The sequence below is a fragment of the Prosthecomicrobium sp. N25 genome, assembly GCF_037203705.1.
GTDB lineage: Bacteria > Pseudomonadota > Alphaproteobacteria > Rhizobiales > Ancalomicrobiaceae > Prosthecodimorpha.
The window spans coordinates 2,485,106-2,542,776 of record NZ_JBBCAT010000001.1; the positions used below are offsets into that span (position 1 = coordinate 2,485,106).

A 57,671-nucleotide genomic window follows, 5' to 3' on the forward strand; every position below is an offset into this window, starting at 1 on the left:
CGAGCAGCCGCACCGGCCAGTCCAGGCCGGAATCCGGGTTGGCCTTCAGGAATTGGCCGCCCAGCGGCGGGTTGCCGAAGATCAGGAGCGTCGAAGGCCCGATGCCGATCCCGGCCTCGTTGACGATCTGGCCCTGGTCGATGGCAGCGAAGAACCGGATCCCCTTCGCGGCCACGTCCTGCCTGATGCGCTCGACCGTCTCCGCCGGCGGGTAGGCGCTGCGGACACGGACGACGCCCGTAGGGCCGGGCTCGTCAGCCGAAGCCGCAGCCGAGGTGAACAAGGTGGCCGCGAGCAAGAGCGCTTCGGCCTGCTTCTTGAGAGAGGTGATCATGGATGGTCTCCAGGGAACGGTGGGTCCCGACCAGGCGCCGGGCCCCTGCTGTGCTTCGGGAGATTCGGAACCGGACCGGTGAAGGGGGGGCGCCTCCCGGTCAGTCTCTGCGCGTTCGGTACGGATCTCGCCCGCGCATCCGAGGGCCTAGGGATCGCGGCGCTGCGGGGCGCGGGGACCGGCCGACTCGTTCTCCTGAGCAGCCGGCGCGCCGGCGCGGAAGCCGCACGCCGCGGCGACGGCCGGAAGACCGACGGGTCGGTAGTGGGCTTCCAAACCACGACCGTACGAAGCCGGATAGTTGAGATCCCAGGTCGGAATGGAGGCCGATCGGCCAGACAGGACGGGTTGTGACACGGGAGTACCTCCTCTGTTGTCCGGCGGCTTGGCCGGCGTGCAGAGAGGGTCGGCGGTACGAGCCCCCAAGTGAAATGCAAGTTCGCTACGCATTGGATAGAGCGGCGCTATGCGGTCCGCTCTACCTCGTCCGTGGGTGGAGATCGCCGTGCCGTCTGAGATGTCCGCTCTGGGGTGGCTCGACGGTGCTTTGTGGCATCGCTCGGCAGTGCGCGGCTTGATGTCGGACGAGGACACAAACCGCCGGCCTATTTGGCTAGTGCAGCACCCTTGAGGGAGGTGGAGGCCCGGCAGATAGCGATCGAGGGCTACGTCTACGCTCAAGTCGAACGACCAGCCGATTGCACCGGCTCGGCGCCGGGGGCGACGTTCTTGAGCACGCGCCGGGTCACGTCCATGGAGATGAGCGGCTAGAGGTTGTGGGGTAGTCCGGGATGTGGGCGAAGGTGTTGGCCGGCGCGCCCAGGCCACTTGCTGCTGCGCAATGAGGAATAGAATGTCAATTCTAAGCGCATCTAATGGCTGTACAAGGAGTTACGGCTGCAACTCCGGAACAAGGTATCCAAGAGCCGGGTCAAGGCGAAGCTGCGCGAGGACCGCTGTCCGCCGGCAGCTGCGAACGAGACCTGGGCCATGGACTTCATCCACGACCAGTTGGTCGGCATGCGGCTTGATTGTCGGAGGCGGGCGAGGAACTCCGACCGCTCATTATCGGCCTCGGCGAATGGGTCCCGAAGTTCCGAAAGGACAAGAACCAGAACGAATTCTGGGTATGAGCGAGGGCCATAGGGGCAAGGTCACTGCCGAACTGTACCGTGGCCGACTTCCACCTGAAACGCGACCGATTAACAGTCCAACTCCGCGCCGTCGCGCGTGCCCTGGCGTCGGAGCGAACCGGTTGCGGCTCCGAATCCGGGCGGCCGGGACGCGCATGACCTTACAGGAACGAGACCCGGCGCTTCACTGGTAAGTCCTCCTCATCTGCGAGGTTGGCGATGAGGATCTCGGTCCCGGCAATGATGGCGCGCTCTATGGAGGCGCGGACCGCCGCAGCGTCGCGCAGGCGCAGTGCATCAAGCAAGTCGTCGTAGGAATGCCGGCCGAGATCGACCTCGTTAGGCCGCGGATAAAGGTGATTGAGGCTCGGGCCGATCCTGAGCCACAGGCGCTCGATCATGTCGAGCAGCGTCGGCATGTCGGCCGCCTCGTAGAGCATGAAGCGGAAGGTCCGGTTGAGCCTCAAGGCCTCGGCGACGTCGTGACCCAGCCGCGCGGCCCGGTAGGCGGCATTGATCGCGTGCAAGGTGTCGAGCACGTCCGGTCGCATGGCGATGGTGGCCCGTTCGGCCGCCAGTCCCTCGACCGTCCGGCGGATGTCCGCCAACTCGCGATACTCCCGGACCGTCACCACCGGCACCGTGAAGGCCTGCGCGGGTGCGGCCTCCAGAGCGCCGGCGGCAACCAGCTTCAGAAGGGCTTCGCGCACCGGGGTCGGGCTGGTGCCCAGCCTCGTGGCGAGGTCTCGCGTCACCAGCCGTTCGCCACGCTTCAGGCGGCCTTCCATCAAGGCCTGCTTGAGGGTCTGTTCGACGAAGCCAGCGAGTCCGCCCCGCGGCGCTTCCGGTAGATCCAATGCGACATCCTCCCTCGGCCGCTCCCGAGTACCAGAAATCGGGATCGCACCACGAGGCGCAATACCATGCTGCCGTTGCCGACTATGAAGGCACGGCTGGGCATTGAGCAAGATGCGATATAGGATATATTCTGTATCGGTCACGACGATCCCGGGGCCGCCGGCGCCCGGGGCTCCAACGGAGGGTTCGATGAGCCGCATCTCCCGCAATCTGCTCGCCGCGACGAGCATGGTCGTCTCCCTGTGCTTGGCACCGACGGCTTGGAGCGCCGAGCTCACCATCGGGCGCCCGACCTCTCCAGCGACCTTCGACCCAGGCTTCCTGAAGGAGCCAGCCACCCTGGTCGACAACGTGTTCGACACGCTGATCCTGCGCGACGCCGACATGAAGCTCGTGCCGGGCCTGGCACTCTCCTGGACGGCGGTCGACGACACGACCTGGGAGGTGAAGCTCCGCCCGAACGTCAAGTTCCACAACGGCGAGCCGTTCACGGCCGAGGCGGTCAAGTTCACCTTCGACCGCGTCATCGACCCGGCCGCCAAGTCACCGACCATTTCGTACGTGCGTACCGTCGCGGGCGTCGACGTGGTGGACGCGACGACCGTGCGCATCCGGACGACCGGCCCTGATCCGCTCCTGCCGACCCGGCTCAGCCGCTACCCGGCCTACATCGTCCCGCCCGGCTATGTGCAGCAGGTCGGCGCCGCCGAATTCGCCCGCAAGCCGGTCGGCACCGGCCCCTACCGGGTCACTGAATTCGTCCCCGACGACCACGTCACCTTCGTCGCCAACGCCGACTACTGGCGCGGCAAGCCGGCCATCGACAAGGTGGTCTGGCGTCCGATCCCGGAGGCGACCGCCCGGATCGCCGCGCTCCTGTCCGGCGAGGTGCAGTTCATCGAAGGCGTTCCCGCCGATCTTGTCGACGCCCTGAAGTCATCCGGCGCCGCCGACGTGGTCGACGTCAAGAACGGCGGCCTGACGATCTATCTCGGCCTGAAATCGACCGAGAAGCCGCTCGACGACGCCCGCGTCCGCCGCGCCCTCTCGCTCGCCATCGACCGCAAGTCGATCGTGGCCGAAATCCTGAAGGGCAAGGCCGCCGTCACCGGCACCCAGGTCAGCCCCTTCGACGCCGGCTACAAGGAGATCCCGCCGCCGGCTTTCGATCCCGCCGCCGCCAAGGCGCTGCTCGCCGAGGCGGGCTATCCGAACGGGTTTTCGATCCGCTTCCAGGCGCCACGGCGCTACATTTCGTCCGCCGAGGTGGCACAGGCCATCGTGCAGCAGTGGGCCGCGATCGGCGTCAAGGCGGAACTCGAAGTGCCCGAGTGGTCGGTCTACGCCCAGCAGGTGCCGGCCGGGAAGCAGGCGCCGGTCTACATGCTCGCCTGGGGCTCGACCCAGACCCTCGACGCCGATGCCGCGCTCTATGCCATCCTGAAGACAGGCGAGCCCTATTCGACCGTCGCCGACGCCAAGCTCGACGCGCTCCTCGACCAGAGCCGCAAGACCATCGCGACCGACGCCCGCGCCAAGATATTCGGCGAGATCCAGGACTATGTCGCCAGGGAGGTGCCGCTGATCACGCTCTACCGGGAGGATTCGCTCTACGCCAAGGCGAAGTCGGTCGTCTTCTCCGGTCGCGCCGACGCGCGCATCCCAGTCTACGATTTCAAACTGGCCAAGTGATGCTCGGCTGGCGATCGCGGCTCGCAGCCTCCGCCGACCTCTGGGTCGGCGGAGGGCTCCTCGTCCTGATGGGCGCGGCCGTGCTCGCCGGGCCGGTCCTGTGGCCGGTCGATCCGCTGAAGGGAACCCTCGCGGCCTCCATGAAGCCGCCGGGATCGGTGATCGCCGGGGCGTGGTATCCGCTCGGCACGGACCAACTCGGCCGCGATCTCCTCGCCCGCACGCTTGCCGGGCTCCGCCTCTCGCTCGGCATCGTGCTCGTCGCCGGGGCGATCTCGGTGACGCTCGGCACGCTCCTCGGCCTCGTCGCCGGTTATTTCCGGGGCCTCGTCGATGCGCTCGTGATGCGGGCGGTGGATATCCAGCTCTCCATCCCTTTCATTCTCCTGATCCTCCTCGTGGTTGCCGTCGTCGGCCCCAGCATCGGCAACCAGATCGCCGTCCTCGGCGTCACTGGCTGGGCCATCTTCGCCCGCGTCGCCCGCGCCCGAACGCTCGAAGTGCGCGAACTCGAATATGTCGAGGCCGCCCGCACCCTCGGCCTGCCGACGCGCAGCATCCTGCTCCGGCACATCCTGCCCAACATCCTGACGCCCCAGATCGTGCTCCTGACCCTCGATCTGCCGCGCCTCGTGGTGCTTGAGGCCTCGATCGGCTTCCTCGGACTCGGCGTGCAGCCGCCAACGCCGACGCTCGGCAATCTGATCGGCGAGGGCCGTTCGCTGATGCTCGTGGCCGATTGGCTGGTGCTCTGGCCGGGCGTCGCCATCGCCATCCTGGTGGTTGCCTTCAACTTCCTGGGCGACGGCCTGATCCGGCGGACGGAGGCGCGCGTCGCATGAAGCTCGCCTTCTTTCTCGCCGAACGCGTCGCGATGGCGGTCGTGGTCCTCCTCGGCGTTTCGCTGGTCGTCTTCCTGTGCCTGTTCCTGACCGGCGACCCCGCCGCCCTGATGCTGCCCCCGGACGCCAGCCGCGACGAGATCCAGCGCTTTCGCGAGGCCATGGGCTTCAACGACCCCTGGCTCCTGCAATACGGCCGCTGGGTCGGCCGCATCCTCCTCGACGGCGATTTCGGCACCTCGCTGCGCTTTCAGCGCCCGGTCGGCGAATTGATCGTCGAGCGGCTGCCGGCAACCGCCCTGCTCGCGATCACGGCGCTCGCCTGGAGCACCCTCGCCGGGTTCGTGTTCGGCGTCCTGGCGGCGGTCTGGCGCGGGGGGCCGATCGACTTCGCGGTCCGGGCGCTGGCGCTCTCCGGCCAGGCCATCCCGGTGTTCTGGCTGGGCCTGATCCTGATCCTGGTCGTCTCGCTCAAGTGGCGCCTGCTGCCGACCGGCGGCTACGGCGAGGCGCGGCACCTGGTTCTGCCCGCTGTCGCACTCGGCGCCTACTACATGAGCGCCGTCACGCGGCTGGTGAGAGCGAGCCTGATCGAGGCGCTCGACCAGGACTATGTGCGCACGGCCCGCGCCAAAGGGCTCTCGGAATGGCGCGTGGTTATGCGCCATGCGCTGCGCAACGCACTGATCCCGGTGGTCACCGTGCAGGCGATGTATTTCGCCTCGCTCCTCGGTGGTGCGCTCGTGACCGAGATCGTCTTCTCCTGGCCCGGGATCGGCCGGCTCGCCGTCCAGGCGATCCAGAATCGCGACTTCCCGCTGGCCCAGGCGATCGTGCTCCTCGCTGCGACGGTCTTCGTCCTCACCAACCTGCTGGTCGACGTCGCCTATGTGGTCCTCAATCCGAGGATCCGCCTGTGAGCGCGCGTTTCGACATCGCTGCGCTCCGGGCCGAGACGCTTGCGCTCCTCGCCGCCTGGACGGCCGTGCCCAGCGTCGTCGGCGATGCGGGAGCGCTCGCCCGTATGGCCGCGATCCTGGCCGACCATGTGCGGAACCGCCTCGGCGCCGAGATCATCGAGGCCGGCCTGGCCCTCGATCCTCCGATCGTCCACGCCCGCATCGCCCGCGGCCGGCCGACCCGTCTCCTCCTCTACAACATGTACGACGTGATGCCCGCCGATCCGGTCGGCTGGAGCGTCGATCCCTTCGCCGGCGGCATTCTCGACCGGCCGGGCCTCGGCCCCTGTTTCGTCGGCCGCGGCGCGGAGAACAACAAGGGCCCGCTGGCCGGCATGCTGGTCGCGCTGGAGGCGCTCCTCGCCGCAGACGCGCTCGATGCCGACGTCGAGATCCTTATCGAAGGCCAGGAGGAGAGCGGCAGCGCCGCGCTCCGCCAGTATCTGTCCGCGTCCGACAGCCCGGTTGCGCGCTGCGACGCCGCCCTGTTTCCGTCCTTCTGCGAGTATGGCGGCGGGCCGCCGCGCATCTATTGCGGCTTCAAGGGCATCCTGCACGGCACGATCAGGTCTGCCGGCGGCGCCTGGGGCGGACCGCACGCCGGCATTCACGGCTCCAATGCCCCCTGGATCGCCAATCCCGCCTGGCGCCTCGTCCAGGCGCTCGCTACCCTCGCCGACGAGCCGACAGGCTTCCTCTCTCGCGCGCCGCTGCCGCCCGTCTGGCGACCGGTCGTCGAGGCGCTGGCCCGGCAGTTCGATCCCGAGGCGGAACTGCGCTTCCGCCGTACCGAGGCCTATGCGGTCGAGGGCACGCCGGCCGAGCGGCTCGAACACGTCCTGACCACAGCCACCCTCGGCCTTTCCAGGCTGGCTACGGACCCGGCCGATGCCCGCGGCATCATCCCCGCTGCCGCCGAGGCGCGATTCGAATTGCGCGTGCCGCCCGGCCTCGACCCCTTCGCGCTCCTCGAAGACCTCCGCGGACGCCTCCTGGCCGCCGGCATGGCAGACGTGGCGATCACCCCGGCCGACGGCTTCCCCGGCACCGTCTTCCCGCCCGATGCCCCTGGCGTCGCCGCCCTGGCGGCGGCCTACCGCGGCCTCGGCGCCGAGCCGCAGATCTGGCCCTGGGCGATCGGCGCGGCACCCGGCTATGCGTTCGCGGAGCGCGCCGGGAGCTTCCTGATCGGCGGCCTCGGGCACGGCGGCAACGCCCACGGCATCGACGAGTTCGTCACGCTCGCCGGCCTCGACCTCTACCTCGCCTCCCTCCTCGCCTGGCTCCCCGGCATCGTGGCCGAACGGGCCGACGCCCGCCCTGAAAGGACCGCCCCATGAAGACCCCGGCCGATTTCCCGACCGTCCCCCTCGGCTTCCTGCCGACCCCCATCGAACCGCTCGGCCGCCTCTCCGCCGAACTCGGCATCGATCTCGCCATCAAGCGCGACGACTTCACCGGATTCGGCGGCGGCGGCAACAAGGTGCGCAAGCTCGAATTCCTGATGGCCGAGGCGCTCGCGATCGGCGCCGGGGTGCTGATCACGACCGGGGGTCACCAGTCGAACCATGCCCGCATGGTGGCGGCGGCGGCGCGCAAGTTCGGCATGGAGGCCGTGCTGGTGCTGCGCGGCAATCCGCCGACCGCCTACCAGGGCAATCTCCTGCTCGACCGGCTGTTCGGCGCCACCCTCGAATTCCTGGAGCCGACCGAGTATTTCACGCTCGTCGAGCCGCGCATGGCCGCCCATGCCGAGGCCGCCCGCGCGGCCGGCAAGGTGCCCTACGTGATCCCGCTCGGCGGCGCGACCCCGACCGGCGCACTCGGTTATGTCCGCGCCGTCGAGGAGATGGATGCGCAGCTGAAGGCCGCGGCCCTGCCGCCTCCGGACGTGGTCGTGGCCCCGACCGGCTCGGGCGGCACGCTCGCCGGCCTGAAGCTCGGCGCGCTCCGGCACTGGCCCGGCACGCGGGTGATCGGCGTCAGCGTCAGCCGGGACAAGGCCTGGTTCCAGGACCGCATCGCCCAGATGGTCAACGCCGCCGCCGAGCTGCTGGAATGGCCGGAGCGCACGGCCCCCGCCGACATCGAAGTCGATGACGGTCACGTCGGCACGGCCTACGGCGTCCCGAGCCCCGGCGGCAACGCGGCCGTCTCCCGGCTGGGCCTGACCGAGGGCCTGCTGCTCGATCCGGTCTATACCGGCAAGGCCATGCACGGCCTCTTCGACATGGTCGCCTCCGGGGTCATTCCGCAGAAGGCCAGCGTCATCTTCGTCCATTGCGGCGGCAGCCCGGCTCTCTACCCCTTTTCCGACAGCCTGCTCGGAGCCTGACCGATGTCGCCTGCCGCCACGATTCGGTACCTCGGCAGGGCCGACGTCCTCGCGGCCGGCGGCGGCGACATGGCGGCGGCGATCGCGGACGTGCGCGCCGGCTTCGCCCTGCTGGCGTCCGGGCGGGCCACCATGCCGGCCGAGGTCTCGGTGCCGCTCGGCCCGGCGGAACCGCCCGTCCCCGGCGCCCGCGTCTATGCGCTGCCGGCCCGGCTCGACGGCGCGCGACCGGTGGCGGGCGTGAAATGGACCGCCCACCGCCCGCCATCCGTCGACGGTCTGCCCTCGATCCTCGGCCTCACGGTCGTGAACGACGCGGTGACGGGCCGGCCGGTCGGCATCGTGGAGAGCGCGGGCCTGACCGCCATGCGCACCGCCGCGACGACCGCCATCGCCCTCGAAACGGCAGCCCCCCGGCCGGTCGGCTCCGTCACGGTCCTCGGCGCCGGCACCCAGGCGGAGACCCATCTGGCCATGCTGTCGAGCCTGCCCGGCACGGCGCCCGCCGTGACGCTTTGGAACCGAACCCGCGACCGGGCTCTGACGCTCGCGGCCCGCTGGCAACACCGTCTCGCCATCCGGGTCGCCGACGATCTCGACGCCGCCCTGGGGGAGGCCGACGCGATCCTCTGCTGCACGGCCGCGCTGGAACCGATCCTGCCGGTCGAGGCGGTGCGGCCGGGCCGGCTCGTCGTCCAGATCGGCCACCACGAGGTGCCGTTCGACGCGATCGACCGGTCGACCCGCGTCCACGTCGATCTCTGGGGTCCCTTCGCGGAGGCGAGCGGCAAGAGCCTGTTCCGGATGTACCGCGCCGGCCGCTTCGGCCCCGAGCGGGTCACGGCCGATCTCGGCGCCCTCCTCGCCGGCGCGCCACGCCCCGGCCCGGACGACGCCGTCTACGTCTCCACGTTCGGCCTCAACGTTTTCGACGTCGCACTCGCCGCCCGGGTCCTGGCCGCCGCCGATGAACGCGGCCTCGGAACCATTCTGCCGCTCGTCGACCGCCCCTGGGAGTATCGGCCATGACCGAACCGAAGAGCATCGTCATCTCGGCCGAGGCGCTGCGCGCGCGGCTCGGCGAACCCGGACTGCTCCTCGTCGACACGCGCGACCGCGCCGCCTGGAGAAAGGCGACCCTGCCCGGCGCCGTGCATCTCGACGTCTACGACTACTTCATCCCCCGGAGCGACGCCGCCGGCCTCGCCGACCTACAGCGCGCCGCCTGGGCGGGCCTGACTGCGGTAGGCGCCGACAAGGCCCGGACGGTGGTGTTCTTCGAAACCGCCACCGGCATGATCAGTCCGCGAGGCTTGTGGTTCCATGAGCATGCGGGTCTCGGCGGAGGCCTGATCCTGGACGGCGGATACGAGGCCTGGGTTGCGGCCGGCGGACCGGTCGCGCCCGGCACGGGCGCCGATGCGGCGATCACCGGCGGCGCGGCCGGCCCGGCGCCTCCGGCGCCGCGCGCCGATCTCTACGCCGGGGTCGACGACATCCTGGCCCGCGAGCCCGGGACGGTCGTCCTCGACGTGCGCCGGCCGACCGAACACACCGGCAGCTTCGTCCATCCCTGCTGCGCCCGCCCCGGCCGCATCCCGGATTCGGTCCTGCTCTTCTACGAGGATCTCCTGGCCGACGGCCGCTACCGCGCGCCGGACGAGATCGCCGCGCGGGCTCGCGCGGCGGGGCTCACCCCCGAGACCCCGGTCATCATCTATTGCCACCGCGGCGCCCGGGCGGCGACCGCGCTCTACGGCCTTAGGCTCGCCGGCTTTGCGGGCGACGGCCGCGTCTTCGTCGGCTCGTGGCACGAGTGGGCCGAGCGCGGCGAACTCTTCGCCGCCACAGGGGTCGAGGAGGATCCGCTCCCGTGACCGAGCCTCAGCCGCTCCTGTCGGTCCGGGATCTCTCGATCGGCTTTCCGGGCCGGGCGGAGCCGACCGTCCTGGACGTCGGCTTCGACGTGCCGGCCGGACGGGTGACGGCGCTCGTCGGGGAGAGCGGGTCGGGCAAGTCGCTGACCGCGGCCTCGCTGATCGGTCTCGCCCCCGGCGGCGCGACGGCGCGGAGCGGACGCATGCGCTTCGACGGCCGCGACTACGACCCGCGCGATACGAAGGCGCTGGCGACCCTCCGGGGGCGGTCGATCGGCATGATCTTCCAGGAGCCGATGACGGCGCTGAACCCGGTGCTGACCGTCGGCGAACAGATCGCCGAAGGCATCGTGCGCCATCAGGGCCTGGGCTGGCGGGCGGCCCACGAGGCCGCCGTCGAGCACCTCACCCGCGTCGGCATTCCGGACGCAAGGCGGCGCGCCGGGCAGTATCTGCATCAGCTGTCCGGCGGCATGCGTCAGCGGGTGATGATCGCCAGCGCCATGGCGTGCCGGCCGAAGCTGCTCGTGGCCGACGAGGCGACGACTGCCCTGGACGTGACGATCCAGGCCCAAATCCTGCGCTTGCTCGCCGAACTCCAGGCCGCCGAGGGCCTCGGCGTCCTGTTCATCACCCACGATCTGGGCGTCGTAGCCGAGATCGCCGACGACGTCGCCGTCATGCGTCACGGCCGGATCGTGGAGCAGGGATCTGTCGCCGAGGTCATCGGCCGGCCGGCCCACCCCTACACGCGTGCGCTTCTCGACGCCCTGCCGGGCGGCGCGGACTTCGGCTCCGTCAAGCCCGCGGCGGGCCCCGCCGAAGCGCCGCCGCTCCTGGAGGTCCGCGGCCTCGTCAAGCGCTTCCCCGTCGGCGGCGGCTGGTTCGGTCTCGGCGCGCGCACACTCACGGCGGTGGCGGGCGTCGACTTCACGGTCGGCCGGGGCGAGGTGGTCGCTCTCGTCGGCGAGAGCGGCTCCGGTAAATCGACGATCGGCCGCTGCATCCTCGGCCTGGAGCGCCCGAGCGCTGGATCAGTCGCGAACGCCGGGGCCGCCGCGCGTACCCGCGCGGAGGCGCGCCGGCGCACCCAGATCGTCTTCCAGGACCCCTATGCAAGCCTCAATCCGAAGCTCGACGTCAGGACCCTGATCGGCGAGCCCATCGCCCACCACGGCCTCGCCCGCGGCGAGGCCGTCGAAGAGCGGGTCGGCCAATTGCTCGACCTCGTCGGGCTCGACCGTACCATGGCGGCGCGCAAGCCGGCCGCCTTCTCGGGCGGGCAGCGCCAGCGCATCGCCATCGCCCGGGCGCTCGCCGTCGAGCCCGATCTCCTTGTCGCCGACGAGGCGGTCTCCGCGCTCGACGTATCAGTCCGCGCGCAGATCGTCCGCCTCTTCGCCGATCTGCGCGACCGGCTCGGGCTAGCCATCCTGTTCATCACCCACGACCTCGGCCTCGTCCGGCATTTCGCCGACAGGGTGGTCGTCCTGTATCTTGGCGAGGTCATGGAACAGGGCGCCGTGGACATCGTCTTCGGCCGTCCACGCCATCCCTATACGCGCACCCTGCTCGACGCCGAACCTGACGTCCACCAGGTCGGACGCGCGCGACGCGATCGGCCCGTCCTGCCGGCGGGAGACCTGCCGAGCCCGATCGACCGCCCCGTCGGCTGCGCCTTCTCGAGTCGCTGCCCGCGCGCGGTACCGCTCTGCCGCACCGACCGACCCCCGCTCGTCGCCGAAGCCGACGGGCGTAGGATCGCCTGCCACTTCCCGCTCGAATGACGCCATTATGGCTGCGCCGAGCCTCCAACTCTTCCCGCGCGTCGGCAAAGGTGAGGAACAAGCGCGCGTTCATGCGCTCGCTCCGGATGCGGTGTTGAAGGCTTCCCCCGCTCAGAAGGTAGTATCCGTCAAATACACCGCCCGAGGTGCAGCTGGTTTGAGCGGTTGGGGGTGAGAGTAGCGTGCGCGGACGACGGTCTCGCACGGCAGGAAATGCCCGTAACGGGCCGCCAACTCGAGGCACTCGCGGTAGCGGATCCGACCTTCGTCCTGTGCAAGCATGACTCGCCTCATTCGGTTGGAAGCAGAGCCGGACGCCGGGCGAGTTCGGCCTCGAGTTCAGCAATGCGCGTGGTCAGCGGCGCTGACATCGCGCGGATTTCATCGAGTGTGAACCGCTCGGTGATGTGCTGTGGGCAGTTCCAGTCGAAGCCCTCGACCGTGATGAGGAAGCCCCGCTCCACGCGCGCCCGGTAATCCGGCAGCTGAAGCCGGTCAAGCGTCGCCGGGTGATCGAGCCCGACGATTCGAGCCCGACCGAAGAGCTTCAGGCGCGTCTTGTTGGGATAGTCCATGAAGAAAAGCGAGACGCGGTCGTCAGTCGTCAGGTTGCCGACGCTCACATATTGCCGGTTGCCACGGAAATCCGCGAAGCCGATCGTGCGTTCGTCGATGACCCGCACGAAGCCTGCGGGCCCGCCGCGATGCTGAATATAGGGCCAGCCCGTCTCGCTGACGGTTGCCATGTAGAGCGAGTCCCGTGCCGCGAGGAAGCTCGCTTCGGCGCCGGTCAGTCGCTGATTCACGGGCTCCCGTACGCCCTCCATCCGGGCATAGGCCATGCGGCTGCCCTGTTGGTCCTGGATCTTCTTCACTGTTGGCGTGAAGGCGATTTCCGCAAACTTGTGCGACATGACATCCTCTCACGGGTCGCTTGACCCGCCTTGCTAGAGCCCGAGATCGAACAGGCCCGGGTAATCCTGCGGGCGAGCGCCTTGTGGCCACCGGAATGTCCGGTCGGTCTCTTGAATCGGTTGATCGTTGATGCTCGCGAAACGCAGGCCCATCAGGCCGCGCTCGTCGAAGTCCCGGTTCTCGTTGCCACCGAACCAATTCCCGCCGACGTCGCGCCATAGGCGTACCGAACGGCGATCCGGTTACCACGCGAGACCCTGAGCGGGTGTCCTTGGCCTACACTGAAAAATCGCTGTTGGCGGAACCGGGCCGAGTTTCCCGTGGCGCCCGATGCCCGGAAAGGGCATATGTTCGGGCCAGTTACGGAGATCAGGTGGCCTTGTTCAGATCGATCTTGGGAAAGTCGATATCGATCTGCGTCGCCTTGCCCAACAGATTCGTGAAGATATTCATCGCCACGTGGGTAATGATCTCGATGATCTCGCCATCCGAGTGGCCCGCGGCACGTACGTTATCGATTTCGAGCTTGCTTACCTGACCGGTATGCTGGACGAGCGCTCGGGCGAAGGCCAGCGCGGCTTCCGCTTTGACATCCGTCGAACGGCCCATGCGGTTCGCGAGCATTTCCTCGTTGTCGAGGCCGACCTTGCGGCCGATGGCCGTGTGCGCGGACACGCAATATTGGCAGGCATTCTGCTCGGCGACGGCCAGCGCGATGCGCTCGCGCGTCTTCTGGTCGAGCTGACCAGCCCCGGCGATGCCATGGATGCCCAGGAAGGCCTTGAGCGCGGCGGGCGAATTCGCGAGCACGCGGATGAAGTTCGGGACCATGCCCAAGCCGGATTGGACGGCATCGAGCAACTCTTTGGCTTCACCCGTAGCGGTTTGGGGATTGATGACGGCAACACGAGCCATGGGGCTCTCTCCTTCTGACATTGTGCGGCAGGCCATGGGGCCCCGCTGAGGCATAAAATGGCTCTACATCCCTGTTGAAAGAATACGCGACGTATGGAATTCATTGTTCCTCAGAGAGGAATAATTCCGTGGATCGCTTGCACGAGATCGAAGTCTTCGTCTCGGTGGCTGATGCGGGCAGCTTCGCCAAGGCCGGGGCGCGCATGCGCCTGTCGCCGCCCGCCGTCACCCGCGCCATTTCGGCGCTGGAAGACCGGCTCGGCGCCCGTGTGTTCAACCGGACCACCCGCAGCCTGACGATCACGGACGTCGGTCAGCGCTTCCTCGAGAATGCCCGGCGGATCCTCATCGATCTCGATACCGCAGAGAAGGAGGCGGTCGGCGAGACATCGGTGCCGCATGGGCATCTCACCGTCACGGCCTCCGTCACCTTCGGCCGTTCGGCTTTGACACCGGTAGTGACGGCTTTCCTCAACCAGTACTCGCGCATCTCAGTCTCGGTCCTGCTGCTCGATCGCATCACCAATCTGATCGAAGAGGGGATCGACGTCGCAGTGCGCATCGGGCCGCTGTCGGATTCGAACCTCGTGGCCAAGAAGGTCGGATCGGTGCGCCGGATCCTCGTGGCGAGCCCGGACTACCTCGCCCGGCGCGGCACGCCATTGTCCCCGGCCGATCTGCGTCGCCATTCGATGATCGCCTTCACCGGGCTGATGCCCAATCGCGAGTGGCGCTTCATGGATGGCCGGAGCGGCCACAGCGTGTCCTTCATGCCGCGCCTTGAGATCAACGACGCCGTTGCGGCCATTGCGTCGGCAGAAAACGGCGACGGCATCACGATCGCGCTGTCCTACATGGTGGCCGACAAAATCCGAGATGGTCGGCTGGTCCCCGTTCTGGACGCGCACGCGCCGGCTGCAGTGCCGGTAAGCCTCGTTTATCAGCAGAACCGGCTGATCTCGCCGAAGGTGCGCACCTTCGTGGATTTTGCGACGCCACGCCTGCGCAAGATCCTGGCCGATCTGGTCATTCCAGCTGTTGACCCGTCGACGGTCACGGTCTCTCAGGATCGCTCAGCGGACTGAGACATCCAGCCTCGCGAAGTGCGAACGACGAACGACCAAATGATCGGCGGCGTCGGAAGCGACCGATGGTGGCAGAGTCCGAATAGGTGTGCCCACACTTGGCCTCGCCGGCACGGCGGCCGTCGGTCCTGCCGAAACGGCGGTATCAGGCCCGCCGCTCGTGATTGTCCTTCGGTCTGTCCTTTCGTGGTGTCTCCTTATGGAGATAATCGGTTGCCTGCCGAGCTGGTTCATCGTGGGTGCAGTGGGCGCGTTCGGAGCCGTGCTCGCTACGGCGGTTGGTGTATTGATGGCGTGTGTCGAGAAAAGGTGGAGCGGACATTGAACGCCACCCCACGGGCTGCCGCCGTCGATCACGTCCTGATTTCGACAACGGCTCCGAACCGCAGTCAGGTTTGGCTTGCGGTCGGCGTCGTCGTCTCGCTGTTCGCCGCGATGGCGGGCGTTGCACCCTACGCATCCCAATCTCTGCCGAACACGGAAGTCTTGCTCCCGGCCTATGCGGCGGGTGTGCTCGTGATCGAATTGATCACGTCAGCACTCCTGGTTTCGCTGTTCCATGTTCAGCGCTGCCGGGCCATTTTGTTGCTTGCGTCCGGATACTTGTTCTCGGGGACGCTGATCGTGCCCTGGGTGCTGACCTATCCCGGCTTGTTCAACTCGTTCGGAATCGACGAGGGCCTTCAAAGCACCGCCGCGATTGCGGCCCTGCGACGACTGGGGTTCCCGCTCTTCATTCTGGCCTATGCCGTGCTCAGCGAGCGATCCTATGCGGGCGGCTCGGTTCGGCTGGCGATCCTGGGCATGATCGCAGCCGTCGCCGCGGTTGTCTGCCTGACGACCTGGCTAGTCTTCTCGAACGATCGGCATTTGCCGGACTTCATGATCGATGCCCGCAACGTCGGTTTGCTCTGGCGATACATTCCCGTCCTTGCGGGCCTCATCTATCTCGCGGGAATGGTGGCCCTCTCGCTGCGCTTCCGAACCATCCTCGACCTCTGGCTCATGGTCGTCCTGGTGACGCTGTTGATCGAAGTCGTGCAGATTTCCTACCTCGGGTCCGGCGTTCGCCTAGGTGTCGGCTGGTGGGCGGGGCGCCTGTTCGGACTGGCGTCCGCCAGCATCGTGCTTGTCGTACTGCTGTCGGAGACGACGGCGGTCTATACGCGCCTCGCCAGATCCGAAGCCGCCCAACGACGAACGCGCCAGAATCGTCTGACCGCCATGGAGGCGTTGTCCGCTTCGATCGCGCACGAGGTCAATCAGCCGCTCGCCAGCATGGTCACCAATGCGGACGCCGGCCTTCGATGGCTGGACAAGGCCGACCCGCATCTCGACGAGGCCAAGGCGGCGATGAAGCGGATCGTCGACGAGGGCCATCGCGCCAGCAAGATCGTGTCCAGCATCCGCACCATGTTCATGAAAAGCGCGCGGGAGCGGGAACGGCTCGATGTGAACGACCTGATCGTCCAGGTCATCAAGGCCAGCGAGGCTGATGCGCGGCTGGGGCGTGTGTCGGTCAACCTGGACCTCGACCGCGGGGCGCCCCATGTGATCGGAAATGCCGTACAGCTTCAGCAGGTGATGTCGAACCTGATCGACAACGCCGTCGAAGCGATGCGGTCGGTTGGCGCGGGGCAGCGGACCCTGCGCCTCGTGACGCGACAACTGGATCATGGCGATGTGCTCGTCAGCGTCGAGGATACGGGATCGGGTCTCGATGCGGCGCATCTCGAGCGGATATTCGATCCGTTCTTCACGACCAAACCCGATGGGATGGGCATGGGGCTGATGTTCTGCCGCACGGTGATCGATGCCCATGGCGGCCGTCTGTGGGCAGGGCCCAACAGCCCGCGAGGCGCCGCCTTCCGATTTTCGCTCCCGCCGGCCATCAACGTCGACACAGGCAGGGAGGAGGAATGAGGAGCGAAACCGCCGTTGTCTTCGTCATCGATGACGATCCGGCCATGCGGGTGTCCATCGAGAGCCTGTTGCGCTCCGTCGGCCACTCTGTTCGCTCGTTCGGTTCGCCGGCGGAGTTCCTGGGGACTCCGCCGCACGATGGTCCCGGTTGCCTTGTGCTCGACGTCCGATTGCCCGGGATCAGCGGATTGGAGTTCCAGCGCGAACTGAAGCTGACGCTCAGGACCATTCCGGTCGTCTTCATCACCGGCCACGGCGACGTGCCGATGTCCGTCGCGGCCATGAAGGCCGGTGCCATCGAATTCCTGACCAAGCCGTTCCGCGACCAGGACCTGCTCGATGCCGTCCACCGGGGGCTCGCCATCCATGCCGTCCGGGACGCCCAGGCAAGAGCCGACGCGGAACTCGCCGGCCGCTTCGAAACGCTGACCCCACGAGAGCGTGAGATTCTCCCCCTCGTCACGAGCGGCCTGATGAACAAGCAAATCGCAGCCGAGCTTCAGCTCAGCGAGGTGACCGTGAAAGTCCATCGGGCCCAGGTCATGCAGAAGCTGCAGGCCACCTCCCTGGCCGACCTGGTCAGGCTTTCGGACCGGATCCTCGACATTGTCGCCAAGCGTCGGACGGGGGACACCTAGGGATAATTGTGACGAGCGGGCTTCCGGTCCCATGGTGGTCCTGGCGAGCGCGACCGCCGCCCCGAGACGCCAGTCTCAGGTGCCGCCTCGGATGCAAAACTGGACCGCGTAATGGCCTTGGGCCCACTCGTATCTGTGGTCGACGACGATCTGGCTACGCTCGAGGCGACGGTCAGCCTCGTTGAGGCGATGGGCTTTCACGCAAAGGGCTTCCCATCAGCCCATGAGTTTTTGAATTCGGACCTGCGATTACTGACCAGGTGTCTGATACTGGATATCCGGATGCCCGGAATGAGCGGCATCGATCTTTTCGTTCACCTCAGCCGGGCGGGTCGCGCCGTACCGACCATCCTCGCTACGGCGTTTCCCGACGAGGTGACGCGGTCCCGATCCCTGCTGGCTGGCGTAACCTGTTATCTGCGCAAGCCGTTCCACGCCGATGAGCTCCTGGCGTGCATTCGCGCGGCGCTCGGGATCGCCTGAGCGCAAGCCGCCGCGACCGAGGCATGGCCAAGGCTGGACCCTATCCGGCAGGCCAAACCGACCGAACCCACTGGATAATTGCGACGATCCGGCCCCGCCCGCTACCACTCGTAGCAAGAAGAGGGCCCGCGTTGCCCTCGGGCACAACACCCTTGCCGGGCTCGCCAGTCCCCGACCGGCTTTCACCGGCGGTCGCGAGCCCTCCCGAGCGCGACCGCGCCCCCGGACCAAACAACCGCGACGAGGAGCCTCCGATGGCCATTGCAACGACGACCCCGGGAAAAAATCTGCTCTCGCCGAAGGACCATATCCTGATCATGATCGACTTCCAGTCGCAAATGGCTTTCGCGACCAAGTCGATCGACGCGGTGACGCTTCGTAACAACGCGGCCCTGGTCTCCCACGCTGCCGCCGGGTTCGGCGTCTCGACCATCCTGACGACGGTAGCCAGGGAGAGTTTCTCCGGGCCTATGTTCGCCGAGATCTCGGAGGCTTTCCCGAGTCACGCGGTCCTCGACCGGACCTCGATGAATACCTGGGAGGACCCGGCGGTCGTCGAGGCGATCAACAGGATCGGCAAGCCCCGCATCGTTCTCGCCGGACTGTGGACGAGCGTCTGCATCGTGGGGCCGGCCATGTCCGCGCTCGACCAGGGATTCGAGGTCCACGTGATCGCCGACGCCTGCGGGGACGTGAGCGAGGAGGCTCACGAGCGCGCCATGCAGCGCATGATCCAGGCCGGAGCGCGTCCGATGACGGCGCTTCAGTACCTCCTGGAACTGCAGCGCGACTGGGCGCGCAGCGATACCTACGAGCTGACCACCGGTATCGCGAAGCGGTTCGGAGGCGCCTACGGCCTCGGAATTACCTATGCGAAGACGATGTTCGGCGCCCAGGAAGGACACTGAGGCGACCATGTCCGACCCTCACGAGAGATCGGAAAGCCCTTCCGCCACCTGGTCCGGGACACCGTCTCGCCGGACCGTTCTGCACCTGGGTGCCGCCGCCGTTACGGCGGCGGTCATCGCGCCGGCTCACGCCGAGGGCGCTGCGCCGCAAACCTCCACCAGCAAGGGACAACGATCCATGGCCACCGTGACGACGAAGGACGGCCTCGACATTTTCTACAAGGATTGGGGCCCGAAAGACGCTCAGCCCATCATGTTCCACCATGGCTGGCCGTTGAGCTCGGACGACTGGGACGCCCAGATGCTGTTCTTCCTTCAGCATGGCTTCCGCGTCGTGGCCCATGACCGCCGCGGCCACGGGCGCTCCACGCAGGCGAGCGAAGGCCACGACATGGACCATTACGCGGCCGACGCCTTCGCGGTCGTGGAGGCGCTCGACCTGAAGAACGCGGTCCACATCGGTCACTCGACCGGCGGCGGCGAAGTCGCGCGCTACATTGCCCGCCACGGGCAGCCGTCCGGCCGGGCCGCCAAGGCGGTCCTGGTGGCCGCCGTGCCACCGCTGATGCTGAAGACGCCGTCCAACCCGGACGGGCTGCCGATCGAGGTGTTCGACGGCTTTCGCAAGGCGACCGCGGAGAGCCGCTCGCAGTTCTTCCGCGATGTCGCGGCCGGACCGTTCTACGGGTTCAACCGGGAGGGCGCGAAGGTATTGCCGGGCGTCGTCGACAACTGGTGGCGCCAGGGCATGATGGGCAGCGCCAAGGCCCACTACGACGGCGTCAAGGCCTTCTCGGAAACCGATCAGACGGACGACCTCAAGGCCATCACGATCCCGACGCTGGTGCTGCATGGCGAGGACGACCAGGTGGTTCCGATCGCCAACTCGGCCCCGAAGGCGGTCAAGCTGCTCAAGCAGGGCACGCTGAAGACCTATCCGGGCCTTTCACACGGCATGCTCACCGTCAACCACGACGTGCTCAATCCCGATCTCCTGGCCTTCGTGCGCGCCTGAGATCCGGAAATCACCCGGCGGCTTTTGAACGCGATGATCTCGCCCTGTGCGGACAGGTCGTCGCGTCCAAGCCCCGGTGATCGCCCCGGCAGGGCGCAGCCCGACACCGGGGTCAGCGAGGCAGGCGGCATGAAACTCTATCTGGCATCCCTCGGCGCGGGCCTGCTCGTCGGCGTGATCTACAGCCTGCTCAACGTCCGGTCTCCGGCACCGCCGGTCGTCGCGCTCGTCGGCCTGCTCGGGATTCTGATCGGCGAGCAGATCGTCCCCGCCGCTAAGCGGGTCCTGGCCGGAAGCCCGCTCGCGACGGACGGGCTGCGGGGTTCGGCCGAGGCATCCGACATCGCAGACCGTCCGGGCCGGGGACCGAACAGCGACACCCACGGGCCCGAGCGCGACGGGGCGCCCTCATGAACCCGTCTCGCCGACAGGCTGCGGCCGGCGGCGCAGCCGGGGCTCTCTCGGCGCTCTTCGGGCTGCCGACCGCCGCCCAGACCACCAACCCAGGAGGCTCCGCCGTGCCAGCCGACCGCATCCTCGTCAACGGGCGCTTCTCGACACTGGATCGAGCGAATCCGGCCCCGGACGCCGTCGCCATCGCGGACGGGCGATTTCTGGCCGTCGGCACCGAGGGCGAGATCCGCGCGCTGGCCGGACCGCGGACGCAGGTGATCGACCTCGGCGGTCGACGCGCGGTTCCCGGACTGATCGACAGCCACATGCACATCATCCGCGGCGGACTGAACTACAACATGGAACTCCGTTGGGACGGCGTGCGCTCCCTCGGCCAGGCGCTGGAGATGCTGAAGCGGCAGGTCGCCGTGACGCCGCCGCCGCAATGGGTCCGCGTCGTGGGCGGATTCACAGAGCACCAGTTCGTCGAGAAGAGACTGCCGACGCTGGACGAACTCAACGCGATCGCGCCGGATACGCCGGTGTTCATCCTGCATCTCTACGACCGGGCCCTCCTGAACAGAGCGGCGTTGCGGGTGGTCGGCTACACGAAGGAGACGCCGGATCCGCCCGGGGGCGAGATCCAGCGCGACTCGGCCGGCAATCCGACGGGTCTTCTGCTCGCCCGCCCGAACGCCACGATCCTGTACGCGACGCTCGCCCGGGGGCCGAAGCTGCCTCCCGAATACCAGCTCAATTCGACGCGCCATTTCATGCGCGAGATGAACCGGCTCGGCGTGACCGGCGTCATCGACGCGGGCGGCGGCTTCCAGAGCTATCCGGACGACTATGCGATTATCGAGAAGCTCCACGCCGAAGGCGAGCTCACGCTCCGGATCGCCTACAACCTGTTCACCCAGAAGCCGAAACAGGAACTGGCCGACTTTCAGGGATGGGCGAAGCAGGTCAGACCGGGCCAGGGCGACGATCTCTATCGCCACAACGGCGCCGGCGAAATGCTGGTCTACGCCGCGGCCGATTTCGAGGACTTCCGCGTCGAACGGCCGGAATTGCCGGCCACCATGGAATCCGAACTCGAACCGGTCGTCCGCCTGCTGGCGCAGAACCGCTGGCCGTGGCGGCTGCACGCCACCTACGACGAGACCATCACCCGGGCGCTGGACGTCTTCGAAAAGGTCGACCGCGACGTTCCCTTGCGCGGTTTGCATTGGCTCTTCGACCATTGCGAGACGATCAGCGACCGCAACATCGACCGTATCGCGGCCCTGGGCGGCGGCATCGCCGTGCAGCACCGCATGATGTTCCAGGGAGAAGATTTCGTGGCGCGCTATGGAGCCGCGGCGGCCGAGCGAACGCCGCCGGTCGCGCGCATGCTGGAGGCGGGCGTGCCCGTGGGTGCGGGCACCGACGCAACGCGCGTGGCGAGCTACAACCCATGGGTCTCGCTGGCATGGCTCGTCACGGGCCGGACCCTTGGCGGGCTGCAGCTTTATCCGCAGCGCAACCGGCTCGATCGCGAAAAGGCGCTGAGGCTGTGGACGGAAGCGAACACCTGGTTTTCGACCGAGCAGGGCAAGAAGGGACAGATCAAGGCCGGCCAGCTCGCCGACCTGGCCGTTCTGGACCGCGACTACATGACGGTGCCCGAAGACGAGATCCAGGACATCACGAGTGTCCTGACCTTGCTCGGCGGCCGGCCCGTCCACGGGGCCGGCGACTTCGCTGGTTTGAACCCGCCGCTCCCGCCCGCCATGCCGGACTGGTCGCCGGTGCGCACCTTCGGCGGCTACCAGAAGCGGGCCGAGGCCGGGAACCGCGGACATGCTTTCGCGGCCGCCTGCGGCTGTGCGAAAACCTGCGGCATCCACGGACATGACCACGCGAGGGTCTGGGCCGCCAACCCGCCCGCGTCCGACAGCAAGAGTTTCTGGGGGGCGCTCGGCTGCGCCTGCTGGGCGGTCTGAGATGGTCGGGCTCCGCGCCGTGCCGTCAACGCCGTTTGCCTGGCATGACCTGCAGGGCGAGGCACAGCCATGAACCAGCCTGCGCCGGCCTCCAGCTTCGCCCCGTTGCGCAACAGGGTCTTCGCGGTCCTGTGGTGTGCGACGGTCCTCGGCAACATCGGCAGCTTCATGCGCGACGTCGCCAGCGCATGGCTCGTCACGGACCTCTCCGGCGCGCCGGCGGCCGTCGCCCTGGTCCAGGCGGCCGCGACCCTGCCCATCTTTCTGCTCGCCATCCCAGCCGGTGTTCTGTCCGACATCCTCGATCGCCGCCGGTTCCTGATCGCGATCCAGATCCTGCTCGGGCTCGTCAGCCTCTCGCTGATGGCCTTAGCTCAGACCGGACAGCTCGGCGTCGGCAGTCTTGTCGCGTTGACCTTCCTGGGCGGCGTCGGCGCCGCGCTGATGGCCCCGACCTGGCAGGCGATCGTCCCGGAACTGGTCTCGAAGGGCGAGCTGAAGACCGCGGTGGCGCTGAATTCCTTGGGAATCAACATCGCACGATCGATCGGCCCGGCCCTCGGCGGCCTCATCCTCGCCAGCTTCGGAGCGGGCGTCACGTATGGGGCGGACGTGCTCAGCTACCTGCTGGTCGTCGCGGCCCTGGTGTGGTGGAGACGCGCGCCAGACATCGACGACGCGCTGCACGAACGCTTCGCGGGCGCCTTCCGCGCCGGCCTGCGCTATGCCCGGGCCAGTCGCGAATTGCACGTCGTGCTGTTGCGCGCCGCAATCTTCTTCGCCTGCGCCAGCGCCGTCTGGGCGCTTCTGCCGCTCGTGGCGCGCAACCTGCTCGGCGGCGGGGCGGGCTTCTACGGCGTGTTGCTCGGTGCGGTCGGCGCGGGAGCGATCCTCGGCGCGCTGGCCTTGCCGAAGCTGCGCAGCCGGTTCGATGCCGACGCCCTGCTGTTGCTCGCCGGCCTGACGATCGCCGGTGTGATCGGCGCGCTGGCATTCGCCCCGCCGCAAGGGGTGGCCGTGACGATCCTGGTTTTGCTCGGCGCCGGCTGGATCGTCGCCTTGACGACCCTCAACGGGGCCGCGCAGGCGATCCTGCCGAATTGGGTGCGCGGCCGGGCGCTCGCCGTCTACCTGACGGTGTTCAACGGTGCGATGACGGCGGGAAGCCTGGGATGGGGCGCCGTGGCGCAAGCCGTTGGGATCAGCGGCACGCTGATTCTGGCCGCAGCGGCGCTGCTCGCCGCCGCTCTCGTCATGCACCGGGTCAAGCTGCCGATCGGCGAGGCCGACCTCACACCCTCCAACCACTGGCCCGAGCCGCTGCTCGCCGCGCCCGTCGAACATGATCGCGGACCGGTTCTGATCCTGATCGAATACCGCGTCGCAGCCTCGGCCCGCGAAGAATTCCTGCTGGCGGTCCATAGGCTCGCCACCGTGAGGCGGCGCGACGGGGCCCATGGGTGGGGCATCACCGAGGATACGGCGGATCCGGAACGGCTCGTCGAATGGTTCATGGTCTCGTCATGGGCCGAGCACCTGCGCCAGCACCGCCGGGTTTCGAAAGCCGACGCCGATCTGCAGGCCGAGGTCGCCCGTTACCACACCGGACCCGATGCCCCGGTGGTCCGCCATTTCCTGGATGTCGAACGGCCGGCAGCCCCCTCGGTCGTCGTCAAGGAATCGGCCCGGTGAGCGGGCTTGAGCGGAGCGCATTGAAAGAGCACAGCCCAATGTCCCAGGAGAACGCCGATGACGCTCGCCTCACCCGGACTGCATCACGTGACCTGCATCGCCATAGATCCGCAGGCCAACATCGATTTCTACACGAAAGTCCTCGGCCTGAGGCTGGTCAAAACCACGGTCAATTTCGACGCGCCGGACGTCTATCACTTCTACTACGGCGACCATGACGGCCATCCCGGCACCATCCTGACCTTCTTTCCCTTCGTGTACGCAGGCCGGGGCCGGCCCGGAAACGGCGTCACCGAGACGGTCGCGTTGGCGGTGCCCCGTCACGCTCTGGACGATTGGATGGTCCGCCTCTCGGACCACGGCGTCGACACGAGCGCGCCGTACGAGCGCATGGGGGAGCGGATCGTCAGCCTGACCGACCCTGACGGGCTGCACCTCGAAGTGGTCGAAGCGGATTTTGAGCCTTCTCCCAAGGAGGCCATTGCGGGCCTGCACGCGGTGGCGCTCCGGGTCGAGGACCCGGACCCCACCATCAAGGTGCTGACCGACGTCCTGGGCTACCGCCAGACAAACGAGGACGCCGGCGTGCGTCGGTACTCGAGCGCCTCGGCGGCCCCGGGCCGCCATGTCGACGTGCTGTGTTCAGCCGGTCCGAAACACGCTCGGCCCGGCGGCGGAACGGTGCACCATGTCGCCTTCCGGGCAAAGGACGACACGCAACTAGCGGAGTGGCGCGAGCTGATCGCTGGACAAGGCTTCGAGGTCACGCCCATGAAGGACCGCAAATACTTCCACTCGATCTATTTCCGCGAGCCCGGCGGCGTTCTGTTCGAGGTCGCCACCGACCCGCCGGGCTTCACCGTCGACGAAGCGCCGAACGCTCTGGGAACCTCGCTCAAACTTCCTGCCCAATTCGAGTCCCGGCGTGCGGACCTCGAGCGGCGACTGCCGCCCGTGAAACTGCCCCATACGCATCAGGCGGACATCAACCGATTTTGACTGCTGCGGCGGGAGTATTCCCTGCGTCGACAATACGGTCCCCTGATCCTATTGGGGGAGCCTAATGCGTAGGCCATGTAAAATGCGGACTCCTAGGGAGTGTTGCGGCAAGAGTGAAAAATACTCCCCGAAATTTCCAAGCTTTCTCCGGTGGAGACGCGTTCGCGTACGACTGCGTCTCCGCCATTTCGACAAGTCGTATTGTCTAAGTCCGCGAGATATACTACGGAATCCCGTGAGGCTTCATGACTTCTCTGGCATGGCGGGCCGCGCAATTCTCGCTCTCTGGCGGCTATTTCAAGTTCGTGACTCTGTGGTTTCTGTGCGGATATGCAAGCATCTGAGCTGAATCATGTTTTCACGATTGGTCCTGCCGTACTTACGTGCTCGCCATTCTCCTTGCGAGATCAACCGGCATCGGAATCAATCGCTGCGATCGAACGCCCTTTCCGGTTCGCTAGATTCGAGCCCTGACCCGCGCCATCCCTACACCCGCTGGCTGCTCTCCTCGCGGGTCGACAAGGCCGCGCCCGGCTCGCGCCTCGTTACCATCCCGGGCTCCCCGCCGGACCTCGCCGCCCTGCCGACCGGCTGCGCCTTCCGGGAACGCTGCGCGGTCGCCGAGCCCCGCTGCGCCACCGTACGGCCGTCCTTCGTCCGGCGCGACCAGGCCCGCGGCGACGCCTGCCTGCTCGGCAGCTGAACCGGGTCTCTCCGCCCGCCCGTCAGATGCCGTCGGACGTCGTGGCGCCGAAGACGCCGGACGCGGCGTAGACCGGGCGCACGGCGATCAGGCTTCGGAGATGCATTTCGTCGTGGAACGGGATTTTCACACCCTTCCGGCCAACCAGCGACTTGGCGATCGTGTAGGCCTTCTGCCAGTGCGGATGCCAGCCCACCGGGGCGGGGCCGCCTGCGTGGACGTAGTAGAGCGCCCCGGCAATGTAGGCGGCCGCTTCGTCTTCGGAATTGGTGGTGTAGGTCCTGCTGCCTCGGCGCGTATCGATCCCGCTGGCCCCGTAGATGTCATGGATCGCGTGGGCGCATTCGTGCACGAGGTAGCTCAACTGCATGACATCGGCGTCGTTGAAATGCGGCGACAGGCTGATGTCGTTGGACGACACCTTGTAGCTCGCGCCGACGCCCTTGTCCTGCGCCTCGACCACGACCCCGATCTCGTTGGCGGCCACCAGCGAGGCGAGCGCCCGGTAGGCCGCGCCGTCGATGCTGATCGTGCTCAGGCTGAAATCGATGCGTTGGACGGCCTGGGACAGAAGCGTCTTGACGATGACGGCTCTGGCTTGCTGCGGGCTGGACATGGCGATCTCCCTGTCGAGGACCTGGGGGTCGGTTGACCCTCGACGGTCACCCTAGTCCGCCGGCCGGCGCACCGCCGTTCCCCTGGGAACAGGCCTGCTTCGGCCACGCCCCGGTCAGCGCTGCCCCGTCCCGGACCGTTCGATCGAACTCAGCAGGGTCCGCTTGGCGGATTCCAGGTGCTTGCGGCAGAAGTACTCGGCGTCGATCGCGCTCTTCGACCTGAGCCCGCCGATTAAGGCGAGGTGCTCCTCGATGGCGATCCGGTTTCGCTCCATCTGGTCCTTCTTGTTCCACTGGTAGTGGTAGTGGAACATCAGCAAGATGACGTCGTAGAAGTTCTCGAAGAAGCGGTTGCTGGCCGCGCTCTGGACAAGCCGATGGAACCGGTCGTCGAGCTCGGAGAAGTCGGTGAAGCGCGTCCCGACCTCGGTCAGCAGGGCAGTGCTCCGCCTCGATCGCCGCCAACGTGGGCCAGGCCGGGTGGTCGTCGGCCATCGCACGAAGGTCATGTACACGCGCGGCGCGCCCGGCTCCTGCTCGGCCGGCCTTCCGCAAGGCCGCCCGGCGCAGCCCCGGGTAGCGGGCGATGGCGGCGGCAGTCCCTGCATGATCGCCAGTGATCATCTTAACGCGGATGCCGGCGGGCCGGCATTCGGCAACGGCTGTAATAGCCTGGCCCGGGCCGGGCTCCTTTCCCTCGCCGACTGGCTCGGCTCGGACGAGCGTCAATTCGACTACCACCTCGTGGTGACGATGCCCCTGAAACGACCCCGGTTCTATTCCGGGGCTTGCCGATGGCCCGGCGGATCATCGAAGCTCGGCGGATCGACTACAACGGCCACCGACCTCACACGAGCCTCGGCGGCCTCACCCCCGAACGAGTTGCAGCCCGGTCCAGACAGGACCACAACCAGAACGGATTCTGGTCGTGAACGAGGGCATTCAGTGGGCAACGTCAACTCAGGGGCAGGTCAGGGGCGTTTATGGCGGTCTCTAACTGACTTCAACCCGCAAGCGTTGCTCTGGGTTCAACTAAAGCTTCTCCGCCAGGACGGCGCGCAGAAGCGGATGTTCGCGGACGAGTTCAAAGCCGAAGTCGATGCAGCCGTGGACAAAGCCGTTACCGATTACCATGTCGATGTCCTTTCCGGCCCCCTCGGCACTAAGCGCCGCGACCTGGAAATTCGTCGCCATGCTGAAGAACAGAAGGCTGCCCCGATCCTTCGTGCATAAGATGGCTGCTGTCTCGGTTCCGCTGACGTTGGTCACGTTGATCACGAAATCGAAGAGCTTCCCTTTGGTCAGCCGTCTGGCAAGCTCGAACACCGGAACGGCTTCCTTCAGATCGACCTGAACGACCTCGTCGACGACACCCAAAGATCGCATCGCATCGAGATGAGGCAGACTGACGTCGAACGCGACGATGCAACTGCCCGGCCCGGAGGCCTGCCGTGCCGCGACGGCGGCCATCAAACCAGCCTTTCCGGCGCCCAGGACCGCGACCGATTGCCCGGCCTTCACCCACCGTTGAACGGAGGCGGGGGCACCGCACACGTCAATGATGCTCAGCGCGAGGCGGATATCGAAATCGTCCGGAATCACTCCGATATTGGCCGTCTCAAAGAGAATCGCCGTACCGCGGACGGCGACCTGAGCGGTTGCAACGTTGACGCTTAGGACTTCGTCCACGACCAGCGGGATCAGCGACAGAGATATGCTCGGACAGACGAGCTGACCAACTTTCAAATGTCGAGCAGGATGGTTCGATCCGATTTCGAGGATCCGGCCGACCAGCACCCCACCGGAATTCGTGATCGGGTTGTGCATCTTGCCGCGCTTTCGAACGATATCGCGGATTCGTTCGGCTACGCCGTCGGGGTCGCCTCCGGCTTCTTCGGCGAGCTGGCGCATGCTCGACGAGTCGAGATTCAGGAGTTCCACATCGATGAGAATTTCGTTGTCCCAGATCTCCGGAGTGGCGTCGACCCTGGCGGCCGGTTGGGGCATGCCACCGCCGGCGCGATGTGAACCGTAGATGCATCCTGGGCAATCAGGCACGGGCTTACCTCTCAATGCATGATGCTAGCGAGAAAGTCGCGAAGCCTCGGGATCGGAGCACCGTGAAAGAAGGCGTCCGGCGGTAGATCGCAGAGGATCCGGCCGTGGTCCATGAACGCGACACGATGGGCCGCACGGCGCGCGAAGCCCATCTCGTGGGTTACGACAAGCATCGCGATGCCGGTCGAGGTGAGTTCCTCCATGACCGCGAGGACCTCGCCGACGGTCTCAGGATCGAGCGCCGAGGTCGGTTCGTCGAAAAGCAGGATCTCTGGCTCCATGGCGAGGGCCCGCGCGATGGCGACACGCTGCTGCTGGCCACCGGAGAGTTGCGCCGGATACTTGTCCACCTGATCCGCCAGACCAACACGGGCGATGAGGTCGCCGGCCAGGCGATCCGCCTCATCCCGCGCAAGCTTGCGCGTGCGCTGCGGAGCGAGGGAGACGTTCCGCCGTACGGTAAGATGCGGAAACAGGTTGAACGACTGGAAAACCATGCCGACGCGACGGCGGGCATGAGCCAAGTCCTGTTTCGGAGCATGGAGCGGCGTGTCGAACAGTTCGAGTGTTCCCGACCCCAGCGGCTCCAGTCCGTTGATCACACGTAGAAGTGTCGACTTGCCGCTTCCGGACGGGCCGACGATGCAGATGACCTCCCCTCGTCCGACGGTCAGGTCGACCTTGTCGAGGACTTTCAACGTCCCGAAGGCCTTCGTGAGTTCGCGGCACCGCAGAACCGGTGCACGGTCGTCCTCGGCGTGCGTTTCGGTCATCGCCGCCCCCTCGCGCGTCGCTCAAGCTGCTGTGCCGCCATGCTCAAGGGAAAGATCGTGGCGAAGTACAAGATACCGACAGCCGTATAGATCTCGAAGTACTTATATGTCGTCGCCGACAACGTCATCGCCTTGTAGAACAGTTCGGCGAGCCCGATTGCGGAGACCAGCGCAGAGTTCTTCAGGAGGATGGTTACAAAGCCGATGAAGGTCGGAAGCATCGCCATCATCGCCTGCGGGGCAACGATGAGGCGGATGCGCTGGAACCCGCTGAAGCCGAGCGCGCGCGCCGCTTCGATCTGGCCGCGCGGAACGGAATTGACGCCCCCTCGAAATATCTCCGTCAGGTACGCGCCCGACACAAGGGAAAGCGCCAGGATACCGCTACCGAGGGGCGACAGCTTCACGTTCATCACCAAGGGACCGCAATAGTAGATCCAGAAGATCAGGACGGTCTCAGGCAGACTTCTGAATACTCCCACATACAGGTGAGCAAGCCAGCATAGCGGACCTCGGCCGAGGATCTTCCCGTAGCATCCGAACAGCCCGGCAGCGATCCCGATCAACAGCGATACGGCAACGAGGTACAGGGTCGCGACAAGGCCGTCGAGCAGGATCGGGATCGCCGTGATCACGGCGCCGGTGTCGAAGGTCATGAACGGACCTCCGACTTCCCGAAGATCGTTTCAAGACGGTTGGCGAGCATCGTGAAGGCGTAACCGATGAGCAGGTAAATCACGCCGACGACGGTCAATGTTTCGATCGGCTTGAACGTGTGGTTCGCCACGCGGACGCCGACAGTCATCAGTTCTCCAACGGCAAGGATCGCGAGAACGGCGCTCGCCTTGAAGTAGCCGATCGCGATATTGGCCAACGGAGGTATGATGATCTTGAAGGCCTGCGGCAAGACCACATCGATCCACCGACTCCAACCCGGCAGGCTGAGCGCCGCCGATGCCTCCCACTGGCCTTTCGGGATCGACTGGATCCCGGCTCGGGCCACGTCCGCCAGATAAGCACTGGACTGTAAGGCCATTACGATGAAACCCGACTGGAACACGGTGGTCGAGTAACCCGTGAACATCGGGAGAGCGTAATGGATCCAGAAAAGTTGCAGGACGAGCGGTGTATTACGGAAGAGTTCCACATACGTGATGGCAGGCCACCGCGCGAAACGCGTCGGCAGAAGCATCGCGGCGGCGAGAATGAAGCCGGCCGGTAATCCGATCAGGACGGCCGCCACGGTCAAAAGCAGGGTGTTGAGCAGGCCCTGCAGAAGGGCCCAGCGGTAGGGCCAAAGAATCGAGAAATCCAGGCTCGCCACGAACTCCCATCGAATCGACGCCGCGATCCAGACGAGGACCCCGATCGCGATCGCCGTCGGAAGTCCGTCGGTCAGAATGCGGTCGCGCAGGCGGGCGGGCAAGGATCACCCCCTTCCGGAGCCGGCGAGCGCGCCGCGGCGGCGGTACTCGGACCAGTTCAAGGCTTCTGCTGGGTCCATGCGCTCTTGATCTGTTCCAGTTTCCCTGAAGCCTCGAGGTTCGCGATGATGATGCTCAGATAATCGCGGAAATAGTACTCCTTCGGAGGCACCGCGTACGCAAACGGGACATAATTGACCATGAGTTCCGGAAGAGGCTTGACCTTGATGTTCGGATTCTTCGCGACGAACATCGCGTTTCCGGCAAAGCCGCCGAAAGCGGCGTTGGAACGCCCGGATGCGACTTCGAGGATATGGGCTGCGACCTGATCGGTCACGAGACTCTTCACCTCGGCGTTCTTGAACTTCTCTTTCGCCAGCTTCTCGTCGGCCGAACCCGACAGCACGGTGATGATGTTGCCCTTCTTGTCGACGTCGTCGTAGCTGGCAATCTTGGAGTCGGCCGGCACGAACAGCGTCGATCCGTCGCCGCCGATCGGCCGGGTGAAGGAGACGTTCTGCGCCCGGGGCGCCGATGTCCAGAGGGCGGCGGCCCCGACATCGCACTTGTCGGTGCGGAGGTTCTGGATGATGGTCGACCAGGCAGAATCCACCCATTCGATCTTAACGTCCAGACTTGCGCCGATCTCCTTGACGATGTCGGCGTTGATCCCGCTCCAACTCCTGTCGACTGGATCGAGGATGTTCCACGGCGTGTAGTTGATGGTACAGACCCGAAGGGCGCCACGCTTCTTGACCTGGTCGAGCAGGTCGTCCAGTGACCACGCTGCGGAGGTGGTGGCAAACGTCGCGGCGAGGGCGGCACTGATCAATCTAACCATGGACATTGGCGTATCCTTTCGCGCTCGAACGCATGTTCGACCGGGTTAGGTCTGATCGGACCGCGTCCCCGTTCGCCTCGTGGAAGCGAGCATCACATGATCGATATATTTTTTCAATATCGATAAACGCAGTGTAGCGCGCGTCAGAACCCTCGCCGTCTCTCCGGTCAGCAATTGATCTCAATCAGTGCCGAAAGGGAGGGGGTGGCACGCAGGCCCTGCTTCACCTGGTCGACGTTCACCCTCACATGGCGCCGCATCATCGTAGCCGCCGACTCGACATCCCGCTCCACGGCGATGCGTGCGAGTTCGTCATGCATATAGCGAAGTTCGTCGGAACTCACTTCAGTAACTCGGAATATGGCGCGATAGCGGATCAGGTGCTGGTGCAGCGTCTCGACGGATTGCACGAGCCGGCTATTGCCGCACGCGGAGATCAGAATGCGATGATAATCACGATGCCGTTCTTCGAATTCAATTCGAACTGAGTCGTCTGTTGTTGCACTATAGGCAGCGATCGCCTTGTTGAGTTGATGGAGACTGGCGATGACCTGGCCTTCCCATTGGTCGCTGCCGTTTTCTACGGCGCGCCTAAAAGCTTCGGCCTCGACGACCTGTCGCATCTCGGTGATCTCGACGAGTTCTCGAAGCGAAAGGCTGGCTACGCGAAAACCCTTGTTCTGCTCGAGTTGCACGAGACCGTCGGGCACGAGCCGAGACAGCGCTTCGCGCAAGGGGGTGGCGCCGATTTCGTAGCGCTCCGAAAGCTCCCGGACCTTCAGCTTGGTGTTCGGCGCCAACTGACCCGAGAGAATGTCGCCGAGCAGCTTCTGATGAGCCTCGGACTCGAGCGTTCTGGACAATTTCGTGCGCGACATGGTGTGGACCTTAAATATCGATAATCATCCGATTTATCGATCTTGACAACAAGAATCGCTCAAGCGACGATCTCCCTGGCCCGTCGGATCGCTCAATACTCCCTGTCCGGGCCCTTGGGTAGGGTTCGCACACATGTACTACCTCGGCGTCGATACCGGCGGAACGTTCACCGATTTCGTGCTCTACGACCGGACGAAGGCCGAAATTCACAGCTTCAAGGTGAAGTCGACGCCGCATGATCCGGGCGAGGCCGTCGAGACCGGGCTCAGTCGTCTGACAACGGAGTTCGGGGTCACGGGTCGGACGCTCGAGCGGTTTGTCTTCGGAACGACGGTCGCCACCAACGCGGTCCTGGAACGTCGTGGCGCCGAAACGGCGCTGGTCGCGACCCGTGGGACCAGAGACGTGCTTGAGATCCAGCGCCAATGGCGGCATCGCCTGTTCGATCTCTATCTGGTGAAACCCGAACCCCTGGCGCGGCGTCGGCACCGTCTGGAAGTGGAGGAACGTGTCGAGGCATCGGGCAGGATCCGTATTCCGCTGGAAGACGTTGCGATCGACGAGCTCGTCTCGACGCTCGAAGCGCTGCCGGTGGACGCCGTCGCCGTCTCGCTCCTGTTCTCGTTCCTCAATCCCGTCCATGAGCAACGCATCGCCGCAGCGATCCGGACCCGTGTCCCGCGGCTGCACGTGACCGTGTCGTCGGAGGTCTGTCCCGAGTTTCGGGAATACGAGCGATCGGCGACCACGGTCATGAACGCCTACACCATGCCGAAGATTCACGCTCTGGCGACCCGCCTCGAAGGTGCGCTCGACCGGTTCGGTTTCCGGGGAAGCTTCGCGATCGTCCAGTCGAACGGGGGCGTGATGACGCTCGCCAAGGCGCGGACCCACCCGGTCAACACGCTTCTGTCGGGGCCAGCCGCGGGCGTCGTGGCCGCCGCGGCGGTCGCCGGACTGACGAAGGCTCGCGGTATCCTCGGGTTCGACGTCGGCGGCACCAGCACCGACATCGCGCTTGTGCAGAACGGCGAACTCCGTCTCAGTGCGGACGGAGGCATCGGCGGGTACCCGGTCAAGGTTCCTCAGGTCAAAGTCCACACGATCGGCGCAGGCGGCGGCTCGATCGCCCGTGCCGAGCTAGGGCTACTGAAGGTGGGCCCGGAAAGCGCTGGAGCCGTTCCCGGCCCCGCCGCCTACGGCGAGGGCGGGACGCGGCCAACGGGAACCGACGCTGCGGTGGCACTCGGTTACATCGACCCGGCCTACTTCCTGGGCGGAGAGATGAAGCTCGATGCCGAGGCCGCGCGCCGGAGCCTCGAAAGCCATGTGGCCGGTCCGCTCGGCATGTCGGAGGATGCCGCTGCGCTCGCCGTCATCCAGGTCCAGGTCGCCAGCATCGTCTCGGGCATCCGCAAGGTTTCGGTCGAGGTCGGTCAGGACCCGCGCGATTTCGTGCTGATGCCGTTCGGCGGTGCGGGTGGAGTCTATGCCGGTCTGGTCGCCGAGGAAGCCGGGATGTCGCGCATCATCGTGCCGCCCTACGCCAGCGTTCTCTCGGCGTTCGGAATGCTCGTGACGGACATCCGCCACGACCGCGTCCGCACGCGCCTGTTGCCCGTCGCGACGACGGACGCACAGGCTCTGATCGCCATCTTCGACGACCTCGTCGCCGATGTGAGCCAGGAGTTCCAGCGCGACCGGACCGAGGACGATCGAATCGTCTTCGAATTCTCCTGCGACATGCGCTACGAAGGCCAGGCCTACGAGATCAACGTGAGGCTCGACGTCCATGACGGGCGGCCGTCCGTCGATATGCCGAGCTTGAGGGCGGCGTTCGACCGGGAGCACGAACGTCTCTACGGCCAATGTTCGCCGGGCGAGGACGTGGAGATCGTCAATCTGCGCGTCGGGGCCATCGGCCGGGTCGACAAGGCCGAGCTGCCGGTCCTACCCGAACGTCCGTCGGGCCCGCCCGCCGCCCGGTCGACCAGGCGGATGCTATTCGATCTCGAAGCCGGCTGGGTCGACTGTCCGGTCTACGACCGATCCGCCCTCGACCCCGGCGCTCGCCTGACGGGACCGTGTTCGATCGAGGACCGCGGCAGCTCCATCCCGGTTCGTCCGAAACACACCGTCAGCGTCGATGCACACGGCATCCTCACCATCGAGACCAACAAGGCACCGGTTTCAAGGTACTGACCGGGGCCTGACGAGCGAGGCGACGACATGGCGACCATCGATCCAGTCACGTTGGAAGTAGTCGGGAACTACTTGGTATCGACGGTCCGCGAGATGGGTACGACGCTCATGCGCACGGCCTACTCGGTCATCCTGCGCGAGCAGATGGACTGTACGACGGCCTTGTTCGACGGGACGGGAAATCTGATCGCGCAGGCCGACCACGTCCCCTCGCATCAGGGCACGCTCGCCTATGCGGCCAAGTATGTGGCGTCGAACTTCATTCTCGAAGCCGGCGACGTCGTGGCGCTCAACCACCCCTATCGTGGTGGAACCCACCATCCGGACATCATGATCTTCCGTCCGATCTTCCATGACGGTGCGCTCGTCGCCATCGCCGCCGCGCTCGGCCACCACATCGACGTTGGCGGCCGGTCGCCGGGCAGTGTCGCGACGGACGCTCGCGACGTCTTCGAGGAAGGACTTATCATCCCGCCACTCAAGCTGTACCGACGCGGCGTTCTTGTTCAGGAGGTCCTGGACATGATCGCGGCGAACATTCGGGTGCCGCGCGAGACCCTCGGAGACATCAGAGCCGAGATAGCGGCCACCACGGTCGGCGAAAGGCGCTATCTGGAGCTCTGCGAGCGCTACGGACCCGAGCGCCTGGCCGAGATCGTGGACGGACTTCTGGCCCATTCGGAAGCGATGATGCGCCGCGATCTGTCCCGATATCCGAACGGGACCTATCGGGCGACCGGTTACATGGACAGTGACGGCATCACCGAAGATCCGGTCGTGATCCAGGTCGCGGTTTCGATCGCGGACGGTGATGTCACGATCGATTTCACCGGCTCGAGCCCGCAGTTGCGCGGCCCTTTCAATGCATCGATCTCATCGGTGGAAGCCGCCTGCTTCTGCGCGGTTCGCTACATGGTCAACCCCGCCATCCTTCAGAATGCCGGATGCTATCGGCCGATAAAGCTGGTCCTGCCACCACGCTCCGTGGTCAACCCGGAATCGCCGGCGCCCTTGAGCGGGCGGTTCCACACACTCGAGCGGATCGCCACCACGATCGTCGCAGCGTTCAACGGGGCTCGCGGAAGCGAGGCCGTCGGCAACGGGCACGGACATCTGACGAGTTTTTCGACCTCGGGGCGCATGCCCGGCACCGGCGACACCTTCGTCCTGTTCGAATACCACGGGGGCGGTTGGGGCGGCACGTCGCGCTGCGACGGGCTGGACGCTACGTTCGGCCTGATGGCGAACTCGTTCGACAATCCGATCGAAGCGATCGAGTTGAGGTATCCCTTGCTTATCGAGCGCTACGAGCTGATCCCGGACAGCGGGGGTGTCGGCAAGTTTCGGGGCGGTCTCGGCCTGAGGAAGGAGATCCGCTACCTCTCCGGATCCGGCTACTTCACGAACCGTTCCGACGCCCAGAAGTTTCCCTCGCTCGGGGTTCTGGGAGGCGGTCCGGGGCGCCCATCCGCCCACTCTCTGGTCCGAGCCGACGGCGCCATCGAACGGTTGCCGTCCAAGATCACCAACGTCACCATCGCGGCCGGCGACCTAATGGTGCTGGAGACGGCGGGGGGCGGCGGCTACGGCGAACCGATCGAGCGCGACCGCCGACGTGTCCAGGACGATCTGCTCGATGGCAAGATTTCGCCGGACGTTGCGCGCGACATCTACGGCTTCGTCCAGGACGATTCGGCCCACGCGGATAGGCAGACGTCTTCATGAGCCCGGTCGCAGGCCATGCTCCTGCGCGGGACTTCATGCGGCCCGGGCGCTCTCCGGTCCGCTCGCTCCGCGCCATGGCGGCGACATCGAGCCCGCTCGCGACCGAGGCGGCCCTGCAACTCCTCCGCGACGGTGGGAATGCGGTCGATGCCGCGATCGGTGCCTGCGCGGTTCTGGCATTGGTCGAGCCGCATCAGACCGGACTCGGCGGCGACTGCTTCGCCCTGATCGCCCGGAACGGAACCGACCGCGTCGTGGCCTACAACGGCTCCGGGCGTGCGCCGGCCCGAATCGATCGGGCCGAAGTGGCCGGGCGGATGCCCGGAGGCATCCAGCCGACCTCGCCCGAGGCTGTAACGATACCCGGCGCCGTCGAGGCCTGGATACGTCTGTCGGCCGACCACGGACGGCTGCCATTGTCGCAGGCGCTCGCCCCGGCGATCGCCTATGCCGAACACGGGGTGGTGCTGCAGGACCGCGTCGCTTTCGACTGGGGCGTGGCGAAGGAGAAGATCGCGGGCTCGCCGGTATTGGCAGCGTCATTTTTTTCAGGCGGGCAACCGCCTCGGCCCGGCACCGTCCTCCGCTATCCCGAGTTGGCTCGCACCTTTCGGTTGATCGCCGAGAAAGGCCGGGAGGGCTTCTACGAGGGCTCGATCGCGCGGTCTCTCGTGGCCACGCTCAGGGCTTCGGGTGGCGTGCACGAACTCGACGACTTCGCCGATCATCGCGGCGAATACGTCGCCCCGATGAATGCCACGTTCCGCGGGTACACCGTGCATCAGTGTCCGCCGAATGGTCAGGGGGTGATCGCGCTCCTGATCATGCGGATCCTGGAGCAACTCGAGACGGATCCGGACGGCCCCCTGGGTCTTTGGCGCCTGCACGCGATCACCGAAGCGGCCAGGCAAGCCTTCGCCTTGCGCAATGCCCGCCTGGGCGATCCGAACTTCACGGACTTCGACTGGAGCTCGGTGCTCGAGCCCCCAGTGATTGCCGGGCTCGCCGCACGGATCCGCCCGGACGCCCGCATCGCGGATCAGGCCTTGCCGACGGGCTCGGGCAGCGAGCATCGCGACACGACCTACCTTTGCGTAGTCGACGAGGATCGCAACGCGGTTTCGCTGATTAATTCGCTGTTCGAGTCCTTCGGCAGCACGATCACCGACCCGCAGAGCGGCATCACGTTGCACAACCGCGGTTTGTCGTTTTCGCTTCTGGACGGACACCCGAACGCCCTGGCGCCGGGAAAACGGCCGATGCACACGATCATCCCCGGCATGCTGACCAAGGCCGGACGTGTCGTCATGCCGTTCGGGGTGATGGGCGGTCACTTCCAGCCGGTGGGTCATGCGTTGCTGCTGTCGCACATGCTCGACTATGGCCTGGACCTGCAGACTGCAGTCGATCTTCCGCGGCTGTTTCCGTCCGATGGCAAGCTTTGGGTCGAGTCCGGGATCAACCATGCGGCTCGACAGCATCTCTCGGCGCTCGGTCACGACCTGACCGATCGGATCGAGCCGGCGGGCGGCGCCCAGGCGATCTGGATCGACCACACGACCGGCGTTCTGACCGGAGCCTCCGACCCCCGCAAGGACGGCGCAGCCATAGGGTACTGAACCATGTCTCGAAACGTGTTCATCACTTGCGCGCTGACCGGAGCCGGAGACACCGTCGGGCGCAGTCCTCATGTTCCGATCACGCCCAAGCAGATCGCCGAAAGCGGACTGGACGCCGCAGCGGCAGGGGCGAGCATTCTCCATATTCACGTCCGCAACCCGGAGACCGGCCAGCCGAGCCGGGACCTGGCCCTTTATCGGGAAGTCGTCGCGCGGATCCGGGAGAAAAACGACGACGTGATCCTCAACCTTACGGGGGGCATGGGGGGTGACATCGTGTTCGGGGACGACGACCCGTTCCCGACCCTGCCGGGAACCGATTTCGTCGGACCGGCCGGCCGCATGGAGCACATTCTCGACCTGAAACCGGAAATGTGCAGCCTGGACTGTGGATCACTGAATTTCGACGAGATGGTCTATGCGGCCAAGCCAAGTTGGTTGCGCCGGATGGCCCGTTCGATGCGGGGGGCGGGGGTCAAGCCCGAGCTCGAGTGTTTCGAGATCGGACACGTCCGCATGGCGCGACAATTGATCGAGGAAGGCCTGATCGACGCGCCACCGCTGTTCCAACTCTGTCTCGGGGTCAAGTGGGCGGCGGATGCAAGCCCGCGCACCATGATGGCGCTGGTCGACATGCTGCCTGTCGGTGCCCTCTGGGCCGGTTTCGGCCTCGGGTCGATGCAGATGCAGATGGTCGCTCAAGCCGTGCTCCTCGGCGGCCATGTCCGCGTCGGTCTGGAAGACAACCTGTTCCTCTCAAAGGGAGTCTTCGCGACCAATGCACAACTTGTCGAACGGGCTGCCGCGATCGTGACGATTCTCGGCGCGACGGTCGCCGATCCGACGGCAACTCGCGCTGTCCTGGGCCTCGAAGGCAAAAGGTGAACACATGACCGGTATCGAGGCTGCGCCAGCGACGGGCGTCAATTCAACGATCTCAGCGCTCCTTGCTGATGTCCAAAATCGATCCGCCGAACGGCGCCCACGCAGCGGCGAGGCCTTCGCACGCGCCTGCGAGAAATTGCCGGGCGGCAATACGCGGTCCGTCCTATATTTCCCGCCTTTCCCGATCTTCGCCGAGAAGAGTTCCGACTGCCGCGTCTGGGACATCGATGGACACTGCTATCTGGATTTTCTTTGCGAATACACCGCCGGCCTGGCCGGACACGACAATCCCGAGATCCGCGCTGCTGTCGAGGGCGCGCTAAGACGTGGTTGGGTCAATGGGGCCCAGCTCGAGGTCGAAGCCGAGTTGGCGACTCTGCTCTGCACCCGATTTCCCTCGCTTGAACGGGTGCGCTTCTGCAATTCGGGAACGGAGGCCAATCTGATGGCCCTGTCCACCGCCCGAGTGGCGACGGGCCGCCCGGCCATCATGGCGTTTCGGGGCGGCTACCATGGCGGGGTTCTGCTCTACAAGGACGGCCCCTCGGCGCAGAATCCGCCGTACGAGACGGTCATGGGCGAGTACAACGACGTCGATCGGACCCGAGACCTGATCGGCGCCAATGCCGATCGTCTGGCCGCCGTCATCTTGGAACCGATGCTGGGCTCCGGCGGCTGCATTCCGGCCGAGCGAGATTTCCTGGCGATGCTCCGGGAGATGTGCAGCACCCACGGCATCGTGCTGATCTTCGACGAGGTCATGACCTCGCGTCTCGCGCCGGGCGGCCTGCAGGGCCGACACGGCATCCTTCCCGATCTCTGCACGCTCGGCAAGTATATCGGAGGTGGCTTCTCGTTCGGGGCATTCGGCGGACGGGCCGAGATCATGGACCTGTACGACCCTCGACGACCGGACGCACTGACCCATGCGGGCACCTTCAACAACAACCCATTCACGATGAATGCGGGCGTCGCCGCGATGACCCGCGTCTATCCGGCCGATCGCGCCGAGGCCTTCAACGCCACAGGGGATCGGTTCCGTGAGCGGCTCCAGCAGACCGCCGACGCCCATGCGGTTCCGGTCACGTTCTCCGGGATAGGCTCGATGATCGGCCTGCATATCGCCAACGGGCCGATCCGACGCCCGGGAGACGGGCGCAACGACGCAACCGCCACGGATGCGAAGGCACTGATCCACCTTGAGATGTTCGAACGCGGACTGTACTTCGCGCGACGGGGTATGATCGTTCTGTCACTGCCCATGCAGGATGACACGCTGGATCGTTTTGTATCCACACTCGATGAGGTTCTCCAACTTCACGGGCCAGTCCTTCGTCGGCTGGCTTGAAGCGAGCCCCATTCAAGTGCCCGGCGGTAGACAACCGCCGTCAAAGTTTCCTGTCGAGCCCGAGCCGGTGGTACTTGTGCATGACCTTGTCCTGGTTCTCCAGCAGCCAGTCGATCGAGGGCTCGGCTGCCATGGCCTTGCGGATCGCTTCGGTCATGGCCTTGCGGTGGTTGGCGAACAGCTCCTCGTGGTCAAGATCTTCGCCGGTGGCCGCGCTGGGTGTCAGCCAGACGGCGCAGACGATTCCGAGATCGTTTGCGCGGCTCTTCGGCAGGTAGCCGGCCCGGACGGCGTCGAGCACGCCGTGGGCAATCGCGAACTGGACCGTGCCCATCAGGATGTTGGTGTAGCGGGCGTCAGTGACGGTGACCTTGGAGCAGCAGAGCGTGACCGGACGCACCATGATGTCGGTGTTGAGGAGCGCGAAGACGCGCGAGTGGCCGACCACCTGATCGCCCGTCAATGTCGCGATGGCGGTGCCGACCGGACCGTCGAGTTCGCCGATGACGACCTCGGGCTCGGCGGCGGTCGCTGCCACGCCGGTCGACACCAAGGCCTCGCCGGTGCGCATGAGAATGCGTTCGTTCATGATGTTCCTCTCTTTGACGAGTGATCCGGACGCCGGCGCTCGGGTTCAATAACCCGCCGCGATGCCGTCCTTGCGGTGGTCCGTGGCGCCGGTGAGAACGCCGCGCTCGTGGTCGATACGGATAGCCTGACAGCCGCCGATCGGCACATCCATCCATTCGATGTCGTGGCCGCGATGAAGGAGGTCCGCCGCGACGGCGGGCGATATGGTGCGTTCGAGTTGAAGACGGCCGCCGATCGCGAAAGATCGCGGCGCTTCGGCGGCAGCCTGGATATCGTCGCCCGCATCGAGGACGCGGGAGAGGAAGTGAACGTGGCCGGTGGCCTGATAGTGGCCGCCCATCACTCCGAATGGCATGACGGCGCGACCGTCGCGGACCAACATCCCCGGAATGATCGTGTGCATAGGACGGCGACCCGGGGCGATTCCATTGGGGTGGCCGGGACGGGTCGAGAAGCAACTGCCGCGGTTGTGCAGGAGCACCCCGGCGCCGGGTACGTAGATGCCGCTGCCGAACGCCGAGAAAAGGGAGTTGATGAACGAGACGGCGTTGCGGTCGCGGTCGACCACTGCGAGATAGACGGTGTCCTTGTGCTCCACCGCGTCGAAGGCTTCGGCCGGTGCCGCTCGATCCATCGAGATCAGCCCCATGGCCCGGCGAGCGCGCGCGGCCGACAGGAGGTCGTCGACGTCGACGGGGGTCTGCGCCGGGTCGCCGACCCAGCGGTCGCGGGCGAAGTAGGCGGCTTTCGTGACTTCCGCGAGACGGTGGATCGCGTCGGCCTCGGTGAGCCCGGCGAGCCCGGTCTCGGTCTCGGCGAGCATGCGCAGCATCATCAGGGCCGTGATGCCCTGGCCGTTCGGCGGGCACTCGTAGACGTCGTGATCGCGGTAGCGGGTCGAGACGGGCGTCACCCATTCGCTCGTCTGTGCGGCGAAGTCCGCTTCCGTGTGAAAGCCGCCCAGACGGCGCAGTGTGGCGACGATCTCGGCGGCGACCGGGCCCTCGTAGAAGGCCCTCCGCCCCTCCCGGGCGATGCAGCGCAGGGTCGCGGCAAGGGCCGGATTGACGAGCCGGTCGCCGATCGAGGGGACCCGTCCGCCGGGCAGGTACCGGGCGGCGCAGTCGGGATCTCGGGCGAGCTTGCCGGCATTGCGCTGCCAGTCGTAGGCGACCCGCGGCGTGACCAGGAAGCCGTCCTCGGCGGCCCGAATCGCCGGGGCGAAGATCCGGTCGAGCGGCAGTGTTCCGTGCGCCTCGTGGAGCCGGCACCAAGCCTCGACGGCGCCCGGTATCGTCACGGCGTGGACGCTCTCTTGGCCGATCCCGTTTGGGCAGTTTGCCACGTACCAGGAAGGATCGGCGCCGGAGGGCGCACGGCCGGACCCGTTCAAAGCCAGCGGGATCCCGCCGCCGGGCGAATAGAGCACGAAGCAGTCGCCGCCGATGCCCGTCATAGCCGGGTCGACGACCGACTGTGTGGCCACGGCGGCGAGGGCGGCGTCGATCGCCTTGCCGCCGTCGCGTAGGATGTTGAGCCCTGCGAGCGTGGCGAGCGGGTGCGAGGTCGCGACCATGCAGTCCGCGGCGAGGGCGAGAGAGCGGCCGGGTTCCAGGAAATTGCGCAAGCTCGTGGCTCCGTGGGTGGTAAGGCGGCGACCGCTGGCACCCGGGGGGATCAGCCGACCGCCCGCAGGCGGGGCCAGCCGAGAACCGGCCGCCGGGTTGCCTCGCCGAGATCGGCGATGAGGTGGCGCAGGGCCGCCTCGCCCAGAGCCTCGTGGCCCATTCTGAAGCAGCGCTCGTAGATGATGTCCCGCAGGTAGAGCCGGCTGGACGCCGGCTCCTCGGCGAGGATGGCCACCACCATGTCCTGGAAGGCCTGCGGCAGGCGCTGCTCGTACTGGAGCCGCTCCACGCCGAAATCGAAGGTCGCGGCCGGCCCGCGAGGCGGCGCGGCCTTCCGCAACGCGTCGGTCGCCGCCGCGTCTACGGCGCCGTCGGTGATCACCACCCGGTACTGCTCCCGCGCCTCGGCCACGGTCACGAAATCGTCTTCGACGTCGCGAAGGACGGCGGCGGGCTCGCGATCGAGCGGATCGCCATAGCCGCCCCCTCCGGGGGAGACGAGGCGCACGGTCTCTCCGGGGGCGAGCCGGAGCACCTCGATCTTCGGGATGGCGCGCTCGTGGCCCTGCGCATCGATGATGCTGGTTGCCCCGAGCGTGCCGCCCTTCCCGCCCTCACGCCCCCAGGGGCGGAGATGGAAGCGGTCCCAGCCGCGCGAGGAGATCTGGGCGTGAGGCGAGAGCAGCTGGAACTCGAACACGATCCCACTGCCGCCGCGCCAGCGTCCCGGTGCGACCGCGTCGTTGAGCTTGTAGCCGGAGACGAAGATCGGGCTGTCGAGCTCGAGTGACTCGACGGGCGCGTTGCGCAGCGCCCCGCCGGAGAAGTTGACGCCGTCAATGCCGTCCTTGCCGGGGCGCCCGCCGGAGCCGCCCTGGAGCGGTTCGAGGACATGGACCACGTAGGTGCCGGTGTCGGGCTCGAGATCGCTGAGAGTGAGCAGGCCGAACTGCCCGGCGCCCGCAGCCGGAATCCGCTCCGGCGCCATCTGGCTGAGCGCACCCATGACCACGTCGGAGACGCGCAGCGCGGTCGTGTAGCGTATGCCGGTGGCAGCGAAGCGGGTCGGGTTCAGGATCGAACCTTCCGGCACCTTCACCGAGATCGGCCGCACCATGCCGCGGTTGAACGGAATGCCGGGATCGGAGGTGCGGAGGAAGTTGACGATACCGAGAACCAGGAACTGGTTCAGCATGCCGTGGGTCGGCAAGTTGAAGGCCGCGGCGACCTGCGGATCCGTCCCCGTGAAATCGAGCAGGATTTCGCTGCCCGATTTCACCATGGTCAGGCAGAGCCGGACGTGGTTGGTCTTGAGGAGGTCGCCCTCGAGATAGTCGGTGAACGGATAGCGACCGTCCGGCAGTTCCGCGATCACGGCCCGCGCACGGGCCTCGCCGTATTCCAGGAGGCCCGTAATAATCCCAGAGATCTGCGTGGCGCCGTATTGGGCGAAGCAGTCGTCCATGCGACGCTGCGCGGTCGTCAAGGCGGCGGTGAGGGCGCTGATATCGCCCCAGTTCTGGTCTGGTATGCGGCAGTTGGCCAGGATGAAGCGGCGCATCTCGGCATCGAGCACGCCGGCCTTGAACAGCTTCACGGGCGGGATCACCACCCCCTCCTGGAAGCGGTCGCTGGCGTGGGGCGCGATGCTCCCCGGCACGATTCCGCCGACGTCGGAGGAATGGACGAAACACCAGGCGAAGCAGACAACACGGCCATCGGCGAAGATCGGCCGGAACATCATGTAGTCCGGCAGATGGGTCGACATGCCCTTGGCCGTGAGCGGGTCGTTGGTGATGATCACATCGCCCGGTTCGTAGTGGTCGAAGCAGCCGATCGCCGCCTTCATGCTCATCGACAGCATGTTGGTGACGCCGATATTGCGCGGATAGGCGAAGACCTCGCCGTCGAGCGTGACCAGCGCGCTATCGAAATCCCAGGTCTCCTTCACGAAGGTCGTGAAGGCGGCCCGGTGAATGACGTAGCCCATCTCCTCGACGATGCCGGTGAAGCGATTATTGAGGACCTCGAGGAGCACCTTATCGAGCGTCATGGTCTGCCTCCGCGATGAGGTTGCCGTACTGGTCCGACGTAACCGTGTATCCGGCTGGGACGAAGGTGGTGGTGTCGTATTGGGTGATGATGGCCGGGCCGGTCAGGCGGCGGCCCGGCAAGACGTGTGCCCGGTCGACGAAGCGGGCAGGCTGCATGCGGCCGTCATGCCAGATCGGCTTCTCGACCACGGCCGCCTCCAGGGGGATGTCGCTCGACAGGACGGCCAGCATCTCGAGCTTGGGCTTCGGCGTCTCACCGATGGCGACGACGCGGACGTCGCGCACTTCGAACACCGAACCGGCATTGGCATAGCCGTAGACTTTCTCGTACTCGGCCTGGAAGGCCTGGACGAGCGGTCCAGGGCCTTGGTCGAGGTCCACGCCGTCGAGTGGCACGGAGATCTCGAAACTCTGGCCGTGGTAACGCATGTCGGCGATCCGTCGCGAGCGGCGGCTCACATAGCCGAGGTCTTGTCCGTCGAGCCAGCGCGCGCCCTGCGCCTCCAGCTCCGCAAAGGCGGAGCGCATGGCCTCGACCACCTCGTCGCCGGCGGCGAGGTCGAAGCGGCGATGCACGGTCCTGACGAAGTCGCGCCGCACGTCGGCAACGAGCGCCCCCGTGGCACAGAGCACGCCGGGATGCAGGGGCACGATGACCTTCTCGATGCCGATGTCGCGGGCGACCAGGAGGCCGTGCATCGGGCCGGCGCCGCCGAACGGCAGCAGCGCGTAGTCAGAATAGTCGACACCCTTGCGGGCGAGGAGCGGCACCAGGGTCGAGTAGATGTGCGAGGTCGCTATCCGGATGATGGCCTCGGCGGTTTCCTCCACCGTCATGGCGAGCCGGCCCGCAAGCCGGCCGACCGCCGCGACCGCAAGGTCCTTGTCGATCATGATCCGGCCGCCGGCGAATGCGCCCGCCTCGATGATGCCGAGGCTCACGAAAGCGTCGGTCAGGGTGGCGTCGCTGCCGCCAAGGCCGTAGGCGGCCGGGCCCGGCTTGGCGCCCGCGCTGCGCGGTCCGACCTTCAGGACGCCGAAATCGTCGATCCAGGCGATCGAGCCGCCGCCGGCGCCAATCGACGTCACATCGACGGCCGGCATGATGACGGGGAAATTGCCGATCTGGTTCTCGGTGGAGTAGCGTGGCTCCCCGTCGATGATCGCGACGTCCGTGCTGGTGCCGCCGATGTCGATGGTGATCAGGTGCTCGAAGCCGGCCGCCCGCGCCACGAAAGCGGCCCCGATGGCCCCGGCTGCGGGGCCGGACATCAGCGTCTCGGTCGGCCGCGCGGCCGCCTCCGCGGCTGTCATGACCCCGCCATTGGACTTCGTGCTGAGGACCGGGGCGGTCAGGCCGAAATTCTTGCTGAGGCCGTCTTCTAGGTCGCCGAAATAGGTCTCCATGCGACGCCCCACATAGGCGTTCATGGTGCCCGCGAGGGTGCGCTCGAACTCCCGCATCTGCGGCCAGATCTCGCTCGAGAGCGAGACGTAGAGGTCGGGCGCCAGCTCGCCAAGGAGCCGGCGCGCTTCCCGTTCGTTGGCAGGGTTGCGGTAGCTGTGCAGGAAGCCGATCGCGACCGCCTCCGCCCCCATGGCCCGCAACTGCTCGACCACGTTGGCCATCATCGGCTGGTCGATCGCGAGCGCGACCGAGCCGTCGGCGAGGCAGCGCTCCGGCACCTCGACGACATGGGAGCGGCGGACCAGGGGTTCCGGCATTCCGGTGAAGAAGTTGAAGATGTCGGGCAGCCGGTGGCGCCCGATGTAGAGAATGTCTCTGAGCCCCTTGGTCACCAGAAGCGCAGTGCGGGCCCCGTTGTATTCCAGGATCGTGTTCACCGCGAGCGTGGTACCATGACTGAAGTAGCCGACGTCGGCCATGGACGCGCCGGTCTGGGCGAAGAGTTCCGAAAGGCCACCGAACACGGACGCCGCCGGGCGGCCGCGGTCGGAGGGAAACTTCAGTGCCGTGATCTTGCCGGTGCTCTCGTCCAGCAGGGCGAAGTCGGTGAACGTGCCGCCGATGTCGACACCTATGCGCAAGCGGGACATGGCCTTCACTCCCTAGAAGCTCATTCTGACGTTGAACAACCGCTGCATCAGCAGCATCAGCCCGCCGACGATCAGGATCTGGGCCGTGGAGGCGGCCGCTATGGTCGGATCGCCCTCCCAGAAGATCTGCGAGAAGATGTGGATCGGCAGGGTGGTGGTGCGCGGCCCGGCGACGAAGAGCGCCAGGTTGATGTCGCTGAAGGAGACGATGAAGGCGAAGATCGCGCCGCTCAGGATGCTCGACCGGATGATCGGTAGAACCACCCGCACGAAGGCCTGGATCGGCGTGCAGCCGAGGCTGATCGCGGCCTCCTCGAGTCGCTTGTCGACCGCCACCAGCCCGGCACCGACGACGCGGATCACATAAGGGACCCCGAGCAGGGTATGGCCGACCACGAGGGTCCAGAAGCCGCCTGCGACGCCGAGCGTCACATAGACGAGGTAGAGCGCCGCGCCCAGCAGGATTGACGGGATCAGGAGCGGGAGCATGAAGAAGCTCTCAACCAGATCCCGCCCGATGATGCGCGAGCGCTGGAGGCCGATCGCTGCCAGCGTGCCGACCAGCGTCGCCACCACCGAGGAGGCGAGCGCGATCGGCAAGCTGATCAGGAAGAGCGAGTCGCGGAAATCGGCGAGGCCGAAGAACTTCTCGTACCAGCGCAGCGAGATTTCGGTGGTCGGGATGCGGAACCCGGAGGTCGGGTTGAAGGAGACCAATACGACCACGACGATCGGGGCGAGAAGGAAGACGTAGACGAGAAACACGAAGATCCGGAGCGGCAGGGCCCTTGCGTACATCTCGGCCTCCTCAGTCCGCTGCCCGGCGTGCGACCGCACGCCGTTCGAAGACGCGGCCAGCCCACAAGCTCGCCACCATCAGGGCGATCACGATGCCGATCAGCACGACCGCCATGGCGGATGCGAAGGGCCAATTGATCGCGGTGATGACCTGGTCGTAGATCTCGTTGCCGACCATTCTGTTGCCGCGGCCGCCCATCAGCGCGGGTGTCACCACCACGCTGATCGCCACCACGAAGCAGAGCACTGAGCCCGACGCGAGCCCCGGGTTCGCGAGCGGAATCACGATCCGGCGGAACAGATTGACTGGCCCGGCGCCGAGATTGGTCGCGGCTTCCTCCAGGGCGATCGGGATCTTCTCGATCGCCGCCATCGTGGGCAGCACCATCAGCGGCAGGCAGATCTGGACCAGCGCGATCACGACCGCCGCCTCGGTGTTCATGATGAAGAGCCAGCGACCGATACCGAGTTCCACAGACGCCTGGTTGATGAGCCCGTTGCGGCCGAGCAGGATCATCCACCCGAAGGCGCGGATGACCGTGCTGACCATCATCGGCATCACGATCAGGAACATGCCGACGGCAAGCATCCGCCGCGAACAGCGCGCCAGCCAGTAGGCGAGGGGGGCTCCGAGCAGCAGACAGAGGGCGGTGGTGGAGAGGCCGATGCGCAACGTGCGCAATAGAACTTCGACATAGTAGACGTCGAGCAGCCGTAGGTAGTTTGCCGTGGTGGGGATAGTCGTCCACATCGACTGGGAACTGTGGGTCAGGATGCTGATGCCTGCGAGATAGACAACCGGCAGCAGGAGTCCGCCCGCCAGAAGGATCACGTAAGGGCCGAGCAGCCACGCCCAGAGTGGCACGCTGCCCAGTCGGCCTGCGCGCCGGGGTTCAACTGCCGAGGACAAAGACGTCATCGACATCGATCCTGACGGTCACGTCCGGTGCCGCGATCCTGGCGGAGGCATCGCGAGTGGTCTTGAAGGCGACGGTGAGCGGGGCGAGCCCCGGCACGTCAATTCGCACTTGGGTGTCCTCGCCGAGATATTCGACGTCCGTGATGGTGCCGTCGAAGGTGGATCCGTTGGCGTCCAGTCCCGAGCCGCCGATCACGATGTCCTCCGGCCGCACGATCGCAAGCACGGCGTCGCCCGGCCGGGCGGCCGATCCCTCGGGAAGCCGCGCCAGAAGGGAGCGGTCCTGGCCGACCCTCAGCCGTGCGGTCGTGCCGCCCTGCGCCTCGATGTGGCCGTCGATGATGTTGCACTGGCCGATGAAGCCGGCGACAAAACGCGAGGCGGGGCGACGATAGATCTCGACCGGCGTGCCGATCTGCTCGATGCGGCCGTTCGACAGCACCGCGATGCGGTCCGACATGGCGAGGGCTTCGGTCTGGTCGTGGGTGACGAAGACCGTGGTTTGGCCGAGCTTGCGCTGCAGGCCGCGCAACTCGTCGCGCATCTGCTGGCGCAGCTTGAGGTCTAGGCTCGACAGTGGCTCGTCGAGAAGGAGCAGCGGCGGCTCGAGGACCAGCGAGCGGGCGAGCGCAACCCGTTGCTGCTGACCGCCGGAGATCTGCGAGGGCATGCGGCCACCGAGGCCGGCGAGGCCGACGAGGTCTAGCGCCCGCTCGACCCTCCGGCGGACCTCCGGCGGGTCGACCTTGCGGATCTCTAGCCCGAAGCCAACGTTGCCGGCGACGGTCAGATGCGGGAACAGGGCGTGACTCTGGAACACCAGCCCCAATTCGCGCGCATAGGGCGGCTTGGTGTCGATGCGTTCGCCGCCGAGAAGGATCTGGCCGGAGTTCGGCGTCTCGAAACCGGCGATGCAGCGCAGAGTCGTGGACTTTCCGCATCCGCTCGGCCCCAGCAGGGAGAAGAACTCGCCCTGCCGGACCGAGAAGGAAATCGGCCCGACGGTGACTTGGTCCGAATAGGTCTTGGTGAGGGCGACCACGTCGAGCATTGCACTGCGACCGGATTCCATCGAGCGTGTCTCCCCTGCCGTCACCCGTTCAGCACTTCCTTGTTCCAGCGCTCCAGATAGGCCGAGCGATGCTCGTTGACTTTCTTCCAGTTGAGCTTGGCGGTCTTCTCCAGCGCCCCGGGCGGGATCGCGATGCCTTCGAGTTCCGGCGGCAACTTCACGGTCCTGTTGGACGGCGGATACTTCGACCAGCGCGTGAACTCGAGCTGCTTTTGTGGATCTAGCGTGGCCTGGACAAGCGCCTGGGCCTGCTTGGCGTAGGGACTGCCTTTCATGATCGAGAAACCGCTACCGACCAGAACCGTGCCGGGAACGATCTCGAACGCGGCCGGTATCTTGGCCTCCTGGAGCCGGGCTGTGCGCCCGTTCCAGTATGGCATTACGACCACTTCGCCGCTCTCCATCAGCCGCGTACCGTGGTCGGCGTTTTCGACCAGCACGGCCTTGTTCTTGCGCACCATCTCGACGACGGCGGCCATGCCGGGGTCGATGTTGTCCTCGGTGCCCCCGAGGGACTTGTTGAGGGCGTGCAGCCAGGCCATTCCATACCAACCGTAGGCCGGGATGCCGACCAGGCCCTTGTACTCGGACTTGAGCAGATCCATGAACGAGGCGGGCTTCTTGGCCTCTTTCGTGTTCCAGCACATGCCGAAGAGCAGGATGTTGAAGGCGGCGTAGAAGTCGCCCTCCTTGGCTTCCGGGTAAATGTCGCCGAGAGTTTTCACGACAGCCGGATCGTAGGCCTCCAGGCACTTGGAGTCGTTCAGGAGGTCGTAGTCTGCTTGCGGACCGTTGGAGACGTCGAAGGGCGCGTTCCCGCAACTGGCAAGGATCTTCGAGGCGGCCACCGATTCCAGCTGCGCCGAGTGGGAAGCCTCAAGGCCCTGGGCCTTGGCGAAGGGCTCGACGAAGATCCGCTTCAGCGTGTCGCCCCACGTGCCGCCGGTCGCCGCCCAGGTGAATGGGCGCCCCTGGGCACGGGCAGGAGTCCATCCGGCGGTGCCCGGCAAGGCCGCACCGGCCAGGACGGAGGAACCCATCGCGGCCAGTGCCGTACGTCTCGAAATGCGCTGCGTCATGGCTCGTCCTCCGCTCACATCCCGTTAGTCAACCGAGTCCGTGCGGCTATGGGCCGGTTACCGGCCCGTGGCGCGTGCCTCGAACGTTCATGACCGCGAAAGCGACGCCGGCGCGCAAATTTTGGTCGCTCTGCCCACCGCCGGTCTCTTGATACCCCGGTCGCCTTTGCTCCATCATCGATATGCTAGTCAGCGGCGCCGGCCCTGCGTTAGGGCGAATATATACGTATAAGGCCGAAGATGAGCGCGTGGGATGGACTGATCCGTCGATATCGTAAGGTTAACGGGCTCACTCAGGCGGCTCTGGCCGAACTCGTCGGCGTCGAGCAGGCCACCATCTCCCGCTGGGAACGCGGCAACCACGTTCCGGACCTGAACACGCAGCGGCGCCTTCGCGACCTGATCGCTCGAACCGCCGTCGTCAATGACTGCATGGTCTTCCACCGCATTCGGACATCGCTCGCGGCAGTGAAGCTCGCCGACCGGCAAGGTCGAAATCATGCGGCCTCCGTTCGCGCCGAGGCGCTCCACGGGGTTCCACCCGGCAAGCTGCAAACCTTCGACTATCGAATGCTGTTCACCGAGATCCTCGAGCAGCAATGGCGGGAGGCAACCTCGATCGGCTTCTTCGCCGGAGACATTGCAAGTGTGACCGTCGTCAACCCCTGGCGTCCGGCGGGCAAAGCAGACTTGCGGTACAGCGAATGCTGCTGGACCCCGGCCGTCCTGTCCGACGGCGATGTCCTTCTCATCAGCGAGATTCTCGAGATCGACGAGTCTGCCTACTTCACTGCGCGGGACGCCAATCCGATGCGCATCGTCTCGATGGACGACCTCGTCGGCTTGCAATGAGGATATGTCCGTTGGCCGATGGCGACACACCCGACATCGACCGTGTCACTTACCGCCGCGCGAGTCTGGATGAGCTTTATGACGTCGGTGACCTAGACGCGTGTGTTGTTGCGAGCGCGGGCGCCCATCGGCCATTCCGGCCCGACCGGGGGATCAGCTGGGAAGCGGACCGACCGGCGATGCGGCCGGATACCACCGCCCAGCCAATGTGGAGACCATGTCCGGACAGCCTCATCCCGGACTGGGCCGCCCCACCGACCCCGAAGAGACGCTCGACCGGAGACCCATCGGCTTTCAGAACACGACATTGATCGTCGACGGAGAGACCGCCTTCGGTGACGGTGACGGTGCTGACCACCGGACCCAAGGCCACGAAGGGCGGACTCAGCTTCTCGGCCTTGCTGCGGATCGATGCTTCGAGACGTGCTGGGTCGAGCCGCAGGGCGGCAGCCAGCAGCTCTGTGCTGGGTGCCCGGCAGATCAGTTCCGGACGCGCCCGTTCGTAGTCCTGAAAATACGCGTAGCCGATCCCCGGTGCCGTCGAGAGATAGTACGGGGCCCGTCTGAATTGCTCGGCGATGGCCTCGTTCAGGATGATGTACCCGGCGGCTTCGGGTCGATGCGCCAGGGAAAGGGTTCCCTGAGCCTCGTTACAGAATCGCTCCCCCCTCAAGTCGACCAGGATTGCGCCTTGCTCGAACAGTGCCGGGGATGGCTGCATGTGCACGACAAGGAGCGACTTCACGAAGGGGCGCAGGGCGCGGTCGGGCATCAACTGCACGACAGCGGCGATCGCCTGCATGAGGGGAGGCCAGAGCGGCAGCCGGGACAGGATCCCCTGTGCCGGTCTCGAACGGAATCGCAACTTCGGACCCGTCGAGACGTCCATACCCTTCAGTTCGGCCCCCATCTGGAGCCCCAGGAGGTGCCCCTTCCCGGTACTCTCGGGGTTTGCCGGGATGGAATCGGCCGCTGCGGGGGGCAGATACCGCCGCCGCATCTCCGCGTTGCCGCTGAAATCGCCCGCCGCCAGGATCACTCCGCGCTCCGCCATGAAGCGCCGATCGGCCCCGGCCTGTCGCACCAATGCGCCGCAGACCGCGCCCTCCTCGTCCTCCAGGAGCCCGTCGACCTCGCAGCCGAGCCGGATGTCCACGCCGTGGCGATGGGCCGCCCGAGCCAGGCAGGCGATGTACATGCGCGAGTCGGGGACCACATTGTGCATGCGCGGAACGCGGTGCGGCGGCTCCGGAAAAGGCCCGACGAAAGGAACGCCCAGGCCGCGCAGCCACTCGAGAGCCCTGCCTGCCTCGGTGGCCAGGACCGCGCGGAGCGCCGGCGCGTCCGTCTCCGGCTTGACCCCGGGAAAGGCGGCCATGTCCTCGAGAAAATCGTCCACGCGGTCCGCGATCCCCTTCCGCTTCTGCCACCGTGTTCCGGCCGCGCTGATGGACCCGATCGCTATGGCCGTGGATCCGCCCAGCCGGTCGCGACGCTCGAGCAGGATGACACGCATTCCGCGTTCGGCGGCCGTCACAGCCGCCGTGAGCCCGGCGCCGCCGCCGCCGACGATCAGGACATCGCAGGTTTCGGTGGGTCTGTTCTCCACGGCAGGATCCTTGTTGTTCAGCGACTCGAGTCCTGCGAGCCCGCGAGGCCGGGGTCCGGAGAGTGGCGCAGGCGCCGGAGGAGCCGGCCCGTCACGGGTCCGACGAGCACGAGCGCCGCGAGCAGGAAGAGAGTGACCGCGATCGGGCTCGAGAAGAAGATGTCGAGATGCCCGTCGGACATCACGAGCGATTGCCGAAGCGATTTTTCGGCTTTGCTCCCCAGGACCAGCGCGATCACCAAAGGCGCGATCGGGATGTTCAGCACCCTGAACAGATAGCCGAGTATGCCGAAGGCCAGCGCCATCCACATGTCGAAGACGCTGTTGTTCAGCGAATAGGCGCCGATCATCGTGAGCACGCCGATGACTGCGGAAAGGTGCGAGTGCGCCAGGCGCACGCCGAGCACCAGCACCGGGATGAACAGGGTGTTGATGAGGAGGAGCAGCGCGTTCGCCACATAGAGACTTGCGATGAGCCCCCAGACGACGTCCGGCCGTTGACTGTAGAGCAGCGGCCCGGGGAAGAGCCCGTGGATGACGAAGCCCCCAACCAGGATGGCCGCGGTGGCGGAGGCCGGGATGCCGAGGGCCAGGAGCGGGATCAGGCCCGCGATCGTGGCGGAGTGCGCGGCCGCCCCCGGCGCCGCGACCCCCTCGATGGCACCCTTTCCGAACCGATCGGGATCGCGCGCAACCTTCTTTTCGACTGCATAGGCGATGAAGGTCGCATTCGTGGGCCCGACGCCCGGCACAATTCCGGTCAGGAAGCCGATGGTGGTCCCGCGCAACGTGGACAGGATGCTCGGCCGCCATTCGCCCGGCCGGGGCAGGAGATCCCTGAAGGAGAAACGAGCGCGCTCTCCCATTCGGAATTTGGATCCGATGGTGTGCAGAACCTCGCCGAGACCGAAAAGTCCGACCACCACCGCGACGAAGTCGATGCCCTGTAGGAGCTCCGGACTTCCGAAGGTCAGCCGCGCCTCCCCCGAAACGATGTCCGTGCCCACCGTTCCGATCAGGAGGCCCGTGGCAACCGAGACCATGTTCTTGAGAATGGACTTCCCGCCGAGCCAGGCCACGATCGCGAGGCCGAACATCATCAGGGCGAAGATCTGGGGCGGGCCGAAGCGCAGCGCGTTGCCGGCGATGCTCGGGCCGAGGACCTGGAGCAGGAACAGCGCGATCGACGCCGCCGCGAAGCCTCCGAGCGCGGAAACGCCGAGGGCGAGCGCGCTGCGCCCCTGCTTTGCGAGCTGATGGCCGTCGAGGGTGGCGATGACCGAGTCGCCCTCCCCGGGGATGTTGAGGAGGACCGACGTGATGATGCCGCCGTAGCTGCTCCCGAGCCAGATCCCGCAGAGCATCGCCAGGCCCGGAACCGGGCCCAGCGCATAGGTGGCCGGCAGGAGCAGCGCAATGGCGGCCGGCGAAGAGATCCCGGGAAGAATTCCGACCAGTTGGCCGATCAGCACACCGCTGAGGATGGCGACGAGCGTGGTCGGCTCGAGAACGGCCGAAAACGCGTTCATGAACTCGACGAATTGCATGGGCGTCAGCCGATCCAACGCAAGGGGCCCGGCGGCAACGGCACCGCCAGCAACACCACGAAGACCAGTCGGATCGCGCAATAGGCCGCCACGGCGGACGCGACGGAGATCAGGACCGACCTGCGTTCCACCCACAAGGTTTCCAGAAGCACGAACAGGCTGAGCCCGAGGAGACCGCCGACATAGGGAAACGCCGCGATCAGCCCGACGAGCAGAAGCGAGAACTTGATCGTCGCCTGAAGACTTGCGCCGTCCTCGCCGGCGGCGACTGTTTCGGGCGCCTCGTCGATGCCGAGCGCCATCGCGGCACCCAGAAGGACCAGAAGCGCGGAGAGGAAACCGGGGAAGAACGCCGGTCCCGGCCCGGTGTCATCGAGCCAGGTGGCGTCTCGCCACCACAGGTCGCCGAGGCAGGCGAGACCCAGGGTCAGGAACCCGAGTCCGGCCCCGACGGTCGGCCGGAACCCTCGGACTGCCTCGCGTGGTCCCGTCTGCGTCGCATGAGGGGGCCCGCCGCCGTAAGCCGGTGTGGGTCCGGCCATCAGAGATCCTCGGGGTCCGGCATCTCGTCCAGAAGCCGGCCGAAACCGGGCTTCGCGGTCTTCAGCCCCAGCTTTCTGAGCGTTCGCCAGATCGTGGCCTGGTTGGTCGTGATCACCGGCAGCCCGGTTTCCGCCTCGAGCGTGGCCGCGATCTCCATCACGCGCCATGCCGCGCAGGGCAGGAAGATCGCATCCGCATCCCGTCGGACCACCGAAAGCACGTAGTCGAGAATGAAGTCGGGCTCGACATCGTTCATGTGCTGAGGATGACCGTCGGCGATCCGCTCGTCCCGATCGATGTTGAGCGCCTCGAAGCCGTTCTCGGCCAGGTACACGCCGAGCCGCTCGTTGCCCCAGACCGAATAGGGCGTCGCCACGGTCAGCTTGCGTGCCTTGAAATGACGGAGGGCCTGGAGCACCGACGGCGAAGACGCGATGCCCGGGACGCCAGCCGCCCGGGACATTGTCTCCTCCATCCAGTCTGCCCCGCTCGCGCCCTTGTAGAAGGAGTTCTGGGTTCCGGTCATGCAGATGATCTCGATCTTCGCCGTCGCCAGATATCGGGCGCCCTGCTCGAGATCGGAGTTCATCCGGTCCATCGCGTCCTTCTTCGGAACGTTGTCCGGCAGAAACATTCTATGAACATGGACCGTGACACCCTCCGGCACGGCCCCGTGAACATCAGGCTCCGCAACCGTATTGGTCGACGGCACAAGCAGTCCGATGCGACGTCTGATAGCCAAAGGCATTTCCTCCGTTAGGGCCCGGACCCGGAGCCAAGGCTCGGGCCGGGGCACGATTGTTCTTCTTCGACCTGATCTCCGCGTCGGGCGGCAGCGCGCAGCCCCGCCACACGCCCGCTCGCAAGGGCCCAGGCCAGCCCGCCCGCGTAGGTTCCTGCATACACGCCGCCGGCATCCGCCCCGGCCGCGTAGACGCCCGCGATGGGAGTCCCGTTCGCGTCCGTCAGGGTCATGTCCGGATCGACGGAGAGGCCGCCGAACGGGATCGTAATGGCCGGCCGGCAGGCCACCGCCCGGATCGGCGGCACCCGGAGCGGGACCGGCGCCCGGCGCCGAGGCGGAAGCATCGACTGGCCGTGGCCGAGGCGCGAAGCGTCCGTGGCCTCGGCCAGGGTCAGCGCGAGTCCGTGTCTGTCGACTCCCCAGGCTGCGGCCATGCGGTCGGCGAGATCGTCTGCCGTGTCGGCCTCCAGCAGGATCGAGTCGAGAGCCACCCCGGCTCGAGCCGCGAGGTCCGCCAGGTCGTCGACCTGGAGAGACAGGCTTTGCGAGCCGTTGATCAGAAGGAAGTAGCGGCCGCCGTCCGGCTGATAGAGCCCGGCATTGGGGATCGCCTCGCCGGACGATCCGGCCGCCTCGTCGACGAAGCGGAGCCCGTCGACGTTGACCGCGAGCGTGTGGCGCGCGATGTCCAGGGTGAAGCGCTTGAACTCTCCCGGCTGCACAAGATCGGCGTGGCGCGGCATCGACTTGCCGTAGAAACCGCTGCAGCCCCGGCTCGGCACGCCACCGACGGCGAGCCCTGCCCGGACCCCGGCTCCTCGGGAATGGGGATTCGAACGAAGCATCAGCAGCGCCGCTTCCGGTCCCAGGTGCTTTGACAGCCCCTCGCGATCGCCCTGCATGCCCCCGGTGGCCAGGACGACCGACCGGGCCATGACCCGGAGGCCGAGTCCGTTGCGCCGCACGTCCAATTCGCAGGCCGCGTCCGCTCTTACCAGTCCCACGAGTTCGGCGTCGAACTCCAGCCTGACGCCGGCGGCGGCGCACCGTTCGGCGAAGCGCCGGAAGTAGGCTCCGCGGTCGCCGGTTCGGCCGAGCAGCATCTGACGGCCGATCCCCGGCTTGTCGGTCGCCTGGGGACCGAGATGGCCGACCGACGATGCCAGCCATTCGAACGCACTCTCCAGCGAGGAGGTCAACATGCACTGGAGCCGGGCGTCGCCGAGTGGAACGGTGCGCCGGAATGTCTCGTAGTCCGGCAATGTCCAGATCCGGCCAGACGACAGGCAGGCCGAGCCCCCGGGTGCGGATCCCGCCTCGATGAGAATGACATCGGCGCCGCGCTCGGCCGCGGAGAGCGCAGCGGTCAGGCCGGCCATCCCGCCGCCCACGACCGCCACGTCCGCCTCCCGATATCCCGGGCCACCCACGTCTTGCCCTCCCCAGGCGCCCAGCAACGCCCTCTAGTTCAGGTTTTCCCGCGCCGCGGTGACCAGCGAGCCAGACAGAGCCCCGGTCTGATCCGGGGTCATGTAGACGATGCTGAGCTTCGCATCGGCCGCCTTCTTGCGGAATTCCGGATCGTCGATGGCTGCCTTGATGCCTGCGGCGAGCTTTTCCTTGACGGCGGGCGGAAGCCCGGCTGGGGCCAGGAAGGCTCGATAGCTGCCGGCCGCGAGCAGATCCACGCCGGCTTCCTTGAAGGTCGGCGCATTGAGGCCTTCTGCCCGCGTTTCCGTGCCGGCGGCCAGTGCGCGCAATTGGCCGGACTGGATGTAGGGCGCCACAGAACTGACCGTCATCGGCATGGCGCTGAGACTTCCGCCGAGCGCCGCGACCACGCCCTCGTTCGTCGAATCGAAATTGACGATCCCGAACTTAGTGCCGCTGGCGCGCTGGATGGAAAGGGCGATGAGATAGTCGACGCTGCCCTTGCCTGTCGCCCCGATGGATATGCGCTTGCCTGCCTTGGCGGCCGAGATCAGGTCGTCGAGCGTCTTCAGTTCGGAGTTCGCCGCCACGGCCAGCACGGCAGGATCGAGCGTCAGGACGCCGAGGAAAGTGAAGTCCTTGGCGACGTCGTAGTCGACCTTCGACAGGACCGTATTGTTCTGCAACAGGGGGAAGCCCACCATTCCGATGGTGTGCCCGTCGGGAGTGGTCCGGGCCAGCTTGTTGGCCCAGGGCACGGCCCCGCCGCCGGGCTGGTTGATCACCGTGACCGGCACCCCCAGCGCCTTCTCGAGATAGGGCGCCAGAAGCCGGGCATTGGAATCGATGCCGCTTCCCGGGCCGAACCCCAACGTCAGTTCGATGCCCTTGGACGGGAAGCCC

The 57,671-nt window shown here is 66.5% G+C and carries 51 protein-coding genes and 3 pseudogenes (2 of these 54 running past the window's edge); 27 read left to right on the forward strand and 27 right to left on the reverse strand.

Annotated elements, in window-relative coordinates:
* A protein-coding gene (locus WBG79_RS11330) for a DUF302 domain-containing protein (protein ID WP_337357210.1) crosses the window boundary here: on the reverse strand, positions 1-334 show its 5' portion. Its footprint begins 149 nt before the window's first position; 334 of the gene's 483 nt are visible here — the first part of the coding sequence; the start codon lies at positions 332-334; its stop codon lies beyond the left edge, outside the window.
* Positions 335-1,213: 879 nt separating this feature from the next.
* Between WBG79_RS11330 and WBG79_RS11335 the strand changes: the two are divergent.
* Positions 1,214-1,348 (forward strand): annotated as a pseudogene (locus tag WBG79_RS11335) (IS3 family transposase); the annotation flags it as partial.
* A gap of 280 nt (positions 1,349-1,628) precedes the next feature.
* Here the strand turns inward: WBG79_RS11335 and WBG79_RS11340 are convergent.
* A complete protein-coding gene (locus WBG79_RS11340) occupies positions 1,629-2,555 on the reverse strand; it encodes an FCD domain-containing protein (protein ID WP_337357211.1) in 927 nt (308 codons plus the stop codon).
* Here WBG79_RS11340 and WBG79_RS11345 point away from each other — a divergent pair.
* From WBG79_RS11345 to WBG79_RS11380, 8 genes are read left to right on the forward strand one after another with little or no spacing between them, the layout of a single operon-like run.
* Positions 2,515-4,017 (forward strand): ABC transporter substrate-binding protein, encoded by a 1,503-nt coding sequence (locus WBG79_RS11345; protein WP_337357212.1) that lies wholly within the window; start codon positions 2,515-2,517, stop codon positions 4,015-4,017. The genes WBG79_RS11340 and WBG79_RS11345 overlap by 41 nt on opposite strands.
* Positions 4,017-4,859 (forward strand): ABC transporter permease, encoded by an 843-nt coding sequence (locus tag WBG79_RS11350; protein ID WP_337357213.1) that lies wholly within the window; start codon positions 4,017-4,019, stop codon positions 4,857-4,859. Before WBG79_RS11345 ends, WBG79_RS11350 begins: the two co-directional genes overlap by 1 nt.
* Positions 4,856-5,779, forward strand: coding sequence for an ABC transporter permease (locus tag WBG79_RS11355; RefSeq protein WP_337357214.1), 924 nt, complete (start codon positions 4,856-4,858; stop codon positions 5,777-5,779). Before WBG79_RS11350 ends, WBG79_RS11355 begins: the two co-directional genes overlap by 4 nt.
* Complete coding sequence (locus WBG79_RS11360; protein WP_337357215.1) at positions 5,776-7,158, forward strand: M20/M25/M40 family metallo-hydrolase; 1,383 nt, start codon at positions 5,776-5,778, stop codon at positions 7,156-7,158. The genes WBG79_RS11355 and WBG79_RS11360 overlap by 4 nt, the downstream gene beginning before the upstream one ends.
* Entirely contained in the window at positions 7,155-8,153 is a 999-nt protein-coding gene (locus WBG79_RS11365; RefSeq protein ID WP_337357216.1) for a 1-aminocyclopropane-1-carboxylate deaminase/D-cysteine desulfhydrase, read from the forward strand. Before WBG79_RS11360 ends, WBG79_RS11365 begins: the two co-directional genes overlap by 4 nt.
* A 3-nt stretch (positions 8,154-8,156) precedes the next feature.
* A complete protein-coding gene (locus tag WBG79_RS11370) occupies positions 8,157-9,182 on the forward strand; it encodes a hypothetical protein (RefSeq protein WP_337357217.1) in 1,026 nt (341 codons plus the stop codon).
* On the forward strand, positions 9,179-10,030 hold the full coding sequence (locus WBG79_RS11375; protein ID WP_337357218.1) for a sulfurtransferase: 852 nt from the start codon (positions 9,179-9,181) through the stop codon (positions 10,028-10,030). The genes WBG79_RS11370 and WBG79_RS11375 overlap by 4 nt, the downstream gene beginning before the upstream one ends.
* Complete coding sequence (locus tag WBG79_RS11380) at positions 10,027-11,817, forward strand: ABC transporter ATP-binding protein (protein ID WP_337357219.1); 1,791 nt, start codon at positions 10,027-10,029, stop codon at positions 11,815-11,817. The genes WBG79_RS11375 and WBG79_RS11380 overlap by 4 nt, the downstream gene beginning before the upstream one ends.
* 290 nt (positions 11,818-12,107) lie before the next feature.
* On the opposite strand, the gene WBG79_RS11385 is transcribed toward WBG79_RS11380, so the two are convergent.
* From WBG79_RS11385 to WBG79_RS11395, 3 genes and pseudogenes are all read right to left on the reverse strand, one after another.
* Positions 12,108-12,731: a pyridoxamine 5'-phosphate oxidase family protein gene (locus tag WBG79_RS11385; RefSeq protein ID WP_337357220.1), complete on the reverse strand. Its 624-nt coding sequence runs from the start codon at positions 12,729-12,731 to the stop codon at positions 12,108-12,110.
* A 33-nt stretch (positions 12,732-12,764) separates the two neighbouring features.
* Positions 12,765-12,979 (reverse strand): annotated as a pseudogene (locus tag WBG79_RS11390) (DUF1348 family protein); the annotation flags it as partial.
* A gap of 122 nt (positions 12,980-13,101) precedes the next feature.
* Complete coding sequence (locus tag WBG79_RS11395) at positions 13,102-13,647, reverse strand: carboxymuconolactone decarboxylase family protein (RefSeq protein ID WP_337357221.1); 546 nt, start codon at positions 13,645-13,647, stop codon at positions 13,102-13,104.
* 128 nt (positions 13,648-13,775) lie between these two features.
* Between WBG79_RS11395 and WBG79_RS11400 the strand changes: the two genes are divergently transcribed.
* From WBG79_RS11400 to WBG79_RS11450, 11 genes are all read left to right on the forward strand, one after another.
* Entirely contained in the window at positions 13,776-14,732 is a 957-nt protein-coding gene (locus WBG79_RS11400; RefSeq protein ID WP_337357222.1) for a LysR family transcriptional regulator, read from the forward strand.
* A gap of 309 nt (positions 14,733-15,041) precedes the next feature.
* Positions 15,042-16,655, forward strand: coding sequence for an ATP-binding protein (locus WBG79_RS11405; RefSeq protein ID WP_337357223.1), 1,614 nt, complete (start codon positions 15,042-15,044; stop codon positions 16,653-16,655).
* Positions 16,652-17,293 carry a response regulator transcription factor gene (locus WBG79_RS11410; protein WP_337357224.1) on the forward strand — a complete coding sequence of 214 codons (642 nt, stop codon included), beginning with the start codon at positions 16,652-16,654 and terminating at the stop codon, positions 17,291-17,293. The genes WBG79_RS11405 and WBG79_RS11410 overlap by 4 nt, the downstream gene beginning before the upstream one ends.
* A gap of 135 nt (positions 17,294-17,428) precedes the next feature.
* Entirely contained in the window at positions 17,429-17,776 is a 348-nt protein-coding gene (locus tag WBG79_RS11415; RefSeq protein ID WP_337357225.1) for a response regulator transcription factor, read from the forward strand.
* A gap of 254 nt (positions 17,777-18,030) precedes the next feature.
* On the forward strand, positions 18,031-18,684 hold the full coding sequence (locus WBG79_RS11420; RefSeq protein ID WP_337357226.1) for a hydrolase: 654 nt from the start codon (positions 18,031-18,033) through the stop codon (positions 18,682-18,684).
* Between the two features lie 178 nt (positions 18,685-18,862).
* Entirely contained in the window at positions 18,863-19,699 is an 837-nt protein-coding gene (locus tag WBG79_RS11425; RefSeq protein WP_337357227.1) for an alpha/beta fold hydrolase, read from the forward strand.
* A 129-nt stretch (positions 19,700-19,828) separates the two neighbouring features.
* Positions 19,829-20,113, forward strand: a complete 285-nt coding sequence (locus WBG79_RS11430; protein WP_337357228.1) for a XapX domain-containing protein — start codon at positions 19,829-19,831, stop codon at positions 20,111-20,113.
* Positions 20,110-22,077: an amidohydrolase gene (locus WBG79_RS11435; RefSeq protein ID WP_337357229.1), complete on the forward strand. Its 1,968-nt coding sequence runs from the start codon at positions 20,110-20,112 to the stop codon at positions 22,075-22,077. The genes WBG79_RS11430 and WBG79_RS11435 overlap by 4 nt, the downstream gene beginning before the upstream one ends.
* A gap of 69 nt (positions 22,078-22,146) precedes the next feature.
* On the forward strand, positions 22,147-23,769 hold the full coding sequence (locus WBG79_RS11440) for an MFS transporter (RefSeq protein WP_337357230.1): 1,623 nt from the start codon (positions 22,147-22,149) through the stop codon (positions 23,767-23,769).
* Positions 23,770-23,826: 57 nt separating this feature from the next.
* Positions 23,827-24,768 (forward strand): ring-cleaving dioxygenase, encoded by a 942-nt coding sequence (locus WBG79_RS11445; protein WP_337357231.1) that lies wholly within the window; start codon positions 23,827-23,829, stop codon positions 24,766-24,768.
* Positions 24,769-25,120: 352 nt separating this feature from the next.
* Complete coding sequence (locus WBG79_RS11450; protein WP_337357232.1) at positions 25,121-25,471, forward strand: oligopeptide/dipeptide ABC transporter ATP-binding protein; 351 nt, start codon at positions 25,121-25,123, stop codon at positions 25,469-25,471.
* Between the two features lie 22 nt (positions 25,472-25,493).
* Here WBG79_RS11450 and WBG79_RS11455 read toward each other — a convergent pair whose 3' ends face one another.
* Both WBG79_RS11455 and WBG79_RS11460 read right to left on the reverse strand, forming a co-directional pair.
* Complete coding sequence (locus WBG79_RS11455; RefSeq protein WP_337357233.1) at positions 25,494-26,087, reverse strand: hypothetical protein; 594 nt, start codon at positions 26,085-26,087, stop codon at positions 25,494-25,496.
* 114 nt (positions 26,088-26,201) lie between these two features.
* A complete protein-coding gene (locus WBG79_RS11460) occupies positions 26,202-26,597 on the reverse strand; it encodes an FCD domain-containing protein (RefSeq protein WP_337357234.1) in 396 nt (131 codons plus the stop codon).
* Positions 26,598-26,864: 267 nt separating this feature from the next.
* Here WBG79_RS11460 and WBG79_RS11465 point away from each other — a divergent pair.
* Positions 26,865-27,020: pseudogene (locus tag WBG79_RS11465) on the forward strand (integrase core domain-containing protein); the annotation flags it as partial.
* Positions 27,021-27,120: 100 nt separating this feature from the next.
* Here WBG79_RS11465 and WBG79_RS11470 read toward each other — a convergent pair.
* The 6 genes from WBG79_RS11470 to WBG79_RS11495 form a co-directional block, all read right to left on the reverse strand.
* Entirely contained in the window at positions 27,121-28,095 is a 975-nt protein-coding gene (locus WBG79_RS11470; protein ID WP_337357235.1) for an L-erythro-3,5-diaminohexanoate dehydrogenase, read from the reverse strand.
* A gap of 62 nt (positions 28,096-28,157) precedes the next feature.
* The gene (locus WBG79_RS11475) at positions 28,158-28,919 is read right to left on the reverse strand and encodes an amino acid ABC transporter ATP-binding protein (protein ID WP_337357236.1); all 762 of its coding nucleotides are present in this window, start codon (positions 28,917-28,919) and stop codon (positions 28,158-28,160) included.
* On the reverse strand, positions 28,916-29,575 hold the full coding sequence (locus WBG79_RS11480) for an amino acid ABC transporter permease (protein ID WP_337357237.1): 660 nt from the start codon (positions 29,573-29,575) through the stop codon (positions 28,916-28,918). The genes WBG79_RS11475 and WBG79_RS11480 overlap by 4 nt, the downstream gene beginning before the upstream one ends.
* Complete coding sequence (locus tag WBG79_RS11485) at positions 29,572-30,345, reverse strand: amino acid ABC transporter permease (protein WP_337357238.1); 774 nt, start codon at positions 30,343-30,345, stop codon at positions 29,572-29,574. Before WBG79_RS11485 ends, WBG79_RS11480 begins: the two co-directional genes overlap by 4 nt.
* Positions 30,346-30,401: 56 nt before the next feature.
* Entirely contained in the window at positions 30,402-31,184 is a 783-nt protein-coding gene (locus tag WBG79_RS11490; RefSeq protein ID WP_337357239.1) for a substrate-binding periplasmic protein, read from the reverse strand.
* A 167-nt stretch (positions 31,185-31,351) separates the two neighbouring features.
* Positions 31,352-32,062, reverse strand: coding sequence for a GntR family transcriptional regulator (locus WBG79_RS11495; protein WP_337357240.1), 711 nt, complete (start codon positions 32,060-32,062; stop codon positions 31,352-31,354).
* 133 nt (positions 32,063-32,195) lie between these two features.
* Between WBG79_RS11495 and WBG79_RS11500 the strand changes: the two genes are divergently transcribed.
* The 5 genes from WBG79_RS11500 to WBG79_RS11520 are packed head-to-tail and all read left to right on the forward strand — an operon-like array spanning position 32,196 to position 39,842.
* A complete protein-coding gene (locus WBG79_RS11500; RefSeq protein ID WP_337357241.1) occupies positions 32,196-34,265 on the forward strand; it encodes a hydantoinase/oxoprolinase family protein in 2,070 nt (689 codons plus the stop codon).
* Positions 34,266-34,292: 27 nt separating this feature from the next.
* On the forward strand, positions 34,293-35,990 hold the full coding sequence (locus WBG79_RS11505) for a hydantoinase B/oxoprolinase family protein (protein WP_337357242.1): 1,698 nt from the start codon (positions 34,293-34,295) through the stop codon (positions 35,988-35,990).
* Complete coding sequence (locus WBG79_RS11510) at positions 35,987-37,609, forward strand: gamma-glutamyltransferase family protein (protein ID WP_337357243.1); 1,623 nt, start codon at positions 35,987-35,989, stop codon at positions 37,607-37,609. The genes WBG79_RS11505 and WBG79_RS11510 overlap by 4 nt, the downstream gene beginning before the upstream one ends.
* A gap of 3 nt (positions 37,610-37,612) precedes the next feature.
* Entirely contained in the window at positions 37,613-38,494 is an 882-nt protein-coding gene (locus WBG79_RS11515) for a 3-keto-5-aminohexanoate cleavage protein (protein WP_337357244.1), read from the forward strand.
* A 4-nt stretch (positions 38,495-38,498) separates the two neighbouring features.
* Positions 38,499-39,842, forward strand: a complete 1,344-nt coding sequence (locus tag WBG79_RS11520; protein WP_337357245.1) for an aspartate aminotransferase family protein — start codon at positions 38,499-38,501, stop codon at positions 39,840-39,842.
* 40 nt (positions 39,843-39,882) lie between these two features.
* On the opposite strand, the gene WBG79_RS11525 is transcribed toward WBG79_RS11520, so the two are convergent.
* The 8 genes from WBG79_RS11525 to WBG79_RS11560 are packed head-to-tail and all read right to left on the reverse strand — an operon-like array spanning position 39,883 to position 50,041.
* Positions 39,883-40,431: a formaldehyde-activating enzyme gene (locus WBG79_RS11525; RefSeq protein ID WP_337357246.1), complete on the reverse strand. Its 549-nt coding sequence runs from the start codon at positions 40,429-40,431 to the stop codon at positions 39,883-39,885.
* Positions 40,432-40,476: 45 nt separating this feature from the next.
* Positions 40,477-42,060, reverse strand: coding sequence for a gamma-glutamyltransferase family protein (locus WBG79_RS11530; protein WP_337357247.1), 1,584 nt, complete (start codon positions 42,058-42,060; stop codon positions 40,477-40,479).
* A gap of 50 nt (positions 42,061-42,110) precedes the next feature.
* Complete coding sequence (locus WBG79_RS11535) at positions 42,111-44,114, reverse strand: hydantoinase B/oxoprolinase family protein (protein WP_337357248.1); 2,004 nt, start codon at positions 44,112-44,114, stop codon at positions 42,111-42,113.
* On the reverse strand, positions 44,101-46,173 hold the full coding sequence (locus tag WBG79_RS11540; protein ID WP_337357249.1) for a hydantoinase/oxoprolinase family protein: 2,073 nt from the start codon (positions 46,171-46,173) through the stop codon (positions 44,101-44,103). The genes WBG79_RS11535 and WBG79_RS11540 overlap by 14 nt, the downstream gene beginning before the upstream one ends.
* 12 nt (positions 46,174-46,185) lie before the next feature.
* A complete protein-coding gene (locus WBG79_RS11545; RefSeq protein ID WP_337357250.1) occupies positions 46,186-46,971 on the reverse strand; it encodes an ABC transporter permease in 786 nt (261 codons plus the stop codon).
* A 10-nt stretch (positions 46,972-46,981) separates the two neighbouring features.
* Positions 46,982-47,890: an ABC transporter permease gene (locus WBG79_RS11550; RefSeq protein WP_337357251.1), complete on the reverse strand. Its 909-nt coding sequence runs from the start codon at positions 47,888-47,890 to the stop codon at positions 46,982-46,984.
* Positions 47,865-48,962 (reverse strand): ABC transporter ATP-binding protein, encoded by a 1,098-nt coding sequence (locus WBG79_RS11555; RefSeq protein ID WP_337357252.1) that lies wholly within the window; start codon positions 48,960-48,962, stop codon positions 47,865-47,867. Before WBG79_RS11555 ends, WBG79_RS11550 begins: the two co-directional genes overlap by 26 nt.
* A 20-nt stretch (positions 48,963-48,982) precedes the next feature.
* Positions 48,983-50,041 carry an ABC transporter substrate-binding protein gene (locus WBG79_RS11560; protein WP_337357253.1) on the reverse strand — a complete coding sequence of 353 codons (1,059 nt, stop codon included), beginning with the start codon at positions 50,039-50,041 and terminating at the stop codon, positions 48,983-48,985.
* A 240-nt stretch (positions 50,042-50,281) separates the two neighbouring features.
* Between WBG79_RS11560 and WBG79_RS11565 the strand changes: the two genes are divergently transcribed.
* On the forward strand, positions 50,282-50,893 hold the full coding sequence (locus WBG79_RS11565) for a helix-turn-helix transcriptional regulator (RefSeq protein WP_337357254.1): 612 nt from the start codon (positions 50,282-50,284) through the stop codon (positions 50,891-50,893).
* Between the two features lie 76 nt (positions 50,894-50,969).
* Here WBG79_RS11565 and WBG79_RS11570 read toward each other — a convergent pair whose 3' ends face one another.
* From WBG79_RS11570 to WBG79_RS11595, 6 genes are all read right to left on the reverse strand, one after another.
* Positions 50,970-52,502 carry an FAD-dependent oxidoreductase gene (locus WBG79_RS11570; RefSeq protein ID WP_337357255.1) on the reverse strand — a complete coding sequence of 511 codons (1,533 nt, stop codon included), beginning with the start codon at positions 52,500-52,502 and terminating at the stop codon, positions 50,970-50,972.
* A gap of 17 nt (positions 52,503-52,519) precedes the next feature.
* Complete coding sequence (locus tag WBG79_RS11575) at positions 52,520-54,049, reverse strand: tripartite tricarboxylate transporter permease (RefSeq protein WP_337357256.1); 1,530 nt, start codon at positions 54,047-54,049, stop codon at positions 52,520-52,522.
* Positions 54,050-54,054: 5 nt separating this feature from the next.
* Positions 54,055-54,591, reverse strand: a complete 537-nt coding sequence (locus WBG79_RS11580) for a tripartite tricarboxylate transporter TctB family protein (protein WP_337357257.1) — start codon at positions 54,589-54,591, stop codon at positions 54,055-54,057.
* Positions 54,591-55,388, reverse strand: coding sequence for a maleate cis-trans isomerase family protein (locus tag WBG79_RS11585; RefSeq protein ID WP_337357258.1), 798 nt, complete (start codon positions 55,386-55,388; stop codon positions 54,591-54,593). The genes WBG79_RS11580 and WBG79_RS11585 overlap by 1 nt, the downstream gene beginning before the upstream one ends.
* Entirely contained in the window at positions 55,349-56,737 is a 1,389-nt protein-coding gene (locus WBG79_RS11590) for an FAD-dependent oxidoreductase (RefSeq protein WP_337357259.1), read from the reverse strand. The genes WBG79_RS11585 and WBG79_RS11590 overlap by 40 nt, the downstream gene beginning before the upstream one ends.
* 63 nt (positions 56,738-56,800) lie before the next feature.
* On the reverse strand, positions 56,801-57,671 hold the 3' portion of the coding sequence (locus WBG79_RS11595) for a Bug family tripartite tricarboxylate transporter substrate binding protein (protein ID WP_337357260.1). The gene runs 95 nt beyond the window's last position; the window shows 871 of its 966 coding nt (coding positions 96-966); the start codon falls outside the window, past its right edge; the stop codon is at positions 56,801-56,803.

Bases quoted from the DNA above. Each gene is read 5' to 3' on its own strand.
- WBG79_RS11345 (WP_337357212.1), top strand. From the start codon at position 2,515: ATGAGCCGCATCTCCCGCAATCTGCTCGCCGCGACGAGCATGGTCGTC.
- WBG79_RS11340 (WP_337357211.1), bottom strand. From the start codon at position 2,555: ATGCTCGTCGCGGCGAGCAGATTGCGGGAGATGCGGCTCATCGAACCC.
- WBG79_RS11350 (WP_337357213.1), top strand. From the start codon at position 4,017: ATGCTCGGCTGGCGATCGCGGCTCGCAGCCTCCGCCGACCTCTGGGTC.
- WBG79_RS11355 (WP_337357214.1), top strand. From the start codon at position 4,856: ATGAAGCTCGCCTTCTTTCTCGCCGAACGCGTCGCGATGGCGGTCGTG.
- WBG79_RS11365 (WP_337357216.1), top strand. From the start codon at position 7,155: ATGAAGACCCCGGCCGATTTCCCGACCGTCCCCCTCGGCTTCCTGCCG.
- WBG79_RS11370 (WP_337357217.1), top strand. From the start codon at position 8,157: ATGTCGCCTGCCGCCACGATTCGGTACCTCGGCAGGGCCGACGTCCTC.
- WBG79_RS11375 (WP_337357218.1), top strand. From the start codon at position 9,179: ATGACCGAACCGAAGAGCATCGTCATCTCGGCCGAGGCGCTGCGCGCG.
- WBG79_RS11385 (WP_337357220.1), bottom strand. From the start codon at position 12,731: ATGTCGCACAAGTTTGCGGAAATCGCCTTCACGCCAACAGTGAAGAAG.
- WBG79_RS11395 (WP_337357221.1), bottom strand. From the start codon at position 13,647: ATGGCTCGTGTTGCCGTCATCAATCCCCAAACCGCTACGGGTGAAGCC.
- WBG79_RS11410 (WP_337357224.1), top strand. From the start codon at position 16,652: ATGAGGAGCGAAACCGCCGTTGTCTTCGTCATCGATGACGATCCGGCC.
- WBG79_RS11420 (WP_337357226.1), top strand. From the start codon at position 18,031: ATGGCCATTGCAACGACGACCCCGGGAAAAAATCTGCTCTCGCCGAAG.
- WBG79_RS11425 (WP_337357227.1), top strand. From the start codon at position 18,863: ATGGCCACCGTGACGACGAAGGACGGCCTCGACATTTTCTACAAGGAT.
- WBG79_RS11430 (WP_337357228.1), top strand. From the start codon at position 19,829: ATGAAACTCTATCTGGCATCCCTCGGCGCGGGCCTGCTCGTCGGCGTG.
- WBG79_RS11435 (WP_337357229.1), top strand. From the start codon at position 20,110: ATGAACCCGTCTCGCCGACAGGCTGCGGCCGGCGGCGCAGCCGGGGCT.
- WBG79_RS11440 (WP_337357230.1), top strand. From the start codon at position 22,147: ATGAACCAGCCTGCGCCGGCCTCCAGCTTCGCCCCGTTGCGCAACAGG.
- WBG79_RS11445 (WP_337357231.1), top strand. From the start codon at position 23,827: ATGACGCTCGCCTCACCCGGACTGCATCACGTGACCTGCATCGCCATA.
- WBG79_RS11450 (WP_337357232.1), top strand. From the start codon at position 25,121: ATGTTTTCACGATTGGTCCTGCCGTACTTACGTGCTCGCCATTCTCCT.
- WBG79_RS11455 (WP_337357233.1), bottom strand. From the start codon at position 26,087: ATGTCCAGCCCGCAGCAAGCCAGAGCCGTCATCGTCAAGACGCTTCTG.
- WBG79_RS11460 (WP_337357234.1), bottom strand. From the start codon at position 26,597: ATGACCTTCGTGCGATGGCCGACGACCACCCGGCCTGGCCCACGTTGG.
- WBG79_RS11470 (WP_337357235.1), bottom strand. From the start codon at position 28,095: ATGCCCCAACCGGCCGCCAGGGTCGACGCCACTCCGGAGATCTGGGAC.
- WBG79_RS11475 (WP_337357236.1), bottom strand. From the start codon at position 28,919: ATGACCGAAACGCACGCCGAGGACGACCGTGCACCGGTTCTGCGGTGC.
- WBG79_RS11480 (WP_337357237.1), bottom strand. From the start codon at position 29,575: ATGACCTTCGACACCGGCGCCGTGATCACGGCGATCCCGATCCTGCTC.
- WBG79_RS11490 (WP_337357239.1), bottom strand. From the start codon at position 31,184: ATGGTTAGATTGATCAGTGCCGCCCTCGCCGCGACGTTTGCCACCACC.
- WBG79_RS11495 (WP_337357240.1), bottom strand. From the start codon at position 32,062: ATGTCGCGCACGAAATTGTCCAGAACGCTCGAGTCCGAGGCTCATCAG.
- WBG79_RS11500 (WP_337357241.1), top strand. From the start codon at position 32,196: ATGTACTACCTCGGCGTCGATACCGGCGGAACGTTCACCGATTTCGTG.
- WBG79_RS11505 (WP_337357242.1), top strand. From the start codon at position 34,293: ATGGCGACCATCGATCCAGTCACGTTGGAAGTAGTCGGGAACTACTTG.
- WBG79_RS11510 (WP_337357243.1), top strand. From the start codon at position 35,987: ATGAGCCCGGTCGCAGGCCATGCTCCTGCGCGGGACTTCATGCGGCCC.
- WBG79_RS11515 (WP_337357244.1), top strand. From the start codon at position 37,613: ATGTCTCGAAACGTGTTCATCACTTGCGCGCTGACCGGAGCCGGAGAC.
- WBG79_RS11520 (WP_337357245.1), top strand. From the start codon at position 38,499: ATGACCGGTATCGAGGCTGCGCCAGCGACGGGCGTCAATTCAACGATC.
- WBG79_RS11525 (WP_337357246.1), bottom strand. From the start codon at position 40,431: ATGAACGAACGCATTCTCATGCGCACCGGCGAGGCCTTGGTGTCGACC.
- WBG79_RS11535 (WP_337357248.1), bottom strand. From the start codon at position 44,114: ATGACGCTCGATAAGGTGCTCCTCGAGGTCCTCAATAATCGCTTCACC.
- WBG79_RS11540 (WP_337357249.1), bottom strand. From the start codon at position 46,173: ATGTCCCGCTTGCGCATAGGTGTCGACATCGGCGGCACGTTCACCGAC.
- WBG79_RS11545 (WP_337357250.1), bottom strand. From the start codon at position 46,971: ATGTACGCAAGGGCCCTGCCGCTCCGGATCTTCGTGTTTCTCGTCTAC.
- WBG79_RS11550 (WP_337357251.1), bottom strand. From the start codon at position 47,890: ATGACGTCTTTGTCCTCGGCAGTTGAACCCCGGCGCGCAGGCCGACTG.
- WBG79_RS11555 (WP_337357252.1), bottom strand. From the start codon at position 48,962: ATGGAATCCGGTCGCAGTGCAATGCTCGACGTGGTCGCCCTCACCAAG.
- WBG79_RS11560 (WP_337357253.1), bottom strand. From the start codon at position 50,041: ATGACGCAGCGCATTTCGAGACGTACGGCACTGGCCGCGATGGGTTCC.
- WBG79_RS11565 (WP_337357254.1), top strand. From the start codon at position 50,282: ATGAGCGCGTGGGATGGACTGATCCGTCGATATCGTAAGGTTAACGGG.
- WBG79_RS11575 (WP_337357256.1), bottom strand. From the start codon at position 54,049: ATGCAATTCGTCGAGTTCATGAACGCGTTTTCGGCCGTTCTCGAGCCG.
- WBG79_RS11580 (WP_337357257.1), bottom strand. From the start codon at position 54,591: ATGGCCGGACCCACACCGGCTTACGGCGGCGGGCCCCCTCATGCGACG.